Annotated in this window: 42 protein-coding genes (1 of these 42 running past the window's edge); 20 read left to right on the forward strand and 22 right to left on the reverse strand. The window is 45.9% G+C overall.

Features of this window, described 5'->3' with window-relative positions; all coding sequences use genetic code 11:
- On the forward strand, positions 1-242 hold a 242-nt coding region (locus QZ942_RS03920; protein WP_292993385.1), incomplete at its 5' end, for an EAL domain-containing protein.
- Positions 243-314: 72 nt separating this feature from the next.
- On the opposite strand, the gene QZ942_RS03925 is transcribed toward QZ942_RS03920, so the two are convergent.
- Complete coding sequence (locus tag QZ942_RS03925; RefSeq protein ID WP_292993386.1) at positions 315-971, reverse strand: class I SAM-dependent methyltransferase; 657 nt, start codon at positions 969-971, stop codon at positions 315-317.
- Between the two features lie 126 nt (positions 972-1,097).
- Between QZ942_RS03925 and QZ942_RS03930 the strand changes: the two genes are divergently transcribed.
- Together QZ942_RS03930 and QZ942_RS03935 are read left to right on the forward strand one after the other, a co-directional pair.
- Complete coding sequence (locus tag QZ942_RS03930; protein WP_292993387.1) at positions 1,098-6,062, forward strand: pentapeptide repeat-containing protein; 4,965 nt, start codon at positions 1,098-1,100, stop codon at positions 6,060-6,062.
- A 100-nt stretch (positions 6,063-6,162) separates the two neighbouring features.
- Positions 6,163-6,711 carry a hypothetical protein gene (locus QZ942_RS03935; protein ID WP_292993388.1) on the forward strand — a complete coding sequence of 183 codons (549 nt, stop codon included), beginning with the start codon at positions 6,163-6,165 and terminating at the stop codon, positions 6,709-6,711.
- A gap of 13 nt (positions 6,712-6,724) precedes the next feature.
- Here the strand turns inward: QZ942_RS03935 and QZ942_RS03940 are convergent, their stop codons facing one another.
- The 4 genes from QZ942_RS03940 to QZ942_RS03955 all read right to left on the reverse strand — a co-directional run bounded on the left by QZ942_RS03940 (position 6,725) and on the right by QZ942_RS03955 (position 13,342).
- Positions 6,725-9,853: a CusA/CzcA family heavy metal efflux RND transporter gene (locus QZ942_RS03940; protein WP_292993389.1), complete on the reverse strand. Its 3,129-nt coding sequence runs from the start codon at positions 9,851-9,853 to the stop codon at positions 6,725-6,727.
- Between the two features lies 1 nt (position 9,854).
- Positions 9,855-11,414, reverse strand: coding sequence for an efflux RND transporter periplasmic adaptor subunit (locus tag QZ942_RS03945; RefSeq protein ID WP_292993390.1), 1,560 nt, complete (start codon positions 11,412-11,414; stop codon positions 9,855-9,857).
- Between the two features lie 11 nt (positions 11,415-11,425).
- A complete protein-coding gene (locus QZ942_RS03950; protein ID WP_292993391.1) occupies positions 11,426-12,802 on the reverse strand; it encodes a TolC family protein in 1,377 nt (458 codons plus the stop codon).
- A 159-nt stretch (positions 12,803-12,961) separates the two neighbouring features.
- On the reverse strand, positions 12,962-13,342 hold the full coding sequence (locus QZ942_RS03955; RefSeq protein WP_292993392.1) for a hypothetical protein: 381 nt from the start codon (positions 13,340-13,342) through the stop codon (positions 12,962-12,964).
- 112 nt (positions 13,343-13,454) lie between these two features.
- On the opposite strand from QZ942_RS03955, the gene QZ942_RS03960 reads away from it, so the two are divergent.
- From QZ942_RS03960 to QZ942_RS03985, 6 genes are all read left to right on the forward strand, one after another.
- The gene (locus QZ942_RS03960) at positions 13,455-14,045 is read left to right on the forward strand and encodes a transcriptional repressor (protein WP_292993393.1); all 591 of its coding nucleotides are present in this window, start codon (positions 13,455-13,457) and stop codon (positions 14,043-14,045) included.
- Between the two features lie 128 nt (positions 14,046-14,173).
- The gene (locus QZ942_RS03965; protein WP_292993394.1) at positions 14,174-14,443 is read left to right on the forward strand and encodes a hypothetical protein; all 270 of its coding nucleotides are present in this window, start codon (positions 14,174-14,176) and stop codon (positions 14,441-14,443) included.
- Between the two features lie 136 nt (positions 14,444-14,579).
- Positions 14,580-16,643, forward strand: a complete 2,064-nt coding sequence (locus tag QZ942_RS03970) for a TonB-dependent receptor (RefSeq protein WP_292993395.1) — start codon at positions 14,580-14,582, stop codon at positions 16,641-16,643.
- A gap of 187 nt (positions 16,644-16,830) precedes the next feature.
- On the forward strand, positions 16,831-19,080 hold the full coding sequence (locus QZ942_RS03975; RefSeq protein ID WP_292993396.1) for an adenylate/guanylate cyclase domain-containing protein: 2,250 nt from the start codon (positions 16,831-16,833) through the stop codon (positions 19,078-19,080).
- 243 nt (positions 19,081-19,323) lie between these two features.
- Complete coding sequence (locus QZ942_RS03980; protein ID WP_292993397.1) at positions 19,324-22,641, forward strand: tetratricopeptide repeat protein; 3,318 nt, start codon at positions 19,324-19,326, stop codon at positions 22,639-22,641.
- Between the two features lie 19 nt (positions 22,642-22,660).
- Positions 22,661-23,140: a hypothetical protein gene (locus tag QZ942_RS03985; protein ID WP_292993398.1), complete on the forward strand. Its 480-nt coding sequence runs from the start codon at positions 22,661-22,663 to the stop codon at positions 23,138-23,140.
- A gap of 139 nt (positions 23,141-23,279) precedes the next feature.
- Here QZ942_RS03985 and QZ942_RS03990 read toward each other — a convergent pair whose 3' ends face one another.
- Complete coding sequence (locus QZ942_RS03990) at positions 23,280-24,023, reverse strand: hypothetical protein (protein WP_292993399.1); 744 nt, start codon at positions 24,021-24,023, stop codon at positions 23,280-23,282.
- A 446-nt stretch (positions 24,024-24,469) separates the two neighbouring features.
- On the opposite strand from QZ942_RS03990, the gene QZ942_RS03995 reads away from it, so the two are divergent.
- On the forward strand, positions 24,470-25,201 hold the full coding sequence (locus QZ942_RS03995) for a Crp/Fnr family transcriptional regulator (RefSeq protein ID WP_292993400.1): 732 nt from the start codon (positions 24,470-24,472) through the stop codon (positions 25,199-25,201).
- Between the two features lie 167 nt (positions 25,202-25,368).
- Here the strand turns inward: QZ942_RS03995 and QZ942_RS04000 are convergent, their stop codons facing one another.
- From QZ942_RS04000 to adk, 5 genes are all read right to left on the reverse strand, one after another.
- Positions 25,369-27,477 (reverse strand): MtrB/PioB family decaheme-associated outer membrane protein, encoded by a 2,109-nt coding sequence (locus QZ942_RS04000; RefSeq protein WP_292993401.1) that lies wholly within the window; start codon positions 27,475-27,477, stop codon positions 25,369-25,371.
- Between the two features lie 13 nt (positions 27,478-27,490).
- Positions 27,491-28,447 (reverse strand): DmsE family decaheme c-type cytochrome, encoded by a 957-nt coding sequence (locus QZ942_RS04005; RefSeq protein ID WP_292993402.1) that lies wholly within the window; start codon positions 28,445-28,447, stop codon positions 27,491-27,493.
- A gap of 613 nt (positions 28,448-29,060) precedes the next feature.
- Positions 29,061-31,118, reverse strand: coding sequence for a sodium-translocating pyrophosphatase (locus QZ942_RS04010; protein ID WP_292993403.1), 2,058 nt, complete (start codon positions 31,116-31,118; stop codon positions 29,061-29,063).
- A 235-nt stretch (positions 31,119-31,353) separates the two neighbouring features.
- Positions 31,354-32,613 (reverse strand): 6-phosphofructokinase, encoded by a 1,260-nt coding sequence (locus QZ942_RS04015; RefSeq protein ID WP_292993404.1) that lies wholly within the window; start codon positions 32,611-32,613, stop codon positions 31,354-31,356.
- Positions 32,614-32,751: 138 nt separating this feature from the next.
- The gene (adk, locus tag QZ942_RS04020; RefSeq protein ID WP_292993429.1) at positions 32,752-33,405 is read right to left on the reverse strand and encodes an adenylate kinase; all 654 of its coding nucleotides are present in this window, start codon (positions 33,403-33,405) and stop codon (positions 32,752-32,754) included.
- Positions 33,406-33,621: 216 nt separating this feature from the next.
- On the opposite strand from adk, the gene recA reads away from it, so the two are divergent.
- The 6 genes from recA (at position 33,622) to QZ942_RS04050 (ending at position 43,317) form a co-directional block, all read left to right on the forward strand.
- Complete coding sequence (gene recA, locus QZ942_RS04025) at positions 33,622-34,671, forward strand: recombinase RecA (RefSeq protein WP_292993405.1); 1,050 nt, start codon at positions 33,622-33,624, stop codon at positions 34,669-34,671.
- Positions 34,672-34,677: 6 nt separating this feature from the next.
- Complete coding sequence (gene recX, locus QZ942_RS04030) at positions 34,678-35,136, forward strand: recombination regulator RecX (protein ID WP_292993406.1); 459 nt, start codon at positions 34,678-34,680, stop codon at positions 35,134-35,136.
- Entirely contained in the window at positions 35,133-35,498 is a 366-nt protein-coding gene (locus QZ942_RS04035) for a hypothetical protein (RefSeq protein WP_292993407.1), read from the forward strand. The genes recX and QZ942_RS04035 overlap by 4 nt, the downstream gene beginning before the upstream one ends.
- The gene (alaS, locus tag QZ942_RS04040) at positions 35,495-38,089 is read left to right on the forward strand and encodes an alanine--tRNA ligase (protein WP_292993408.1); all 2,595 of its coding nucleotides are present in this window, start codon (positions 35,495-35,497) and stop codon (positions 38,087-38,089) included. Before QZ942_RS04035 ends, alaS begins: the two co-directional genes overlap by 4 nt.
- A 146-nt stretch (positions 38,090-38,235) precedes the next feature.
- Positions 38,236-42,768, forward strand: coding sequence for an ATP-binding protein (locus QZ942_RS04045; protein WP_292993409.1), 4,533 nt, complete (start codon positions 38,236-38,238; stop codon positions 42,766-42,768).
- Positions 42,769-42,789: 21 nt separating this feature from the next.
- Positions 42,790-43,317, forward strand: coding sequence for an SRPBCC family protein (locus QZ942_RS04050; protein ID WP_292993410.1), 528 nt, complete (start codon positions 42,790-42,792; stop codon positions 43,315-43,317).
- 118 nt (positions 43,318-43,435) lie between these two features.
- On the opposite strand, the gene QZ942_RS04055 is transcribed toward QZ942_RS04050, so the two are convergent.
- On the reverse strand, positions 43,436-43,801 hold the full coding sequence (locus QZ942_RS04055) for a hypothetical protein (RefSeq protein ID WP_292993411.1): 366 nt from the start codon (positions 43,799-43,801) through the stop codon (positions 43,436-43,438).
- Positions 43,802-44,306: 505 nt separating this feature from the next.
- On the opposite strand from QZ942_RS04055, the gene QZ942_RS04060 reads away from it, so the two are divergent.
- Entirely contained in the window at positions 44,307-44,627 is a 321-nt protein-coding gene (locus tag QZ942_RS04060) for a histidine phosphatase family protein (protein ID WP_292993412.1), read from the forward strand.
- An 8-nt stretch (positions 44,628-44,635) separates the two neighbouring features.
- A complete protein-coding gene (locus QZ942_RS04065) occupies positions 44,636-44,905 on the forward strand; it encodes a histidine phosphatase family protein (RefSeq protein ID WP_292993430.1) in 270 nt (89 codons plus the stop codon).
- A 95-nt stretch (positions 44,906-45,000) separates the two neighbouring features.
- Here QZ942_RS04065 and QZ942_RS04070 read toward each other — a convergent pair whose 3' ends face one another.
- The 5 genes from QZ942_RS04070 to QZ942_RS04090 form a co-directional block, all read right to left on the reverse strand.
- The gene (locus QZ942_RS04070) at positions 45,001-47,691 is read right to left on the reverse strand and encodes a DEAD/DEAH box helicase family protein (RefSeq protein WP_292993413.1); all 2,691 of its coding nucleotides are present in this window, start codon (positions 47,689-47,691) and stop codon (positions 45,001-45,003) included.
- Positions 47,692-47,793: 102 nt separating this feature from the next.
- On the reverse strand, positions 47,794-48,333 hold the full coding sequence (locus QZ942_RS04075) for a PIN domain-containing protein (RefSeq protein ID WP_292993414.1): 540 nt from the start codon (positions 48,331-48,333) through the stop codon (positions 47,794-47,796).
- Positions 48,323-48,691, reverse strand: a complete 369-nt coding sequence (locus QZ942_RS04080) for an STAS-like domain-containing protein (RefSeq protein WP_292993415.1) — start codon at positions 48,689-48,691, stop codon at positions 48,323-48,325. The genes QZ942_RS04075 and QZ942_RS04080 overlap by 11 nt, the downstream gene beginning before the upstream one ends.
- A 7-nt stretch (positions 48,692-48,698) precedes the next feature.
- Positions 48,699-49,571 carry an ATP-binding protein gene (locus QZ942_RS04085; protein WP_292993416.1) on the reverse strand — a complete coding sequence of 291 codons (873 nt, stop codon included), beginning with the start codon at positions 49,569-49,571 and terminating at the stop codon, positions 48,699-48,701.
- Positions 49,568-51,868: a site-specific DNA-methyltransferase gene (locus QZ942_RS04090; protein ID WP_292993417.1), complete on the reverse strand. Its 2,301-nt coding sequence runs from the start codon at positions 51,866-51,868 to the stop codon at positions 49,568-49,570. The genes QZ942_RS04085 and QZ942_RS04090 overlap by 4 nt, the downstream gene beginning before the upstream one ends.
- Before the next feature lie 250 nt (positions 51,869-52,118).
- Between QZ942_RS04090 and QZ942_RS04095 the strand changes: the two genes are divergently transcribed.
- A complete protein-coding gene (locus QZ942_RS04095; RefSeq protein ID WP_292993418.1) occupies positions 52,119-52,364 on the forward strand; it encodes a type II toxin-antitoxin system prevent-host-death family antitoxin in 246 nt (81 codons plus the stop codon).
- Entirely contained in the window at positions 52,348-52,749 is a 402-nt protein-coding gene (locus QZ942_RS04100) for a type II toxin-antitoxin system VapC family toxin (RefSeq protein WP_292993419.1), read from the forward strand. Before QZ942_RS04095 ends, QZ942_RS04100 begins: the two co-directional genes overlap by 17 nt.
- A gap of 109 nt (positions 52,750-52,858) precedes the next feature.
- Here the strand turns inward: QZ942_RS04100 and QZ942_RS04105 are convergent, their stop codons facing one another.
- The 5 genes from QZ942_RS04105 to QZ942_RS04125 form a co-directional block, all read right to left on the reverse strand.
- Entirely contained in the window at positions 52,859-54,118 is a 1,260-nt protein-coding gene (locus tag QZ942_RS04105) for an MgtC/SapB family protein (protein ID WP_292993420.1), read from the reverse strand.
- Positions 54,108-55,886, reverse strand: coding sequence for a single-stranded-DNA-specific exonuclease RecJ (recJ, locus tag QZ942_RS04110; protein ID WP_292993421.1), 1,779 nt, complete (start codon positions 55,884-55,886; stop codon positions 54,108-54,110). Before recJ ends, QZ942_RS04105 begins: the two co-directional genes overlap by 11 nt.
- A 44-nt stretch (positions 55,887-55,930) precedes the next feature.
- The gene (locus tag QZ942_RS04115; RefSeq protein WP_292993422.1) at positions 55,931-56,779 is read right to left on the reverse strand and encodes a transporter associated domain-containing protein; all 849 of its coding nucleotides are present in this window, start codon (positions 56,777-56,779) and stop codon (positions 55,931-55,933) included.
- A gap of 86 nt (positions 56,780-56,865) precedes the next feature.
- Complete coding sequence (ybeY, locus tag QZ942_RS04120; protein ID WP_292993423.1) at positions 56,866-57,327, reverse strand: rRNA maturation RNase YbeY; 462 nt, start codon at positions 57,325-57,327, stop codon at positions 56,866-56,868.
- 12 nt (positions 57,328-57,339) lie between these two features.
- Positions 57,340-57,671: the end of a PhoH family protein gene (locus tag QZ942_RS04125; RefSeq protein WP_292993424.1), read on the reverse strand. The gene runs 658 nt beyond the window's last position; 332 of the gene's 990 nt are visible here — the last part of the coding sequence; the start codon falls outside the window, past its right edge; it ends in the stop codon at positions 57,340-57,342.

The following is a 57,671-nucleotide window of genomic DNA, read 5'->3' on the forward strand; positions in this document are numbered from 1 at the left end:
ACAAAATGAAAGTCGATTTCCTGAAAATTGATGGCAGTTTAGTATGCAATATCCTTCGTGATGAGGAAGATCTCGATAAAGTAAAAACCATCAATCAACTCGCGCACAAAGCGGAAATTAAAACAATCGCCGAATTAGTTGAATCAGACGACATCATCGTAAAACTACAGGAAATCGGCGTTGATTATGCGCAAGGATTTGGTGTTGCTAAGCCCCATCCCTTCAAAGATCTCGAGTCATAGAACTGAGCGGCAGGGAATTTTTGTAAATCCCTGCCTCTAAAATCCGATTTCAGACTATCCCACAAAGCAGAATCAATCATTTTTCATCGGCTTACTGGCACGGTACAAAGCAATCGTGCCGACCAAGGTACGCTGCTGTGCGGTCTCTTCTACCGGGTGAAATCCGGCATCCATCATAAAACCCGGCAAGCGACCCAGAATGTGATCGTGAATTTCTTCAAACCAGCGCATCATCCAAGAGATTAGCCACATAACAAAATCGTGCGGCTTGCCGAAATCCGCGACATGCAGCTCGCCACCAGGCCTCAGTACGCGGAATGCTTCTCTGAGCATTTGTTGTTTATCTTGCCGCGTTAAATGATGCAACATCAGACTGGTGAATACACGGTCGAAACTTCCATCCGGGTAGGGCAGACAAGTTGCCGAACCCTGTTGCAGGATGATGCCTTCTCCCGCTTGTTCGGCCTTTCTTCGCGCAATATCCAACACTTGGGGATCCATATCAAGCCCACAGACTATGGCATCCGGCTGGGTTTGTTTGATCAACACAGTGAGCGTGCCGGTACCGCAACCCACATCCAGCAAGGTTAGTCCGGATTGAATGCGGGCTTGTGCGATCAATGCAGTCTTAATTCCCGATTCAGGAAACAAGCACCGCATCATCGGATCGTACCAACGCGTCAACCAGTGGAAATGAAGGGCTGGGATAAAATGTGACGGCTTTCTCATGACAAAAGATCTCCAATTAATTACTACCTGCTATTCATGATTATAACTCGAGCGCACTCTATTCATTCCTTTACTTCGTGAATTGATCGTGATATATAGCTAACAAATATCTTTTGGAATAAATCTATGCATCCGATCCGACTGACACCAGAAATAATAAGATATTATTTTAATGATGTAATTAAAAAAATTGGCGGGCTCGGTGAACAACAACTGAGAGCTATTCTGAATCATTTTGATCGGGAAATATTCACTTATGGTGAAGTCATTGCCTTGCTCTATCCCGATATCGAAACCAAAAAAGCGCAGGAGCGATTCAAAAAATTTCAGGTTGCGATCAAGAATGCGGCAAAAGCATGCGGTAAGCAGCTTGAACTAAAAGTCAGCGGCGAAAAACGTGATCCGGATGCGCGGCAAGTGTACTTTGAAGGCGTGCTGCCTGATGCAGAAGAAGAACAAAAGCGCACCCTGGCAATTGTAGCTTCTGGCGGGAAAAGCTATGTCTCTGCGGAAGGCGTGATTCAAACGCTTGACGGTATGCCGGTCAAGCAAAAAAACAAAGTACGGTTTTTTGTTTCATATAGCCACAGCAAGCAGGACAGAACATTAAAAGAAAAATTTCTTCACTATATGAAACCGCACTTTGCGCTATCCAAATGCTATGAATACGAATTGTGGGAGGACAATGATATTTTTCTAGACGCAAATTGGCATCAGTCCATTCAGGAAGCAATTCGCGACTGTGACTTTGGTTTATTGCTGCTCAGTCACGATTTCCTGATTTCCGGCTATATCAAAGAACATGAGCTGAGTCATTTTGTCGCAGAAAATCCAATTCAGCCAGAAGACAAAAAGAAAGCAATCCCCATCGCTGTGCGTAAACTAGATTTTGGGTTGAATCTGCATGGATTGGAGCAACGACAAATTTACTTTTATCAAGATCGTGCATTTTCCGAGTGCCGTGGCGACAATGCCTGCGCAGATTACGCCAGCGACCTACGCAAAAAGATCGAAAAAGCGCTCGACCATCATTTCAGCCCGCCGCCCGAAACCCGGCCGCTAAAAACATCCGCGCAAAACCTGCCGTTATCCGACCGCGATCTGCTTGAGCAACATCAGCACCATAAGATCAACGATCTGAGGGACAGAAAGAAAATGGTCGATGCGGATGGCCACTTGACGAGCCTGGACAATGCCGGGACAGCAAATGTTCGAGCTGGAGCCAATCGCATCAAAGTACAGGAATTCCTGATCGAGTGGGCAATCAATCCCGATAGCGCGCCGTTTTGCGCACTGCTGGGCGAAATTGGCATCGGCAAAACTACCAACTGCAAAATGCTGGCTGTGACTCTGTCCGAGCGCCGCGAATCGGATCGCAAGCTGCCGCAAGTCATTTATATCGATTTGCGCGATGTGCAACTGACCAAAGAAGAGCAGGAAAACATTCCTCCGTTACACAGCATTCTCGATCGCAGCCTGCAAAAAAACTGGCAAAGCGGCACAAGCAAGTTAAGTTTCGATCACCAAACGATTTTCCGCTTGGTGCAGCAAGAAAACGCGCTGATCATTTTCGATGGTTTGGATGAAGTGCTGGTGCATTTAAAATCCACGCAAGGCAAAGCTTTCATCCGCGAACTGTGGCGCATTCTTCCGCCTGCGGTGATCGACCGCGATAAAACGCAACCGGATGGTGATTCCAAAGCTGCTAAACGCACTGGCAAGATGCTGCTGTCGTGCCGCTCGCATTATTTCCGCGACGTTTGGCAGCAAAACAGTTTCTTGACCGGCGAAGGACGCGACGATATCGATCCAAAACGCTACCAGGCCTGCATCTTGCTGCCATTCACCGATGAACAGATTCGCGCTTATCTGGACAAAAATTTCCCGCACAGGGACAATCAGCGCGTGCTCGATCTGATCAAGACCATTCACAACCTGCCCGAAATGGCGCAACGTCCGGTCACGTTACAAATGATTGTGCGGCATATCCCGGAACTGGAGCAAAAGCAACTACGCGGCGAAACAGTACGCGGTGTCACGCTGTATCACATGATGACGCAGGAATGGCTGCACCGCGACGACGGCAAGCACCAATTTAGCATTGATCACAAACCACAATTGATGGAACAGCTTGCCGCGGCGATGTGGCAAAGCGGGCAAAAGCAATGGACCGTGGACATGCTGGAAAATTGGCTCACCGATACATTTCTGGCCAATCCGCGCTGGCAGTTCGAATATAAAAACACCGAGCTCGAAGTATTGCGCGAAGACCTCCGCACCGCGACGTTCATCGTGCGCGAGGAAGAAAATTCGTTCCGTTTCTCGCACACGTCGATCCAGGAATATTTTCTCGCTTGCCATCTGTTCAGGGGGTTGAAAGACAATGCGCCGGAGCGCTGGAACATGCCGATGGCATCACAGGAAACACTGGCGTTTCTGCTGCAACTGCTGGAATTGGGCTGCGGTCCGATATGCGGCAATACACTGAAATCGCTGCTCGAAACCGACCGGCAACACGCTACATTGATGGCGTTTCGCTTTTATTTGCTGGCCATAGAAGCTGGATTGTCACTGCCGCAACCGGCCGCGATTCAGTTGATCAACCAAAATCTGGAACACTGGGAAATTCGTGGACAGCCCGGCAAACCGCTTAATTTGCAACATGCCAATTTCAGCGGCAGTTGCCTGCGCCATTGCCGCTTTGCAGCGGTCAATCTGCCACAGGCAGATTTCTCCCGCGTCGATGCCTTGCGCGCCGAATGGCAACACTGCCATTTGCCGCAATCCCGCTTCGAGCAAGCCAATCTGACCGGTGCGGTTTTCCGCCGCAGCAACGTACAGCACGGCGATTTCACTGAAGCGGTGCTGCACGATAGTGACTGGATCGACTGCCCTGGCAGCGAAACCGTATCGCAGCAAATTCAAAATCAGTTGAGGAACATTGTTTCTACCGCACAATCTCTTGAAAACACTGTGCCCTTCAGTGCACATAGGTTCGATCTAATTCCCCCACATGGGCATACGAATCCGGTTAGTAGTTGCACTTTTTCTCCCGATGGCGGGCTTATTGTTTCTTCTGCAAATGACTACACCGTTAAATTATGGGATGCCAGTTCAGGACGTTTGTTGCATTCCTGCGATGGGCATACGAATGCAGTTAGCAATTGCGATATTTCTCCTGATGGAAAGCTTATTGCTTCCGCATCCGGTGACAAAACTATTAAATTATGGAGTGTATTGTCAGGGCAATTGCTTTATTCCTGCAATGGACATACGAGCTATATTTATCACTGTACCTTTTCTCCAGATGGTAAATTCATTGCTTCAGCATCTCAGGATAACAGTGTCAAAGTATGGGATGCGTTGACGGGCCAATTGCTCCATTCCTGTAATGGTCATACAGGTCAGGTTGACTATTGTACTTTTTCACCGGATGGAAAATTGATTGCTTCAGTGTCGCACGATAGAACTGTCAAAGTATGGGATGCATTGACAGGTCTATTACTGCATTCCTGTGATAGACATACTAGGCAAGTTAATCATTGCACCTTTTCTCCAGACGGAAAATTGATTGCTTCCGCTTCCGATGACTTTACTATTAAATTATGGGATGCGCTAACTGGTAATTTTCTTCATTCCTTAGACGAACATGAAGATAACGTTCGGTATTGTGTTTTTTCTCCAGATGGTGAGATGATTGCTTCTGCTTCTCATGACAAAACAATTAAATTATGGGATTCCCAATCGGGCCTTTTGCTTCATTCATGCAACGAACACATATCAGGTGTTAATCATTGTATCTTTTCTCCGAATGGAGAGATGATCGCTTCCGCTTCTGGCGATAAAACTGTCAAATTGTGGGATGTGCAGTCTGGACGATTGCTGCATTCCTGCGAAGGGAATGCAGATTCAGTTTGGCATTGCGCCTTTTCCCCTGACGGCAAGCTTGTCGCTTCTACTTCTGCTGGCAACACTATCAAATTATGGAGTGCGCTATCCGGGCAATTGCTGCATTCATGTGGCAATTATTCGAGTTTGGTTTATCATTGCGCTTTTTCCTCTGACGGTAAGTTCGTTTCTTCCGCTTCCGGTGACAACACCATCAAATTGTGGGATGCACAGTCAGGGCATTTACTGCATTCCGGTGATGGCTGCACTACAACCAGTCATTTCTGTTTTTATAATCATTACGCTACTTCTCCCGATGGCAAGCATTTTGCCTTTGCTTCCAATAGCTCTAAGAATATTAAAATACTCGATATACAGTCTGAGCATTTACTGCATACATGTGAAGGACATACGGGAATAATTAATAATTGCACCTTTTCTCCCGATGGGAGATTCATAGCTTCAGTTTCCCTTGATAAAACTATTAAACTGTGGGATGTTTTTTCAGGGCATCTACTCCACTCTTTTGAAGGACATGAATACGGTGTCACTTGTTGCGCTTTCTCACCCGATGGCAAGTTAATAGCATCCGCTTCCCTCGATGGCACAGTCAAAGTTTGGGATACTCTATCAGGACATCTCTTGTATTCCTGCGAGGGAAATATGATTGATGTTTATCATTGCGTCTTTTCTCCCGACGGCAGATTAATAGCTTCCGCTTCCGGTGACAACACCGTCAATCTGTGGGATGCCGTGTCAGGGCATTTACTGCATTCCTGCGAAGGGCATATGGCCACTGTTAATCATAGCGCTTTTTCTCCCGATGGTAAGTTCATTGCCTCAGCTTCCCATGACTTCACTGTCAAATTATGGGATGTGCTGTCTGGGCGATTGCTGCATACCTTTGAGGGGCATACAAACCCAGTTTATTATTGTGCTTTCTCTCCGGATAGTAAGTTCATCGCTTCTGCTTCGGCTGATTGCACAGTTCGAATCTGGTCTGTGGAAAGGAATGCGTGGTTGCATGCTTTGATACATTTGCCCGAACAGCAATGGGCAAGCTGGCATGCCGATAGCTACGTGATCGACAACAGCCCGCAAGCCTGGCGCTATTTACATATCAGCACCATCGACCCGGCCACGCAGCGCTTGCGGCGCTATCCGGTCGAAGTTTTGGGTGCATTGCCGCATGCATATCGGTAGACAATCCTTGAAAAATCTATTCAAAGCCATCACTGCAAGACAAAAACAAGTGGAAATTATCATAAAATAAACCCTATTGTAAAAAAGAGGGGACAAAATAATGGCGGCTAAAAAGACAGGCCCGGCCTGGAGTGATGTAAAAGGAAAGCTGGTGAATTTTGACCGGGAGGGATTGCTGGATTTGGTACACGATTTGTATGCGGCAAATAAGGACAACCAGATTTTTCTGCACGCCCGTTTTAATCTGGGCGGTGATGTATTGAAGCCCTACAAAGCAATCATTAGTCGTTGGCTGTGGCCTGATATCCTTAAGAATCAAGACTACTCAGTGGCCAAAGCGAAGAAAGCGATTAGCGATTACAAGAAAGCGATCGGTCAGGCGGAAGGGCTGGCTGAGTTGATGGTGCATTATTGCGAGTGCGTAACCGGTTTTAGCAGCAATATCGGCATTGAAGATGAGAGTTATTTGGATGCGCTGGTGCGAATGTTCGAGCAAGCGCTCAAAGCCATCGCTGCTTTGCCTGAGACACAACGCGATCCGCTATGGATGCGGCTGGACGGTGTTCGCCGCGCCAGTCACGACAATCTCGGCTATGGCGTGAGCGAAGACATGGATGACTTGCTGGCTGAATACAGAGTCGCTGGCTGACTATGGCCCTGGTCTAGCCATTCTTCAGCGCACGCTGTATCGAAATCCCCTTCACCACCGCATACACCGCCGGAAAAATGATCAGTGTCAGGATCGTCGCGGAAACCATGCCGCCCACCATCGGGGCGGCGATGCGGCGCATGACTTCAGAGCCGGTTCCAGTACTGAGCATGACCGGCAGCAAGCCAACCACGCTGCCGACGATGGTCATCATGACCGGGCGTATTCGATAAACCGCGCCTTGCACAACGGCCTCGTACAGATCTGTCAGCGTTACTTTTTCCGCGAGTGCTTTGCGCTGACGGGAGATTGTGCTGAGCGACTGGTCGATAAACACCAGCATGACCATGCCGGATTCCGCGGCAATGCCGATCAGGCCAATGAAGCCGACCACTGCGGCGATGCTCAGGTTGTATTCCAGCCAATACATCAGCCAAATGCCGCCAACCAGCGAAAAAGGCACCGATAGCATGACAATCAGCGTTTCGGTCAATCGGCCGAAATTTAAGTACACCAGCAAGAACACCATCAAAATGGTAAGCGGCACGACCAGTTTCAATTTCTCAGTCGCGCGTTGCATATATTCAAACTGCCCGCTCCAGGTCGCATAGTACCCCGGCGGAAATTGCACTTGATCGCGCACGGCTTGTTGCGCATCGGCAATATAACCGCCGATATCGCGGTCGCGGATGTCGACGAAGATGTATGCAGACAACAGCGCATTTTCCGTGCGAATACTTGGCGGCCCCTGCACCAGCTTGACTTGCGCCAATTGACCCAGCGGAATCATCGTGCCGCCCATCGCGGGAACCAGTACTTGCGTGGCGATGGCTTGCGGATCGCTGCGCAGTTCGCGTGGATAGCGGATCGCCACGTCAAAGCGCTCACGGCCCTCGACCGTGGTGGTAATCACTTGCCCACCCAATGCGACCGAAATAACCTCGAGCAAATCACCGACCGCCAGTCCATAGCGCGCCAACGCCAGACGATCCGGTTCAATATCCAGGTAATAGCCGCCGGTAATGCGCTCGGCATAGGCGCTGGCGGTACCCGGCACTGTTTTCACCACGGCTTCGATCTTCCGGGCAATGGTTTCGATCTCATCCAGATTGCTGCCGAACACTTTGATGCCGACCGGTGTGCGGATGCCGGTCGCCAGCATGTCGGTGCGGTTCTTGATCGGCATGGTCCAGGCGTTCGCGACACCAGGGATTTGCAACGCCTGATCGAGCTCGGCGATCAGGTTGTCGATCGTCATACCCGTGCGCCATTTGTTTTCCGGTTTCAGGTTGATGATGGTTTCGGTCATTTCCAATGGCGCCGGGTCAGTGGCAGTATCGGCGCGCCCAGCTTTACCGAATACCGAAGCGACTTCTGGGAAAGTCATGATGATTTTATTTTGCGTTTGCATCGTTTCCGCTGCTTTGGTCACCGAAATGCCCGGTAACGTGACCGGCATATACAACAGCGTGCCTTCGTTCAATGTCGGCATGAATTCCGTGCCCAATTTCATGGCCGGATAAGCGGTGGCAACCAGCACGCCAAATGCGATTACCAGTATGGATTTTTTCCAGCGCATCACCCCGGTCACAATCGGCTGATACCATCGAATCATGAAACGGCCCAGCCGATTATCTTCCTCACGCGGGATACGACCGCGTATCAGCAGCAGTATCAACACCGGAACCAGCGTAATCGACAGAATCGCTGCACCCGCCATGGCAAATGTTTTGGTGTAAGCAAGCGGCTGGAACATGCGGCCTTCCTGCGCTTCCAATGCAAATACCGGAAGAAACGACACAGTAATAATCAGCAAGCTGAAAAATAAGGATGGGCCGACTTCCTTGCAGGCAGCGATCACCGCATTCGTGCGCGACTCTCCCGGCCTGAGACGTGCCAGATGTTTATGCGAATTTTCCACCATGACGATCGCGGCATCGGTCATTTCCGCAATCGCCAACGCAATCCCGGCCAGACTCATGATATTGGAATTGATCCCAAGCTGCGCCATGGCGATGAAAGCAATCAGCACGCCGACCGGCAACATGATAATCGCCACCAGCGCGCTACGCACATGCATCAGGAATACCACGCAAACCAGCGCCACGATGACGATTTGCTCGATAAATACTTCTTTCAGCGTCGTAATGGCGCGGTGAATCAGCTCAGAACGATTGTAAATGGATTCAATCGAGACATCCGCCGGCAAGCCGGATTTGATTTCGTCAATTTTTGCTTCGAGAGCATGAATCACATCCAGGCCATTTTCACCATAGCGCGCCACCGCGATGCCGGAAACGGCTTCCCCCTCGCCATTCAGCTCCGTAATGCCGCGGCGTTCTCCGGGGATCAACTCCACCCGGGCGATATCCCGTAACAAGACGGGCTTGCCGATATGCGCTCTGACCACCAGATTCTCCAGATCACTAATGCCGCGCAGGTAACCCCGGCCACGCACCATATATTCCGTTTCCGCCAATTCAATAACGCGCCCGCCGACATCTCGATTGCTGGCGGTGATGACTTCAGTGATTCTTTTCAGTGATATATCGTAGGCTTGCAGGCGGCGTGGATCGACCGTGATTTGGTAGGTTTTTACAAATCCACCGACGCTGGCGACTTCCGATATTCCGTGCGTGGTGGTTAGTTGGTAACGCAAGAACCAGTCCTGAATGGTGCGCAATTCATCCAGGGTGCGATCCTTAGCGGTAACAACATATTGATAAAGCCACCCGACTCCGGTTGCATCCGGACCAAGCGCAGGCCGCACATCTCGAAGTAGCTGGTTTGCCGCAAAGTTCAAATATTCCAGTACTCGCGATCGCGCCCAGTAAATATCCGTACCATCTTCAAAAATGACATAAATAAATGAAACCCCAAATGCAGACTGGCCACGCACCACTTTTGACCGGGGCACGGCGAGCATGGCAGTGGTGAGCGGATAGGTCACCTGGTCCTCGACCACCTGCGGTGCTTGTCCAGGATATTCCGTATAAATAATGACCTGCACATCGGATAAATCGGGAATCGCGTCGACCGGCATCTTCCATACGGCGTATATTCCCCAGCCAACAATAAAAGCTGTGCTTAACAGCACCAGAAAAACATGCCGGATCGACCATTCAATAATGTACCTGAGCATGTCAATGCCTCCTGTGATTGTGCGCACCGCCGGCTGCTTCCATGCGCACCAACACAAATTCACCGGCGGATTCTTCCGCCATCTCAAAGCTAATTTGCTGACCCGGCTTGAATGATTGAAGTAAAGCCGGTTCCAGAAAGCGAAAGTCCATCGTCATGGCAGGCCACTGAAGACTTTCAATCGAACCATGCGCAAGTGTGACCGTCGCATGCGCTAAATCAATGGCTTTGATCGTCCCCTCGCCGCGATGGATCATGCGGGAAGCGCTGGCAGGCTGTTCACTGGTCATTGTTTCTTGATGGTTTTGTCCAAATCCACTTAATGCATTCTTGAAATTGCTTTCCGCATCGATCAGAAAATTCGCCTTGACCACCACAGCTTCCCCTGCTCGCAGTCCGCCCAGTACTTCGGCGTACCCATCGGCATGCATGCCGAGTTTCACCGTGCGCGGTTCAAAGCGGCCTGCACCGAGATCGATCAATACCACCCGGCGGGTACCGGTATCCAGGACTGCGGAATCAGGTACCGTTAACACTTTGTCTTTGCTGTGAATCGAAGCAAATTCGACGTGCGCATACATGGCAGGCTTTAGCAGACCATCGGGATTGGCAAGAATAATACGTACGATGGCTGTGCGCGTCTCGGGTGTCACCGCCGGGTATATAAATGCCACTTCACCGTTGAAGACTTTATCGGGATAAGCATCTATTCGAACAGTAGCCAACTGACCCGGATGAATGAGGCCGAGATCCTGTTCGAATACATCGGCCAGCATCCAAACACTCGACAAATCCGCGATTTGATAAAGCATTTCTCCCGGCATAAAGCGTTGCCCCATGACTGCCTGCTTTTCCAAAACCACACCATCGACTTTTGCGCGTAACGTCATGTATTGCTGAACTTCACCGGTTTGCTGCAGACGCCGCAATTCAGCTTCTGCAATGTCCCAATTGCGCAGTTTCTGCAATGCGCCAGCAATTAGTCGTTGCATGGCAGCACGCACGTCCGGATCGCTGTCGGCAACGGATTGCAGCCCTCTTACCGCAATCAGGTATTCCTGTTGCGCGGTAATCAGCTCAGGGCTGTAGACATCCATCAAGGCATCGCCTTTTTTTACTGTTTGCCCTGTAGTGTTCACATACAGCCGGTGAATCCAGCCTTCAAACTTAGTCACCACGGTGTATTGTTTGCGCTCATCAATCTGAACGGTCGCTACCGCCCGCACAGTACGTATTAGCTCACGCAATATTGCCGCCTCTGAGCGAACGCCCAGCTTCTGCACTTTTTCCGTGCTGATGGTCACGACGCTCTGATCCGAAAGAGATTCGTCGCTGTCATAAACCGGCAGATAATCCATTCCCATCGAATCTTTTTTGGGTACCGGCGAAGTATCGGGCAAGCCCATCGGGTTGCGATAATACAAAATTTTCTTGGTTTTTTTCGTTTGGACTGTATCGCCATATGCAAATTTTTGCGATTGCGAGCTGCCCCACCAATAACCAGTGGACATCAAGGCGATCACTGTTAAAGCTAGCAACAATAATTTAACGATTGATTTCATGGGAAACTCCATCATCTGTGTTCATCATGGCGCTTGCCGACCAACAACTCGATTTCCGCCAGCGCCTTGTGGTAACTTGCGATTGCAGTAACTAAGCTGGTTTCGTAATCGAACACGGTCATTTGGTTATCCAGCAAGGTCAGAAAATCAACGCGATTCACCTTGTACGCTGACAATGACGATTCAACGGTCAGCCGCGCTTGAGGCAGGATAGTCGATTGATAAAGCTGTGCTGATTTGTAGCTTTGCTCGGCAACGGCGAGTTGTTGCCGCAAGGCAGCGGCAATCTCGTTGATTTGCGACTGGTGCAAGCTCAGTGCTTGATCACGCAACGCCAATGCTTCCGATACGCGCGGTTCCAATTTGCTTTTGCGCCATACCGGCAAGTTCATGGTCACAGTAAGACTGACCTCATCGGCACGGCCCGTGCCGTCCAACCGGCTTTCTCGTTGTCCGTACATCAAACGAGGAGTGAAGTCAGGGTAATAATCTTTTTGCGCCAGATCCAACACCTTGTCGCTGCGCGCAATCATACTTTGCAATGCCAGCAAACGCGGGCGCTGGACTAAAGCTGATTCGTACAATGCTTCGAGTTTTAAGGCTGGTTCCTGATAAGGTTTTACCAGTAAAGGCACTGGCGCTTTGTTGCCCATGCTGCGGCCAAGCGCACGCAACAAATTCGCTTCAAACATCGACTGCTCACGTGCTAAGCCGATCAAGCGATCTACAATCCGTGATACTTGGGTTTGCGCTTTCAGTACATCGGCTTGAGTGCCTTGCCCGACTTGATAGCGTTCTTCCGCAATACGCAAGAAATGTTCGAGGGTTTGCTTATTCTTTTCCACCAGCTTGATCAGTTCGAGCGTGAGTCCGAGATCGAAATAGGCGGTTTTGAGGTCATGCACGATACGATTGATGGTTTCCTGATAACCATACTCGATCGCCTCTGCATCCTTGCTGGCTACCGCCTCGCGCAAATCGCGCTTGCCCGGAAAAGGCAATGCCTGCGCCAACCCGATCATTTTCATCGTCATATCTTCGGTACGAAAAGGCGATGCGGCAATCGGCATATACAACACACCGATTTCAACTTGCGGATCGTCCAATGCACCTGCCGGTGCGACCCTTTGCTGTGCGGCTTGATGTTCCTGAGCCGCAGCCCGGATTTCTGGATTATTTTTCAGTGTTTCCGCGATCAATTCAGATAACAGCGGGGTGTTATGCACCAGAAGCGCGTCCTCGGTTGCTCTTTCAACTGACTTTGAGAAAATAATCGAACGAGATTCTTGTGCTTGAGCGGTTATCGCGGTGATTGTCCCTATTAATGCGATCACTCCTGCACGAATCATAGTAGTCGATTGGATTTGAACAAAAAATATTAAATACATCAATGCCTCCAAACCGTAATCAATGATACTGCCATGGCAGAAAACCTGCCGGCAGGTTATCGAATAGGGTTAGCGTGCATAGTTCGCCAGTTCGCCAATGCTACCTTGGTGTACTGCGTCTCGCTTAATAACCCTCTACTCGCGCTTACGCGCAAACAATTAGGATTGGGCGGTTAGAGGTGGGCGTTGCGGCTGTTCGGGTACAAATGAAATAAAACTGGAATGTAATGAAGTAATGGCGGAAGTGTGATTAGTGAGTACTGGCGCAGTATAGCCCGACAGAATCGGCGTATTGCTATATGCGTCACAAGCGGTATCGTTGCATGGCAAGCTGGCTAACAAATGATCGGTTGTATTATCTGCTGTTTGCTTATGACAAGCATCGTGATGATGGCTATCGATGGTTACCGTAGATTTCTCATGATGACTTGGGAAGCTTTTTTCCTGCACACACACTGATAAAACAGCCGCCGTAGCGCCTTGCAACGGCAGCCACAGCATAAAAAAAACCAATAGCCATTTGTAGTTACGTGCTTTCATGTCGTTTCATTATAAATGATTTCCAGTTTTGACAAATAAAATCTGCAAATATTCAAGTCCCTCATCAACGTGGCTGATTGGAATCCATCACTTGCTGAAATTGCCAATCATAATGGCTTGCCCCCGAGATTTTTGCCATGCGGTTAAACTGGCCACATCATTTGTTACCAATCCGAACAGCTTATTTGCGCTCTGTATAGAAAAACAAGTCGCTTATTGCATCAACAGGATGACTCCATTACAATCATTGCAACATTGTTGCGTTTATTTAAGTATGTTTATGTTTAATAAGCTTCACAGAACCGCTGAGGAGTTGATCCGGCACAGCGGTGGCCGGGTTACGGTAGGCCGAATTAGAATACTGTCTGTTTTGCTGGCGGAACAGCAAGCAATTACGCACCGGGAAATTGAACAGCGTTTGCCGCAAACTTTGCAACTGGATCGAGTGACTTTATATCGCGCGCTGGAATGGCTTGCCGATAAAAATCTGATCCACAAAGTAACCAGTGACGACCGGGCTTGGCGTTATCATGCCAACCGGGAATTGCATACACATCAACATGCACATTTCAAATGTACCCGCTGTGCACAGATGATCTGCCTGGATGATTTGCCGATTGAGCGAAGCTGGCCTTTACCGGCTGGCTACCGATTTCAAGAAATTGAGCTAACGGTAAAAGGCCTTTGTGCCGATTGTAGTTAAAAAATTCACTTCACAAAAAAAGGTCGAGTGATTTTATATGGTTAGAAAACCACTTTGAATTTCCAATGATACGCAAAAGCTTATTTCTGATTTTGACGTTAGCATTATTGTCTGTGCCGATCTTTTCGATGGCACACGCTTTCACACATTTCGCACAGGCCGATGTGCTCGATGTTACTGAAACCGGGACTGATGATGGCGCTGATCTCGATGAAATCTGTTTGGATTGTCTTGCGCTTACTGCACTCAATATCTTTTTAGTTGCTTCTGGGCTAGCCCTTTGTGGCCCGATAGCACGTCACCGCTTGTCATTACTGACAGTCAGACATCATTCTGATAACAAAACCCTTTCCTATCATTCACGTGCACCTCCTGTTTCATTCCATCTGATTTATTAAACGGTTAATCCTGATCTGTATCAGTCGCTAAACAGTCTATTGATTGTCTTGACTTGTATTGATTGCTTGTGATCGATCAGTCTCATTGGTGCAACTCAGTTGCACACCAAACACCCTATTTAATTAGGAAAGCTGCATGGATTGTTCTAATCATAAATTAAATAATGCTGCCGGGTTGTATAAAGGCAAGGCATCTCAAACAGTGGCAGTTATCTTGGTATTTTCCCTGCTGGAAATATCCAATAGTCATGCACAAAGCGTCAATAAGAACGTCGAGTTACCGAGTGTCCAAATTACTGCGCCGAACGCAAGCTCAGCTGAATCGTCTGGAGTCAAGGCTGATATTGTATTGCAAGGCGATCGCCTGCGCCGGAAACGTGAAACCAATCTGGGCGATACGCTATCGCATGAACTGGGAGTAACGTCTAGTAGCTTTGGACCAGGTGCTGGCCGCCCAATTATTCGAGGACAGGACGGGCCTCGTGTACAGGTTCTAGAAAATGGCGTTGGTACGGGTGATCTGTCGATCATTAGCCCGGATCATGCCGTGGCAACTGAAACCTTAAATGCGTCACGCATCGAAATACTACGCGGACCATCCACATTGTTATACGGCAGCGGTGTGTCCGGCGGCGTGGTGAATGTCGTCAACGATCGCATACCTGATCGCTTGTTTAAGACACCACAAGCAAACTTTGAAGGACGCTTCAATTCTGCTCTGGAAGAACGCAATGGTGCGCTCAATGCATCAGGAAGCTTGGGCAGAATGTCCTGGAATATTGAAGGCGCCAAAAGAAAAACCAATGATGTTCATATCCCCGGGCGTGCGAATCCCAATGATCCAAACAGTGAAATTGGTTTTGTCAGAAATAGTGCCATCGATTCGAGTAATTTATCGGTGGGCAGTTCCTATATCGGCGAGCGCGGCTTTGTGGGCATGTCGGTTTCAAGGATGGAAAATTTTTACGGTATTCCCGGACCGGAAGGTGCAAAAATTGACATGAATCAGACTCGCTATGGTTTGGCTGGTGATCTGGATAACCCGTTAAAAGGATTCCAGCAACTCAAGATGCGCTTTAATTATAATGATTACCAGCACAAGGAGCTCGAACAAAGTGGTGATGCTGGCAGCCGTTTTAAAAATAATGAATTGGATAGCCGAGCCGAACTCATTCATTCCCCCATCGCTCAGTGGCAAGGCGTCATGGGCATTCAACTACAAAACCGAAATTTTTCCGCTAAAGGTGAAGAAGCTTTCGTGCCATCGAGTCTCTCGCAATCGGCTGGATTATTTATGCTTGAAAAGCGTGAATGGCAGCAATGGCGATTTGAAGTGGGCGGACGGTTTGAACATACCGCTCATAACCCGCAAGCCGCGCTGCTTCAAACACGTGACTTTAATCTGTATAGCGTATCCGCAGGAAGTGCCTGGAAATTTATGGATGGTTATCAGATCGATTTGACTGCCACGCGCGGACAACGTGCCCCGAATACTGTCGCACTGTATGCCAACGGTAAGCATGTAGCCACCAATACTTTTGAGCAAGGGGATCAAGCCTTGAGAAAAGAAACTTCGAATAATTTTGACATTGCACTGCAAAAAACCACGGGTACGATCACCGGAAAAGTAAATTTATTCTATAACTACATCAATGATTATATCTTCCAGCAAAGTCGCGATAGCAATCGCGATGGCTTCGCGGACAGGGTTAATGATGAAGGCCTATTGGATAGGCATGGCGCTTTTCTGGTTCAGGATTTTTCACAAACACGTGCAAAATTTTACGGTGTGGAAGCCGAAGCTATTGTTGCATTATTACCCGATACGCTTAATCTGCGGCTATTTACTGATATCGTGTACGGCAAGCTAAAGGATAACGGCAGTATTCCACGTATGACTCCACAACGCTTCGGCTTTGATCTGGATTACAGGAAAAATGCTTGGCAAGCCAATTTTAACCTCACACGGGTAACTCGCCAGGATCGCGTAGCCGTATTGGAAACTGAAACGTCCGGCTACACGCTGATGAATGCCGAAATGGGCTATCACATGAAACTATCCAAATCCGCTCACTATACACTTTTCCTGCAGGGCAGAAATTTGTTGGATAGCGACATGCGTGTACATACCTCGTTTCTGAAAGATACCGCACCGCTGCCGGGACGAGCTATCGTTGCAGGAATTAGAGGTGCATTTTAAAAATTAGATGCTACCAGTATTCAGACATGTGTAATTGATATGAGAATCTAAGTGCTGGTCTTTCTGGCTGCTATAATGAAAACCGTGTAGTCCTAAAAACCGTTCTCAGGATTATGATTTCAAGCTATTTTGAATGCCTCAAAAATCGTTTCTATCAATCTTGTTTCAGTAGGTCCGGAACACCAACATGGCAAAATGGTTAAAGCAGCTACTTTTAGGTAGTTTTATCGGTTTATTCGGTGTGCTTGTATACCTATTGCCGCTCGGGTTAGCGCTTGAAGAAAAATTTGGCTTAAACTGGCTATTTCACTTGCGCGGTGTGGTTACTTCGCCCGATGATGTAATTGTTGTTGCGATTGATCAGCCTTCTGCCACCCAATTGGATTTACCGATTACACCGCGACTATGGCCACGCGACTTACATGCCAGCCTGATTGATAAGCTTACCGAGGTGGGTGCGCGAGTCATCATTTTTGATCTTATTTTTGACACGCCCAGCGTGATACCAGAGAACGACAAGAAGCTAGCACATGCGATAAAAGCGGCGGGAAATGTCGTATTAATTGAACGATTGGTTTATCGAGATACCGGATTACTCATAGACGATGAGCAAACACAAAATCGCCTTTTTGAAGAAGGCCCCGCCCCCCTCCTGCCAATCATTGCAGATGCTGCCGAAGCTCGTGCACCTTTTCCATTACCTAAAGCAGAACGAGTCAATGATTATTGGACTTTTAAAGCGAGTGCTGGAGATATTCCCACGGCACCAGTCATCGTGCTACAAATTTTCACCTTGCCAATATACGACGATTTTGTTCGCTTACTACAAGCAGCAGATCCAACAATAACCGAACAATTACCTTCTCATGCGAAAGATGGCGATATCGAGGATTTGATATTAACACTGCGCCATATATTCATTAATCGGCCACAAATAACTCAAAAGATACAAGCCGAGCTCAATCGTGATTCAAATATGAATCTCACCGAAAAGAAGATGGTCACTTCGTTATTAAATTTATATTCAGGTCACGAAAAGAACTACCTAAATTTCTATGGACCGCCACGCAGTATTACCACAGTACCTTATTATCAAGTATCAAAGCTTCATGAAAATAAAATTGCTAAAAATCTACCGGAAGGGATCGATTTCAAGGATAAAGTTGTTTTTGTCGGATTTTCAGGTGCCACGCAGCCCGAGCAAGATATCGTGCGAGATGATTATCATACGGTATTCTCAAATCCAGACGGCCTTTTCATAAGCGGCGTCGAGATTGCTGCAACGGCTTTTGCCAATTTATTGGAGAACAAGCCTATCAGGCCTTTACCACTTTCGGGTGCTCTAGGCATTTTATTTCTGCTTGGTTTTGTGATGGGAATTGTTTTCCTGATTTTGTCTACCCGGGAATCTATTGTACTGGGTATTTTTGTCATATCGATTTACACTTTCTGCGCATACTACCTGTTTAAGGAAGCCGCTATTTGGTCACCTGTAATGATTCCACTTTCACAAATACTGTTTGCTTTTATCTTGGCAGAAATACAAAAGCATCACTTAGAAAAAAAGAAAAGTAAGCAACTCGAGATACAACTAGCGGAAATCAGAAAATCATTAGGCTCTTCTTATCCCAACAGAACCGTAGAAAGAATATTAGGAAACAAAGATGAACAAGGCATTTGCAGCCCCTGCTTAACCACGGATGTGGCGGGATACACCACATTATCCGAGCTGATGGATTCAAGGGATTTGGGTCAATTGATAAATGAATATCGCGATGTATTAAAAAATCCAATTCGACAACATGATGGGCACATCATGGATATGATTGCAGACTCAATGCTGGCGATATGGATTGATGATCCGGAAAATGCCAGTCTGCGAACAAAAGCATGCCAGGCATCCCTTGATTTAGCTGCCGCAGTTGAGCGTTTCAACCAATCACAATCAGACAGTAGGCTACTATTACCGACCAGAATAGGTTTGCATTTTGGTGAAATGTCACTGAGAAGAGGGGATGGAAGTTACAACGTCATTGGAGATGTCGTAAACACAGCCAATCGAATTCAAGGCGCCAATAAAGTTCTCAAAACACGTATCTTGCTATCGAGTGAAGTAGCTGATGGCTTGGATGGCTTTCTTACGCGTTCTCTTGGTGATTTTATATTACCGGGTAAAACAATCCCGGTAAAACTATTGGAACTCGTAGCCTATCGGCAATCAGCCAGTGAAGAACAATTGTGGTTATGTGAAATCTTCATGCGCGCATTGAATGCTTACCAATTACAGAGGTGGATTGAAGCCAGTCAAGGTTTTTACGACATTCTCAAGGTGTTTCCTACGGATGGTCCAACGCAATTCTTTCTGTCGTTGTGTTTGCGGTACATGGATGAACCCCCAACAAGCCCCTGGCCTACCTCAAGAATCGACAGCAAATAATATCTATTAGTGAAAAAACAAGTAAAAACTATTTGCGTGTGAGAATTCTCACATATAAATAGTAACTCTGTAATTATACTTCCGTCGGTCTTGATAGATATCAAATACCCTGTCTAGCTACAAGGCTATTTAACTTGTATAATTAAATAGTAAGCTAATCAAATTATTGGGTTCTTCTAGCATATTAAAAATAGTAAATCAGCATTCGCTACCTCAAGAAGCGAGTGGAAAGAAAAATGAATAATGAAAATATGCAAGGCAATTGCGATTTACTTACTCTTCAGAAAAGTGTCGGCAGTAATGTTCATGGTTTGTGCGACGACTTTTTTCGGATCATCGATAGGCAAAGCTCATGCGACCGGTGCTTGTCAGCTGGAAGTAGCTCGGATTGTATCCATACAAGGTATTATCGAACTACGCCGAGCGCAAGAGAGAATTTGGCAAAAAGCTAGCATGGATACAACACTTTGCGCAGGCGATATGATCCGTGCTCGAGCGCAGAGTCGTGCAGCATTGCGCTTAAGTAACGATAGCATGTTAAGGCTCAACCAAAAGACAAGTATTACATTTCCTGCATTACAAGAAACCAAAGACACATCATTACTGGATTTATTCGAAGGCGCGATCCACATCATCACGCGCACTCCTAAGCCGTTTAAAATAAGAACACCGTTTGTCAACGCGAGTGTCGAAGGAACAGAATTCTTTGTTGGCTTACACGAAGAAAGTACCCGGATTGTTGTCTATGAAGGCAAAGTATCCGCCAGTAATGAGCTGGGTAGCTTGCTGCTTAAAGATCACGAAGCAGCCCTTACACTCAATGGGCAAGCTCCGCGTAAAGAAATTATCATTCACCCAACCGATGCCGTGCAGTGGGCACTCTATTATCCAGCCGTTTTCGATTATTGGCAGGACGATCAATTCAAAGATAAAAATGGTGTTAGTTCTCAGCTGCATCAAGCAGGTCGTTTATTAGTTGTTGGGCAAGCGGATAAAGCAAAAGAGAATATCGAGCAAGTACTCAAACATGAACCCGACAACAGTGACGCGCATGCACTGCTTGCGATCATCGCCGTAGTGCAAAATGAAAAAGATCAAGCGCTCGATCTAGCCACCAAGGCGATCACACTTAATCCAGATTCCGCTGCGGCACATTTAGCACTATCCTATACGCAACAAGCCCATTTCGAGATCACAGCAGCATTAGAAAGTGTACAAAAAGCAGTTACGCTAGATCCACAAAATGCGCTTGCCTGGGCACGCTCCGCCGAATTGCAAATGTCTTTAGGTGATCTGGACCGCGCCTTGGATGCAGCGCAGCATGCTGTGAACTTGAATCCTGATCTGGCTAAAACACAAACCATATTAGGTTTTGCCCATCTGCTGCAAATCGATACTAAAACAGCAAAAACCATCTTTGCCCAAGCCATTGTGCTGGATCAAGCCGATCCGATGCCAAGGCTTGGTTTAGGGCTAGCCTTGATACGCGAAGGTGAATTGGAAGCTGGCCGAATAGAACTGGAAATTGCAGCCAGCCTGGATCCGGCCAATTCTTTGATTCGAAGTTACTTGGGTAAAGCCTACTTTGAGGAGAAACGATATACCCTTGCCGGTACTCAGTTTGATTTGGCCAAAGAACGTGACCCCAAAGATCCAACGCCATGGTTTTATGATGCGATTCAAAAACAAACGCAGAATCGGCCAATTGAAGCCCTGCAAGATATCCAGAAATCGATTGAACTGAATGATAACCGTGCGGTATACCGATCCAAACTCCTGTTGGATCGCGATGAAGCGGCTCGAGGCTCAAGCCTGGCAAGAATTTTTGAGAATTTAGGATTTGAAAGACGTGCAGTAATGGAAACTGCCAAGTCCTTGAGCCTCGATCCGGCGAACCATTCTGCACATCGGTTTTTGTCTGACACCTACGCCAATATCCCGCGTCATGAAGTTGCACGTGTTAGTGAACTGCTGCAAGCGCAGCTATTACAGCCAATCAATGTCAATCCGGTACAGCCACATGCGGCGGTTGCTGATATCAATATTATTAACAATACAGGCCCATCCGCACCAGGATTCAATGAATTCACGCCACTAATGGAACGTAGCAAGCCTCAGCTAGTTGCTTCAGGAATTGTTGGAAACAATGGCACCTTAGGCAATGAAATGGTATTTTCTAGACTCCATGAGCGCACTTCAATTAGTTTGGGCCAATTTCATTATGAAACCAATGGATTTCGTTCAAACAATGATCAGAAACACAACATATATAATGCATTTATACAGCATGCGTTTACATCAAAATTTAACTTTCAAGCTGAGGTTCGAACTCGCGAAAAAGAACATGGCGATTTATTACTGGATTTCAATAAGAATTTCTTTTCTACCGAGGCGAGAACTAAATTCAAAGAAGATTTTGCACGTTTAGGAGCAAGATATTCAATTTCCTCACGACAAGACTTTATTGTTTCGACTACATATGCAAATCGCAAATCAGATAATATTCTACAACCCGATCTAGATAAGAGAGCTATATTCGATTCCGCAAAAAATCAAAGCTATCAAATAGAGGCACAGCACCTATTTAAAGAAAATTATTTTAACATCACTTCCGGCGGCGGATTTTCCAGAAGAAAGACAGATTCTGAAACTGCTGGACTAGAAACAACAAGTCAATATAATAAAATTTACATGTATTCCAATTGGAGATTGCCACAGGAAATTACTGCGACGCTGGGCTTTAGTTATAACTTTTATAAATTAAGCGATTCTTCAAAACTCGAAAATGTAGTCGATCCCAAGTTTGGATTACAGTGGAATATTGTTGACAAATTGCGCTTACGCCTTGCCTGGTTTGAAACCATCAAATCTAACTTGATTGGGCAACAAACCATAGAGCCAACACAAGTGGCTGGTTTTAATCAATTCTTTGATGACCCAACCGGAACTAAATCAGAGCGCAAAGGGATTGGCCTAGATGGTAATATTACCAATAATTTTCTGGGCGGTTTAGAAGCATCACTTCGGGAGCTGAAAGTTCCATCTCTTGGTTCACCAGTCTTTGAAAAACAGAAAGAGCAGGTATATCGCGGGTATCTCTATGGACTGTTAAATCCGCATTGGTCATTTACTAGTGAATTTCAATTTGAGAAATTCACTAGAAATGAAGACTCTTTGAAAAATGGAATTGCCCCAAATATTATTCAAACACTGAGTGTTCCATTAAAAATTAATTATTTTAGTCCGAGTGGATTGTTTGCAAATCTTTCAGGGACATTTGTGAACCAAAATATTCAAAGACTAAATGAAGATAATTCTTCTGATCCTGGCTTGACGTACCCTAAAGATCTAAAGATAGAAGGAAAAAGTAACTTTTTCCTTCTGGATGCATCTGTTGGTTATAGATTGCCATCAAGACGAGGACTGCTAAGTTTTGAAGCGAAGAATCTCCTTAACACAAATTTTCATTATCGAAATACGCATTTTTTTGTTTCCGAACCTTTTTCACCCCGTTATAATCCGTCAAGAGAATTTTTTGTACGTTTAACTCTAAATTTTTAATAAAAAGCGAGAATAAAAAATGAAAGCTCTAAAAATTTCAAGTCTGATATTTTCAGTATTAATTGGAATATTATCAACACTAATTGTTGGAAAATTGATTTTAGTAGATGGTTTTCCCAAAGAATCTTTGCATAAAGTAGCTAGCCTGAAACCAACAAAATTTGAAATACCTGCACTGGAGAAAGGTGCAGTAGCAATAACCATTGGTTCAGAAACTAAAATAATAGAAGATGTTTTTATTATTTTAGTCGAGAAGAAAAAGGGGGAGGTGCAAGTGTTTTCTAGTGAAATACATCATCCGTTTGATTACGATCCTGATCAGAAAGAGAGTAATAATACTGCGAAAGTCAGTAATCATTCTCTAGAGAATTTAATGTTGCAAGTTGCAACTGGCAGCGGCGATGCACATGCAGCAATGTGTTGTACCGGTCCTTATACGAACTCAAATGGTGAAACTGTTGCACGATCATGTACAAAAAGAAGTTCAGCTTGTTACTAAAGCTTCAGAATGGATATTCCACAATTAACTGCTGAATTCTCAGTAACTACTAACGACCCCATGGCCTTGCCTCGGGGTCGTTTATTTCTAAATAATTTTTTCTTACGAATAAATACAATCTCAACTTATAAACTTTACTTTAGGTTATGGAGGACCCTAAAAAACTGTGATCTAGCACTCCGAATACAAAATCATCTTCCAAAAAATCGTTGATAAGACTATACGCTTCGTTAACTACAATATCCGCCAAAGTTTCATCAGTCCAAATACTATTAGTAGGTACACTAGCTAAGGAATTGGCAAATAATTCCTTGAATTCATCGCGATCTTCTATGTTATTAATTTCACTTATTTGTTTTAATTCAGTTTCGTCGAGAGTTCGGTAAATATTCAATAATGTGCCATAAAATAGGGATTCTATATTTTCATTAGTAGCCGCTATATCACCTAAATGTTTGACACCTAATTCCTCTGAATCATATATGCCGTCGTCATCTTGAATGGGAATTACAGGATCAAAAGTAAGATTATAAAAAAAAGGATCGTCATCAATTAATGGTTGAACTTTTTCTCTTAATGAAGCGGTCGATAAAATCCCAGAATTGTTATTGAAAGCTATAAGACTCTCGAAGCCTCTTAAATCATCTGAATTAATCAATATGCTTGTATCGTCAAGCGCTTCGGCAACCAATCCAACAGATGCGAAGTACTCTTTAATAACATTTATTGGATAATTCGTAATTTCACTGAGCATCGATATTGTTACCCCATTAACGAAAGCGGTATCATAAACAACTTCGGGGTGATCTATATTTAGGTTAATAAAATCTCTCGCTTGCTGAATTGTAACTCCCAGTTTATGCAAATGTGTTTCTGCTGACATGAAGTACTCCCTTTTTGATATGGTTAGCAATTTTTGTATTAATATCCTTTTTGGTAACGCTACGCAATACAATCATTAGCTAAAAATTTCTGATTAGTAGCCAGTTTCTGCTAAATACTATCTATTTTTATCGCTAATTTAGTTTAGCATTCGCGAACAAGACTAAAATACCCACAATCCGATCATATGCTGGATGTAGTAATCTGCGTGTGAGATTTCTCACAGCCGATACACTCTTACTCACACAATTTAATCTGACTACTTCTCAGTCAATTTCATCCTCTAAGCTTAGGTTTTAATGGTAAAATCTCTTCGTTAGTTTTTGTCTTCAAGAAATAATGTGCTAGCCTGCTGACGTAATAAGCTATTAGGAAATTGTCTGTTATTTCTAAATCGAATATTGATTGCACGCTTATCCTCACAATTAAGCTTGAAAGGATCTTCTAATGATTGAGAAAACGACTACAAGAAATATTCCACCCGAACGTGCTTGTGCCATACTTTCAATCATCAAAGAGTTTAAAGGCCTGCCTTTCTCAGATCTGGAGGTGGTCGCTCAAGCTTGTCATTGGCGCCGCTATGAAGCTGGAGAGGAGATTGTTAGGTATCATGACGATTCCAATAGTGTTTTCTTTATCACGCAAGGCGAAATACGTGTGCACTATTATTCGATGTCGGGACATGAAGTGATTTTATGCGATCTGCCTGCGGGTGAAATATTTGGTGAGTTAACAGCGATTGATAGTCGTTCACGCTCTGCAACAGTTGTCGCTAAAACAAATTCATTGGTAGCGTCTATTTCCTCATCTGATTTCCTCGAGCTGATTTATCGCAACCGGCAGATCGCATTTGCTATTTTGCAGCGATTAACTGAGCAGATACGCCGACTGACTGAACGTGTTTTTGAATTCAGTACCTTGGCTGTGCGGAATCGTATCCAGGCTGAGCTACTGCGCCTCGCAAAAAAACAAACTACCGGATCTAATATAGTTATTATTTCACCCGTACCAACACATGTTGAATTGGCGAATCTGGTTAGTACACACCGTGAAGCAGTCACTCGAGAATTAAATAATCTGGAAAGAGAAAATCTAATTCTGCGCAAAGACCATGAGCTGCATATTCTTGATATCGCAAAGCTAACGGAGATGGTTGAGAATGTTCATGAAAATTTTTAACCCATGAGATTTTCTTGTTATTGCTCATTGAGTGAGAATGATTTTAGTGTCTGATCCACTATCTGCTTACAGTCTAGCCATCCTCACAGCACACCCCATGCCAAATCATCTGCAAGATGTTTGTGCGGCTGATTATTGAGCTTCCCTGCTTGCTATGGCAAGCATAGTTACTGCCAACTATAGTACGCAGAGAGAAAAACAAAGTTGACCATTTGGTTAGTATCTTGAGTTAGCTTGGTTCCGTCGGAATAATTCCAATTCCAAGTCCACTCATTTGTTTTAAAGTGATCAAGAATGTAATCTAAGCGAAGTCCCAGATTTCTCCGTACATCGTATTTTGCATAAAATCTCATACTACTGTATTGGGTTGAAATATTCGGCACTCTATTAACTTGTGGTTCGAGAAAAACTTTCTGATTAAACTTGTTTGTAAAGTCTGAATAGAGAAAATTAGCACCGGTTTCAATTTTTTCAGTTAATTTGCCATTAATATCTGCCCCGAAAGAAGTGCCAAAATCCTGGAGATTCGCACTCCAGACCTCACGAATTCCATTGTCTGTAATAGGATTCCTAGATGCCTGATCAATATGGGTTTCATTCCGAGAGAACCATGCTGTCGCTTGCCATGCTTCTGAGAAGGTATATGTGGCGTCCAGTGAATAGTTTCGTGCAGAGCCTTTTCGCAATCCTAAATCCGAGCCCGCGCGATGGCCAAAATTATCGAATGATTCATCAACAGATAGTTGCAGCGACAATGGTTCAATAGGCTCCCAATTAGCCATTAAGCGAACTTTATCCCGGGTACGATCCGCTAGATTGAAAGGGGCGATAAGATTGAAGAAAGGATCGCCTGTTCCAGTGGTATTCGTCAGGAAATTGGAACCAAAACGATTACTGTGTATGTATGAAATAGTGCCGGTTATTGTTTCAGATAATGAGCGACGCAATTCAGCACGATAAGAAATTTCATCCGTTCTACTTCGATGACTGGTATTGGTTGCGATACCACTTCGGTCTCTATGATCATAATCAATGCTGCCAATCAATCGGAAATCTTTCGGCAAGGCGTAGCTTGCTTCAAATTTGCTAGTAATTGTCCTGAAAGATCTTGGATTGTTCAACCCGTTCCAACTACGTTCATTATAATCAAGCAATACTGCCATTGGGTTATAGAACAATACGGGCGTCTTGTCATCGCGGTCCTCAAAACGAAAATTTGTATTAATCGATAACTTTGAAAGAGGCCTGGCTGTAAGTCCAGCTTGTAACAAAGTGGTATCAATGCGACCGCCAAGATTAAATCCAATGCCTGGTGCAGTAATCAATGATGGGGAAAACGTGTCAGTTTGCGTGGCTCTCGTGTAAGCTGCTTTAAATGTGCCGCGTGTTGTGGGTGTAAAGCTATAACCACCCGATAGAAAAGCCTGATGCGATTGATTATCGGGTGCGAGTGCGATGGGAGAAAATACACTGGGTGCGTCGATTCCTCCAACAGCACTACCGCCTGTAACATTTAATAGGTGGTTTTTATTGTTATACATTGTGCCATAGTATCCGCCTGATAACTGCAATTGCTTCCCTGCGTAGTCAAGGGAAGCGCCAAACTGGCGAGTAGTTGAATTAATCGGTTCAGGTATAAATTCAAAACCTCCAACGGCCCTTGGGCCGGGTTCTCCAAGTCGATTGCCACGCCCAAAAAGACGTGCGCCATCTTTGTCTTCATTGCGAAAATGAAGCTGAAACTCAAGATTTCCCGGTAGGAACTTATTGTAGCCAAATCCAATCGATTGCCGTTCTGTTTTCAGTTGAGCCGGATCTCCGGGAGTAGAAGAAGTTGGGATGTGAAGATCGGTAGTGCCTATCCCTGAGACAGCCGTATTGACAGTAAAGGGCTCGTAGCGTGGGGTCTGGCTATAGTCGATGAAATAACCCCATTTACCTTGTTTACTATGCTCAAACCGGACATCACGATTTTGCAACCCCAAATTGCGGCCCAGCAATTTGAGCCAAGTGCCTGTATCATCATTACGCCGTACGATATCGACGTTAAAAATACCATAAGGCCCTTCATTACGTAGACCACTGTACTGACCAAATCGAGCATTATCATTAGATAGGTAGCCTGTACCAAAGTTGATGGTACTTTTGGGTTTGGAGAGCTCTTTAAGCAGATCATTTTCCTTATCAGATGACCAGACAGTTCCGGCGGCAAGTGAGAGTATTACGACAATCATTGTAAATAGAGAACATTTACTTCTAAAAAAACTGATATTCATTTTCTTTTCCGAATTAGCGCTGAAACATGCTTTCATTACGAATGTTTTGAGGATTATTGCTACCATGGACTTGGGTATGACAATTCGAACAGCCTCTGGCTAAGGTGTTTCTAGCGTATGCGCCTGTCAGCGTTCCAGAACTACCTTGATGCGTATTGGGCTCATGACACTCTTGACACAGGAATGGAGATCGTGATCTCAGTAAATTCGGCGCAGTGGTGCCGTGAGGATTGTGGCAAATTGCACAGTTTTCTTGTACTGGCGGGTGGTTATAAACAAACGGCCCGCGTTTCTCCATGTGGCAGCTGTAGCATGTTTCATTGACGCTATCGCGCACCATATTGCTGGGACCCGCAGAACCGTGAGGATTATGACAATCAGAACAGATAACCTTACCTTCGCGAATGGGGTGTCTGGAAGGCCGGTTAATCAATGTACGCAACTCTTTATGGCAGTCAAAACATACTTCTGCCTGAGTAATCCTGTTGCGTACCTTGTCTTGCTCAGTATGAATTTGGTGACAGGCGGTACATGCTATATCGCGATTGGCATGAAGGCTTCCCGCCCAATGCATGCGTTTGCCGCCTTGATGACAGGCTAAGCAAGCACCGTTCCTTTCCTCAACAGGATTAAGTGACTTCTTCCCGAACGTTCGCTCAGGCATAAGCGCTCTGTCGGGAGAATCCTCATGACTACTGCCTTCGCCATGACAACTTGTACAAGTGGGTGTGCGATGGTCTGCAATGGTTCCGTGTTTGGTTTTTCCAATCGCAAGTATTGGATTGTCGCTATTTTCATCATGACATGCCGTACACTTACCGTCTCCTTTCAATACTAGATCTTGAGGGGGATCTTCATCATCGAGATCTTCCGCGGAAACATACTGAGGAAGTATCAAAATACCAATAACGAAAGAAATAACTAATAGCCAAGACAGAATAATCTGCGCGGTCTTTAAATTGCTTAACATTCTTACTCACTAAATTGATTATTAGAAATAAATCATCTGTGAGCGCATTATTGATGACATCAAAAAAATTCTAAGTGAGTTTTCACACACTAAAAGTGAAATAAAATTCTGCAGGATAGAGAGTAGCCGGACGGCTTTAAATGGCGAAGTACTGCTGGGTTCTGCTGGTTTGTTATCTAGCAGGCCGTTGAAAAACGTTTTTGAGGCAGCCGATGCAAGGCAAAAACAGGCGAAAAAGCGCAGTTTATACTTAATAAATGAGCATTCTGAGTCTGTTTTTAACACCGCAGCGGCAACGCAGATAGTTTTTCAACGGCCTGCTAGTGAATTTCAGTAACAAGGGATAGATATGAACAAAACATTAACTTGAAAGTCATGAACCTTTTAGGCGATTTTTCTGGAAGATGATACTTCCAATTCGGTGCATCAGATTTCATCACCCACTTGACGACAACTCGGGATGGAATAATCTGCTGAGATATATCAATAAAGGTAGCGATCGGGTTGTCATTCCCTGCAAAATGGAGTTTAGTTTAAACACAAGACCTCAAATAAAAAAAGCACACCAGAAAACTGGTGTGCTTTTTAAATTACTTGAACTTAAAAAGTATATTTACAGCAGTGGAATAATCAACAAAGCCACAATGTTAATAATCTTGATCAGTGGGTTAATCGCTGGGCCGGCGGTATCTTTATAAGGATCACCGACTGTATCACCGGTTACTGATGCTTTGTGAGCGTCACTACCTTTGCCGCCATAGTGTCCATCTTCGATATATTTCTTCGCGTTATCCCAAGCACCGCCACCGGTTGTCATGGAAATTGCAACAAACAGACCGGTTACGATAGAACCCATCAATACCCCGCCTAAAGCTTGTGGCCCTAGAATCACGCCCACTAGAAGTGGAATCAGTACAGGCAATAATGAAGGAATCATCATTTCCTTGATAGCTGATTGGGTCAGCATATCCACTGCACGCGAATAATCAGGCTTGGCTGTGCCTTCCATGATGCCAGGAATTTCTTTGAACTGACGACGCACTTCAATAACCACTGAACTTGCGGCACGTCCGACAGCTTCCATCGACATGGCACCAAATAAATAAGGAATCATACCGCCGATAAACAGGCCGATAATGACCATGTGATTGGATAAATCAAAGGTTATTGAATGTCCAGCATGTTCCAATGCATGCGTATAATCAGCAAATAATACCAAAGCGGCTAAGCCAGCAGAACCAATTGCATAACCTTTGGTAACTGCTTTGGTTGTGTTGCCAACAGCATCCAGTGGATCAGTAATGGCGCGAACCGAATCTGGCATTTCAGCCATTTCGGCAATACCGCCAGCATTGTCAGTAATTGGACCGTATGCATCCAGCGCGACAATAATGCCCGTCATGGATAACATCGCTGTTGCAGCGATAGCAATACCGTATAAGCCTGCTAGAGAATAGGCCAGCAAAATACTAATACAAACAGCCAATACAGGTGCAGCGGTTGAACGCATTGAAACACCCAAACCAGCAATAATATTAGTTGCATGCCCGGTAGTTGATGCTTCAGCAACATGCTGTACAGGTGGATAATCCGTTGAAGTGTAGTACTCAGTAATGACAACCATGAGTCCCGTAAGCACCAGCCCGATCGTTGCAGCCAGGAATATACGCATAACCAGCATGCCGCCAGCTACTTCAGTGCCATCAATATCAAGAGACATATCGCCCATGAACCAAACAGTTACAGGGAGATAAGCAAATAAAGCGATGCCTCCCGCTACTGCCAAGCCACGATAGAGCGCATTCATAATCTTGCCGCCTTCGCGCATCTTGACGTAGTAGCAGCCAATAATTGAAGCGATAATGGAAACGGCGCCTAACATTAATGGGTAAATCACTGCATCAATGGTATTTGCTGAAAACAGTAAGGCGCCCAAAATCATGGTGGCGATGATTGTTACCGCATAGGTTTCAAACAAGTCAGCAGCCATACCTGCGCAATCACCGACATTATCACCCACATTATCGGCAATAACCGCTGGATTCCGTGGATCATCTTCTGGAATACCGGCTTCTACTTTCCCGACTAGATCAGCGCCTACGTCAGCGCCTTTAGTGAAAATACCACCACCCAAACGAGCAAAAATAGAGATTAGTGATCCGCCAAATGCAAAACCGATTAGAGGTTTAATCACATCGCTAATCGGTTGGCTGGGATCTGCACCATCAAATAATGTGGCGCAGTAACCGGCAACACCCAGTAAGCCTAAACCTACTACCAGCATTCCAGTGACGGCGCCGCCGCGGAAGGCAATAGCAAGCGCCTCATTCAACCCGACAGTCGCAGCTTGCGCTGTACGTACGTTCGATTGAACTGAAACATTCATACCAAGAAAACCGGCAGCACCAGAGAGCACAGCACCCAAAGCAAAGCCAATGGCTGTATCCCAACTGATCGCAATTGCAAGAGCAACAAATAAAACTGCACCCACGGCACCAATTGTCATGTACTGCCGCTTAAGATATGCAGATGCCCCTTCTTGTATAGCAGCAGCAATTTCCTGCATACGCGGATTACCAGTTGATTGAACATAAATACCCCTAATCCAGATACCACTGAATATCAGGGCTATAATCGCGCTACCTATTGCGATAATAAAACCGTTAGCCATAAAGAACTCCAATTAAAGTCAGACCATCAAAATCATATGTGGAATCTTGGCCTAATTAATCCCACATTATTAAACACTTCACTTATCCAAAACCTAAATACAATCAGGACGTATTTTATCTGTTCTTGTCCCCAGAATGTATCAAATATTAATGAAATTTAGATTGTTATATAAACTTGCCCACTATTGTTTGACTCCATTACAACACCTGGGCAGTTCCAATCCAAATTTTTCCTTAAATTTTGAACTCACCCAATTTTTTCTCAACCGCTACATTCTTTAACCGCACATAATCAGGCAATCCATTTTTATAAGGTGGATAATCTTCACCTTCAATTAATGGCGCCAAGTATTCGCGACATGCCTGACTGATACCAAATCCATCCTCACTGATATAATCAGCCGGCATCATTTTTTCGACATTGGCCACATTAGCAAGCTTAGCCATACCCACCGTCCAGCTATACGGTGCATTGGATTCACGGACTATCGTTGGCATGACTGAATTGTGCCCTGCAATAGCATATTCCACCGCCGCTTTACCCATTGCATAAGCTTGTTCCACATCGGTTCTTGACGCAATGTGGCGTGCAGCACGCTGTAGATAATCAGCCACACCCCAATGATATTTTAATCCCAGACCATCTTTGATGATATTTGCCACTACCGGTGCAACACCGCCTAGTTGTGCATGGCCAAAGGCATCGCGCAGTCCCTGGTCGGAAAGAAAATTACCATCTTCTCCCTTGACACCTTCTGATACGACAACTGAACAATATCCATATTCCTTGACATAGCGGTCCACTTTGGCAAGAAACTTTTCTTTGTTGAATGTAATTTCTGGAAACAGAATGATAATTGGAATCTCACAATCCGGACTCGAAGCCAATCCACCCGCTGCGGCAATCCATCCTGCGTGGCGGCCCATCACTTCCAGAACAAAAACCTTGGTTGATGTTTTCGACATGCTGGCTACATCAAAGCTCGCCTCGCGTGTAGATACCGCGATATATTTGGCGACAGAGCCAAAGCCGGGGCAACAATCAGTGATTGGCAAATCGTTATCAACCGTTTTGGGAACGTGAATCGCCTGAAGGGGATAGCCAAGCGTGTCGGATAGTTGTGAAACCTTAAGACAGGTATCCGCAGAATCACCGCCGCCATTATAAAAGAAATAGCCTATATTATGTGCTTTGAATACTTCGATCAGCCGCTCGTATTCTCGTCGATTTTGCTCCAAGCTCTTTAATTTGTAGCGACAAGATCCAAAAGCACCTGATGGTGTATGACGTAGCGCAGCAATCGCTGCGGCTGAATCAGCATTGGTATCAATCAGATCTTCGGTCAACGCACCGATAATCCCATTGCGACCTGCATAGACATTGCCAATTTTATCAGTATGTTGACGTGCTGTTTCTAAAACACCCGCCGCCGAAGCGTTGATTACTGCCGTAACGCCACCGGACTGGGCATAAAATGCATTTTTAATTGCCATTTTTTTCTCCTAATTGATCAAATCGTAAGTAAACTATTGGTATCCTACTCATCTGTGCGTACAAAAACCCAGGTGCGACTCATCGCTTTCCCGAGTTTTAAATTTTGTTCTTCGAACCAAAGAATGCGGCTGGTTTATTTACCTTAATGCTGCAAAAATTAGATCACGTATTTCTTCAACCGTACCTATACCAGCTATTTTGATATAGTGTGGCGCACCTGTTTCGCCATTTGTCGACCACTTTGAATAATAGTCAATCAAAGGTTCAGTTTGCTCATGATAGACTTCTAGTCGTTTTCTGACCGTTTCTTCCTTATCGTCATCGCGTTGTATGAGTGGCTCCCCGGTGACATCATCCCGGCCATGTGCTTTGGGTGGATTAAAATCCACATGATAAGTACGGCCTGAAGCCGGATGGACTCTACGGCCCGACATACGCTTCACAATTTCGGCATCTGCAACATCAATCTCAACCACAAAATCAACCGGGACACCGGCCGCTTTCATGGCATCGGCTTGTGGGATCGTGCGTGGAAATCCGTCAAACAAAAAACCATTTACACAATCAGGTTGCGCGATACGCTCTTTGACTAAATTAATGATAATATCATCAGAAACCAATCCGCCTGAATCCATTATTTTTTTTGCCATGACACCCAATTCAGTGCCTGCTTTAACAGCGCTACGCAACATGTCGCCTGTAGAAATTTGTGGAACACCAAAATGTTCCTTAATATAATTGGCCTGAGTGCCTTTCCCTGCACCAGGGCCACCTAATAAAATGACTCGGATAGCTATTCTCCCTTTGTTACCAATTAAAATTTATTGAATGCAGTGACGTATTTATATCTGCCACTTCAAAGACATCATGCGATTATATCGTAGGCTGGCCAGATACTCGAGTTTTTTACTGCGGTAATTTTTTCGGGGTTAAACAACTTTGTAACAAGTTACGTTGAACCAGTGCAGGTTATGCGATAATTTGATTGACTCTTAACAGGAAAAATCATGGACGAAAACAGAAGTAAAGCGCTTGATGCTGCGCTAGCCCAAATCGAAAAGCAGTTTGGTAAAGGTTCAATCATGCGACTGGGCGCAAATGATGTTGCCTATGATATACAGGTTGTTTCTACCGGTTCGCTGGGACTTGATATTGCGCTGGGTGTAGGGGGATTACCGCGAGGACGGGTCATTGAAATTTATGGACCTGAATCTTCGGGTAAAACCACGCTGACATTACAAGTCATTGCAGAAATGCAAAAAATGGGTGGAACTGCAGCGTTTATTGATGCAGAACATGCATTGGATCCGCAATATGCGCAGAAAATCGGCGTCAATGTCAAAGAACTGTTGATCTCCCAGCCCGACAATGGAGAGCAGGCACTAGAAATAGCCGACATGCTAGTGCGTTCTGGGTCGGTTGATATTGTTGTGGTGGATTCAGTCGCCGCGCTCACGCCACGCGCAGAAATAGAAGGCGACATGGGTGATCCTCAAATGGGATTGCAAGCACGATTAATGTCACAAGCTTTGCGCAAACTGACCGCCAATATCAAACGCAGCAATACCATGGTTATTTTCATTAACCAGATCCGCATGAAAATCGGCGTTATGTTCGGCAACCCCGAAACAACGACGGGTGGCAACGCATTAAAATTTTATGCTTCCGTCCGTCTTGATATTCGCCGTACCGGATCGATCAAAAAAGGTGAAGAGGTTATTGGCAATGAAACGCGCGTTAAAGTGGTTAAGAATAAAGTAGCTCCGCCGTTCAAACAAGCCGATTTCGATATTCTGTATGGCGAAGGTATTTCCCGTGATAGTGAAATTATCGAATTGGGTGTATTGCATAAGCTCATCGACAAATCGGGCGCTTGGTATGCCTACAAAGGTGAGAAAATCGGCCAAGGCAAAGATAATGTGCGTGAATACCTGAAGGAACATAAAGAAATAGCCCATGAAATTGAACAAAAGATTCGGTCGATTGTAGGTATTGTGGATCAGGCCAGACCCGCAAAAGAGAAAGCCGAGAAAGAAAAACCTGAAAAAGAAAAATAAGCTTGTGTGGCTACTCGATCGCCTCTAGAAATACGTGCTTTGCGTTATCTGGCACAACGAGAACACTCTCGTTTAGAGCTCGAACAGAAACTTTCCGCTCACGCACGATTTTCCACACCAGAAGCTATATCCAGCGTATTGGATAAGCTGGAACAAAACGGTTTTTTATCGGCTGAACGAGTCGTTGAACAAATTATACGCACACGCAGATCCCGGTTTGGTAGCCAACGTATCGTTTATGAGTTGAAAGAAAAAGGCATTGACGAACAGTTGATTGATAGTATTTTGCCAACGCTTAGGGAAACTGAATTGGATACAGCGTTTAAAATCTGGCAAAAGAAATTTGGCCAATTACCCAATACCAGAGAAGAACGGGGTAAGCAAATGCGTTTCATGATGAGCAGAGGTTTCTCAATGGAAATAATACAACAAGTTTTATCACAAGCTGATGAGGAGGATCAATGAAGAAGCTGCTTGTGCAGACAGTGTTCATACTGGCAGTCGTATTGCTAGGTAATCATGCCAGTGCTGATGGCATAGTATCCATCAATCAAATCAATGAATCCCCTGTCAATTTTGACGGCAAAGAAGTCAAACTGAAGGGGATTGCAAAAAACCCCACACGCTTGCCGTTGGTCAATCTAAAATCCTATGTATTAGAAGATAGGAGTGGGGAGATTACGATTCTGACGGAATCCGGTTTACCCAAAATGAACGAAGAAATCACCATCCGAGCTAAAGTCAACAGCCTTGCCATCGTCAAAGGCGAAGCACTAGGTTTGACAGTGATTGAATTAGAACGATACGAGCAACAGCAAAAAATATGAAAAGCAGCGAAATACGACAGCAATTTCTCGAATTTTTTGAATCTCATGGCCATACCATTGTCGCATCCAGCCCCTTAGTGCCGGGTAATGATCCAACACTTTTGTTTACCAATGCGGGCATGGTGCAATTCAAGGATGTGTTCCTAGGTCAGGATAAACGGCCTTATGTTCGTGCAGTCAGCTCGCAACGCTGTGTGCGAGCGGGCGGCAAACATAACGATCTGGAAAATGTTGGCTATACCGCGCGACATCATACGTTCTTTGAAATGCTGGGCAATTTTAGTTTTGGCGACTATTTTAAGCGCAATGCCATTCAATTTGCCTGGGAATTTCTCACCGTTTCACTCAAAATTCCACGCGAAAAACTATGGGTAACCGTGTATGCAGAAGACGATGAAGCTGCAGATATTTGGTTGAATGAAATCGGCGTCGATCCGTCCCGAGTCGTACGCATTGCTACCATGGATAATTTCTGGCAAATGGGAGACACCGGTCCCTGCGGACCTTGCTCCGAGATTTTTTATGATCATGGTCCAGAAGTAAGAGGCGGGCCGCCCGGTTCTGCCGATGCAGAGGGTGACCGCTACATTGAAATCTGGAATCTGGTGTTTATGCAGTATAACCGTGACAGCGCGGGCACACTCCATCCACTGCCAAAACCGTCAGTGGATACCGGCATGGGTTTGGAACGGATTTCTGCAGTTATGCAGCAGGTTCACAGTAACTATGAGATTGATTTATTCCAAAGCCTAATTAAAGCCGCTGCGCGTGCAACCAACACGGAAGATCTTGCCGATAACTCATTAAAAGTCATTGCCGATCACATTCGCGCTTGTTCATTTCTGATTACTGATGGCGTCATTCCAGGCAGTGAAGGTCGCGGGTATGTATTAAGGCGCATCATCCGCCGCGCCATTCGTCATGGCTATCGATTAGGACAAAAACAGCCTTTCTTTTATCAACTGGTAGAAGATTTAAGCAAAGTCATGGGGCAAGCCTATCCGGAATTAGTTGTGGCCAAAGATCGTATTGGAAAGATTTTACAACATGAAGAAGAGCTTTTTGCTGAAACATTGGAACACGGCATGCAAGTTCTGGAAATTGCATTAAGTCGCAATACAAGAGTACTCGATGGCGAAACAGCATTCTGGCTCTACGATACATTCGGTTTCCCGTTGGATTTGACGGCCGATATCGTCCGTGAGCGTGGTATCAGCATTGATCATGCCGGTTTTGAGCAGGCTATGGCGCGTCAGCGTGAGCAATCGCGTGCAGCTAACAAGTTCACCATGCAGGAAGGAATAGAATATTCGGGTAGCCAAACTACTTTCTATGGCTACGAGACTCTGCAGCATGAAGGACAAGTTCTGGCCATTTATAAACAGGGCAGCGCGGTAGATTTTATCGAAGCTGGTGACGAGGCTTTAGTTGTTCTGGATCAGTCACCCTTTTACGCGGAATCCGGCGGACAAGTCGGCGATAGTGGCGAGTTACTGGCAGCCAATGGCACCTTTGCCGTAGCGGATACCCAGAAAATACAAGCCGGCGTGTTTGGTCACAAAGGCTTATTGCGCAGTGGACGGTTGGTGATCAAAGATAGTGTGCTGGCAAAGGTTAATCCGTTAACCCGCACCAGCACTGCCAACAATCATTCTGCCACACATCTATTGCATGCTGCGCTACGCAAGGTGCTGGGCACTCATGTAACGCAGAAAGGCTCATTAGTGGATGCCAATCGTGCACGTTTCGACTTTTCCCATAATGCGCCGCTGACAGTGGATGAGTTACGCGAAACAGAGCGCCTGGTCAACGAACAGATCCGACACAACTGGGTCGTTGCATCTGAAACCATGAAATACGATGATGCGATAAAACGTGGTGCTATGGCGCTGTTTGGTGAAAAATATTCGGATGTCGTGCGTGTTATTGGCATGGGCGAATTTTCTACGGAATTATGTGGCGGGACGCACGTATCGCAAATCGGACAAATCGGTTTCTTTAAAATTGTAACGGAATCGGGCGTAGCCGCAGGCATCCGCCGTGTTGAAGCGGTTACCGGAAAGGCAGCCGTTGAATATGTGCAGCAACGCGAAGCACAATTGCTGGAAATCGCGCAAAGCTTAAAAACCAACCCTCAGGAAGTCACACAAAAAATCGCCCAAATCATCGACAATGTGCGGCAAACCGAAAAAGAACTGACGCGGTTAAAAACCAAACTTGCGAGCTCACAAGGCGATGATCTGGCTGTGCAAGCACAGGATATAAAAGGCATCAAAGTTTTGGCCGCCAACCTGGAGAATGCCGATGCTAAAACCTTGCGTGAAACGCTGGATCAGCTTAAAGATAAACTGAAAACCTGTGCCATCGTACTGAGTACCGTTGAAGACGGGAAAATAACGCTGATTGCCGGTGTGAGTGCTGACCTGACCGGCCAGATCAAAGCGGGCGAGCTGGTGAATTTTGTTGCACAACAAGTCGGTGGCAAAGGCGGTGGCCGGCCGGATATGGCGCAGGCGGGTGGCACACAACCGGAACATTTACCGGCGGCGCTTGCAAGCGTAATAACTTGGATTGAAAAGAAATTGGCTTAGTGATTCAATATTCTTGCCTCGTAAGCTGACAGTAAATTCACTTGAACAAATGCACAATATCAACATTGTTCAACAATACCAAGATCGGACAATAGACTGATCCCACATATTGATATGATTCTTGAATTTTCCAAAAGAATGCGGAAATGACACAAGCTGGTGGCCCAGCTGCAATCAATGGCTTTCTTTATCAAATCATTCAACATCTCGGGTGGATAACGAAAGTTACTTTATCCGGTACATTAAAAGAGCAAGATATTGAAAATGCTCGTCTGGTCCTGGAGCCTCGTTGTGGCGGAGATGCGAGGGTTGAGACACCGGATAACTATCTTGTTGAACAATACAAGACCAGAAGAAATAGAACCTGGCCTCTTTCGGATATTACTAAAGATGTTATGCGGGATCTTCGTAAAGCTGTTCCTTCACCGCTTCAAGAACACGCCATCTACCGCTTTGTAACCGATGGTCGCGCTGGCAGGCTTAATAAGCTCTATGATTTACTCAAAAATATCAGATCTGCCACCGAGCCAAGTGATCTCGATAGCGCTAATCTTGAGCTTTTTAACCAAATCGCAAAGGAAACACGATCCAACATTTCGCAACCGGATGCTGAAGAACAAGCAATCGTTTTTCATCTTTTATCTCACTTTGAAATGGAATTTTGCGTTGATTCCAACCTAGTTGCTGTGAGAATCGAGAGATTTTTAAGGCCTCTATGTCCTAACCTTGGTGATGAACGGAAAACCCGAGAACACTTGATCGGGATATTGGTTGAAGAACTCAGTAAAGGCGAAGTACATCTTGATTCAATCAGAGTTAGTAATATGTTTCATCGCGCTAACATTAGTCCGGATAGACTGAAAAATCTTGTAATGCTTTACAAGAAAATGGGCGATCTGATACGTAGTCGTTTATATCAATTCTTCAAATACCAGCCTGACCAGGATGTTCGCGGCATACCTGAATGGCCTGAAAACAAAACGGTATTGCTGATTGCGGGGGAAAGCGGCACTGGCAAGTCATGGCAGCTTGCAAGGCTGCTAGAAGAATATGTAAATACTTGCCAAGTTGTTACTTTAGTGAATGCAGCCAAAACCACAATAGCTGCCGAAAACATTTTGTCCCGCGCGACCAATGATCTATGGCAATCAGGACTTGGAGAAACATCTGAAAAATCTCTTAATGCTATATCAAATTTTTTCCATGAGTTGCAGGATGCCACGGCTCCCAGCGTAATTATCGCGATCGATGATGTTCAGAATGTCGATTTGGCCCGCGATCTTATACACCATCAAGATTGGATGCGCTTGAATATGCGTTTAGTGCTAACTGTGCCCAACGCAGTTGCGCAATCGCTACAGTTAACTGACGAAGAAACTGTACATGTGCATCGTGTCAGCGATTTTTCGGTTGATGAACTCGATGCACTATTGAAAAAAAGCAACCAAAATTGGGCTGATCTTCCACCAGATCTGAAGAAACTTCTGCGCAATCCGATTCTTGCCGGTCTTTTTCTTAAACTCCCCTATACCTCAATCCAGAAGGCGCTGCATAGCGAATATGAGATCTTTGATGCTTTCTGGCAAAGAATTGATGCTCATAATCCTGGCAATAGAGGCATAGTAATTGCCCTTGCCGAACGCTTATACCGGGGCAAAACTTATCCGCTACTCCGAGTCCAGCGGCCGGAAATTGGATTAGATAACCAAGCCACGCTTAATCGACTGATCGCAGCAGGTTGGTTGCAATCTACTGAGTATGGTGAAGTCGAGTTTGCGCATGATCGTTTGCTTAATTGGGCTGTTGCGGAATCGCTTGCATTTCAATTCAAACGCAAGCGATTGTCCACTGAAGATTTGGGGGATTTTCTTACCAGAAAAAGTTGCAATACAAGCAGTACTCACGGAAATCGCCTCGATTATGTGCCGATGGATACCCTGTGGTTACTAGCCGCCGAAGAACAAAATTTAGAAGCACTTGAGCAGCTGTTAATTTGCCTTGAAGAAAGCCGGAATTTTGGAAGCTACGGTCAAGATTTATACACTTACCTACTACCGACACTTGGTAAGCGCGCAATTCCAATACTCACTAAGCGATTAAATACAATCCTCGCCGTTCCAAATTCAAATAATGATTACCGGATCATATTGATTGGCAAAGCTTTCGCTAATCTTATCCAACAAGAAAGTGTCGATCTGAAACATACCATTGATTCGTTGTTAAATGCGTTTTGCCGGAGTCGGCAAGATGTTGCCATTGTGGCGCTGACAGCTGCTCCCAATACAAAATGTCTCGATCGATTGTGGGAACTCAAACAGCAGCGTTGGAAAGAATTTCAAGCAGAAACAGAAAATTCAAGTTATCACGATTATCAAGCTTGCCATACTGCACTTCATGCAGGAATAACATTAGATCCGGAATGGCTCCGTAACCGCATTCTTAGAGAAGAAACAGATAACCAGCAGATAGCTGAACTCGGATATTTACTCAATAAACTTGACCATCCTTCTGCACCAGCAATTTGGGAAGAAACGCGAGATGTGTTAATAGCAAAGATTCCTGAAGATGAACCACGAAGTATTCTTCTCTGTATCGCACGTTTCTTGGATCACAGCAAGAAAGATTTTGTAATTAAATGCTTATCGTGCTTAGAAGACGCCGCTAGCGGTGCTGCTCTTGCCGCACTTGCAGTCCTTGACCCTCAAGACGCGATTGATCATCTAACAGATATCCAGAATTCTGAACTTTACCTGGCTCGTAATCGGTTGCTTCCCGTCCTCTTGCGCGCTCAACCAGAGAAAATTCTTGCGCGTATTTTAGATCTTGCTAAAGCTGATCCGCCAGAACACTGCTCGATCCGAATACTGTTTAGTGAACGGCCTGATGAAATCAATGTGGTAATACTGCAATTATTTCTGCATTCACTAGAAAAAGATTTGAAAGAATATTTAGATGGGATAAACAAACGCGATCCATACTTTTTCAACCAACCACTGGCATTTCTCGGACGTATTACCCGCCTGGATCTTCTGACAATCCTTGAAGCTAAAGCAAATAGCGGATTGGAACAAATGATTGTCGCAATCGCATTCACCCGCTTAAACTCAAACGACAGAAATTTCGACCCGCTTCGTGATAATGCACGTCGAGTTTTGATTCTCATAGCTGGTCACGGTATAACCACTCTAATCAAGAAAGAACTCGAGTCTGAGCATTATTGGATTCGCCTTGATGGATTAAATTGGGCATTCATTTGTACTGACGATAGTATCGTAAAGAAACTTTTTGAAATTGCTAGTCGTCCGGTTCCTCGCGATGTCAATGGAAAACTAGAATCAGAAAGTTATATTGAGTACTTGCAAGCGATAAGTGCGCTTGCGACAATTGGCCCTGATGCTGTTTTAATTGAAGCGATAAAGAACAACGGCATAGTAGAAGTTCCACTTGATCTTGTGGAGCTTCGAGCGCATCGGGGGGTAATATCAAAACATCTTACCAATCAGATACTGCAAATACTTCGCAACCCCAAGTCCACAGAAGACGAATTACTCAGTGCAATAATTATTGCTTGGCTCAGTCATGACACCGATTTAGTGCTAGATTTACATGTAGTACTTGCAAAAGCAAACTTGGAGAGTCAAGTTGTCAGGTACGCTTGTACTGCACTTCAGGCTCTAGGTGATCATTCGGATGAATTTGGGCAATTCGCATTGAATTTGGCACTTACAAAAACAAATCCTATCTTGGGTCTAAATGTTCTACTAAATCTCAGAGAACAGGGATCCAAGTTGCTCGAGAAATGGTTGGAGAGTTGCAATGGTATCGAATCAATAAACGATGCTAATACAGTAATCCGTTCCTTGTACAATAATCCACCAACCAGAAATATTGGTATTAAAGCAGCCATAAGCTACTTTGATCGAGGAAAGTTCTTCCTTGATCCTCCATACGATATTGCAGCAGAAGTGCCTAATCCTATTTTGCGAGAGCAGATCCTCGACAAAGCTTTTGTTATTGACACTACCATGCCAATGCAAACTCTTCGAGCTATCCAAGGGTTAGCAAAATACGATGTATTCCGCGCTGTAGAAGCAATTGAGATTGGACTCAGACACCATCATCAACTTGAGCGAGAGCTCTGCCGACTCCTTGCCCGAATTAGCCCAGAAACAGCTGCACTTAAATTAATTGATGCAGTAATTTCGATCCAACGTGATTCGTTAAAACATGCTGCTGGAAAAACCTTGCGGCGAATAAACCCGGAGACTGTGTCTTCAATTGTTATCGATCGTATGTTGAATGCAACTTCTAATCGCAAGGTAATTGTTGAACTGTCCCAATGGTTACCCATTCCAGCAATCGAAAATACACTCAACCATCTTGTTGATAAAGATAATTCTTACGACATAAGAGGCACCGCATTAGCTGCGCTTGCACACCACCGCAGAGAAGCAAACATTCGAGCACTTTTCGCTGTTTTTCCATCCGCAACTTATCAACAGCGATGGGGTTTGTTGATTACAATATTAAATGCTGCTGATCCGTATTTACTTGACGACAACAAAGATCCGCTATGGCTTGGAAATATTTTCACTGATGACGTACCTGCTGTATTTGTGCATCATGCAACCTCGACATTGGAGAGACGAAAGCAACAAGAAAAATCATCGAGTTTTTAAATATACACATTGGGAAGATCTATGTTCAAGAAAGCCACCCTCATCGTTGTCATTTTCACCGCCATGATTCTTGCCTACGCTGCAACGCAGCCGGATACTTTTCGCATTGAGCGTTCAATCAATATCAATGCATCTCCAGAGAGAATTTTTCCTCATATTAACGATTTTCATCAATGGGAAGCATGGTCACCGTGGGAAAAAATAGATACTGAAATTCAGAGGAATTATCGTGGCACTGAGAGTGGCAAAGGTGCCATCTATGAATGGCAAGGCAATAAGGATATCGGCCAGGGGCGTATGGAAATCATCCAATCGATACCGCCTGCAAATTTAGTGATTGCGCTTCACTTCATGGAACCGTTTGAAGCGCAGAATACGGTCGAATTTATTTTGCAAAACCGGGATAATACAACGACAGTAACGCAAGCCATGTATGGATCAAGTCCGTTCATTTCCAAGTTAATGGGCCTATTCTTCAATATGGATAAAATGGTTGGAGAAAAATATGAAGAGGGTCTTGCTAGTCTGAAAGCTATCGTTGAGAAGTAATATGTAGATTAGTCGAATGAGGAATAACCCTATTTTCCTCAGTTGATACCTGTAAAGTTGTCGTAAACATATCGCTGGTAAAGGTTCTTGGACTGCCTCCTAGCACGAAATATCAGTTCTATTTTTGAGACCAATGCTTAAGTTTCTGGCTGCTATCAAAGTACAGATAAGTTCCGGTTCCAACACCCAGAAAATCAGCGCCAACCACTAAAAAATCAGCGCCGGGAAGATGGTATTCCCATGTGTCTCCACTTGTACTTTTGCGTGTTCCATAACACCATTTACACGGCAGTCCCCAAGAAGCTATCACTTGTTCTTGTGTCATGCCAGCGACCAGTTGCTTAAGATCGATCGCCCTGCGTATTTCTTCCGCCATGCTGGTGTCAGATAATACATCTTGTCTGATTCTATTTTCTCTTACTGATCCGCATCCATTTAGCAGTAGGATTGCTGCTATTAATGTAATAGATAGTTTCTTATTCATCGAGAAAATAATCCAGTGATAATCAATTTGTCGTCTTGTCCCTTTGTCCCAGCCAATTTTTCCATTTTAGTCTTTATATTGGCAGACATGGCAGTTTTTTTGAAGGTAACCAAAAAACCGCCATGCCATGAACTTGCAATCAGGTGAGTGGTGGTAAGTATCCAATGCAACTCCAATAAAGAAACCTTTATATTTACACTGCTTAAAATTTAAGCAGAATACGTGAACTACCTGGTCAATTTTCGACCGGCATCAACAGATTTATCAAACGCTGCAAATTAACCCGGCTCCCAGCAGAACCAAAAACTGATCAGTTGACAACAAAATTACGCGCAAATCAATAACAAAAATACCAGTACGCGATAATATATCGTTTCATAGGAATGTTTTTTGGTGGATGTTAAAAATGGGTTAAGGGACTCTTAAATAATCGTCATTTTAAGCATAGCGAGAAATCTACACTATCCGGTAAACTACCGCATCAAAATTACCCGGCTGAAATGGTATGACAGAAACTGTTATTGATTTAATCCGCCACGGCGAGCCAGCCGGTGGACGCCGTTATCGTGGTCACAATATTGATGATCCGCTTACCGAGAAGGGATGGTCACAAATGTGGAACGCCGTTGGCGAATATGCCGCATGGCATCAAATCATCACCTCCCCGCTACAACGCTGCCAGAGGTTTGCGCACGAATTGGGGGAGCGTCATGGAATCAATGTCGCTGTTGAGCCGCGTTTTAAGGAAGTGGGGTTTGGCGCATGGGAAGGGTTGAGCCATGATGAAGTCAAAATTGACCGAGCCGATGAAATCAGGCTTTCCTGAAAGATCCAATCAATCATCGACCACATGCCGCAGAGCCGCTCGACGATTTTATCCAGCGCGTCAGCTTAGCTTATGAAGAAGCTATCGAGCGCCATCATGGAAGCCATTTTCTAATCGTTGCGCATGCCGGTGTGATGCGTGCCATTATTGCAAAAACAGTCCATGCCTCTCCGTCCGGCCTGTATCGAATCAAAATCAGCAATGGCGGAATCACGCGGATTCGCCATTCAAAAACTGGGGACGTATTGGAATTGCTGAACGGGAAGCTGTCTGCCTGAATTTCGATAATTTGTACTATGCAAATTGATACCAGGTTTATAGGTGAATCTGTACAAATTATCAGGATTCATTAAGCATCCTTTGCTATTCTTTTTCATCCATCACTCTCTTTGTATGCTACAAAACTCTTCACAAGTTCGACGAATGATTTGGGTTTATATTTATTGAAATTCTCCTCATCGACATAAACAAAATCATAGCTAACTTCATTCTGTATCCGATTAAGATCATGACACCACTGCTTTAGGCGCTCAGTCTTCAACGGCACATCCAAATCTGCCTGACCCTTCGTTTCAACGATGTATATTTCTTGATCTGTCTTTTTAACGATAAAGTCTGGATAGTAATTGGATATATCGCCGTCTGCATTGACATAATCAAGTTTGAAATGTACAGCAAGGTAGTTCTTGGCATAGGAAGACACATCACTGCAATCCTCCAAAAAACTGGCGAACTGTAGCTCGAAATGGCTATCTCCAATAACACGGTTGAATACGCTCTTTTTTGCCATCAAGTACCCTTGGTCTTTCACGACAAAGGGTCGTGTCTGTCGCAGCTTGATGGTGTCGCGTATTTCCGCATTCCCCTTATCCCGGACAGTGAGTTCATTGATCGCTTTCTTGAAGGTTTCGATCACGGTTTTTGTGGCAGCCAGTTCCGATAAATTGCGTAGCGTATTGGGTGATTCAAGATCGACGGACTGATTAAACAGCACATTCTGGATAAAAGACTTAATCTTTCCATAGAGTACGTCATAACCGCTGACCAAACGTAACTCCTTCATCATCGTTTGTGCAAAGTAACCGATGACGCTGCGATAATCCGCGATCCCGGAGGGATCCAGCATCGTGGTGTGCGTCACCTCGCCTGTAGTGATATCCTTGAACACAATCTCTCGCTGCTCCTCTTCGCTGAACTGCTGATACGCTACTTTTTGAAAAACCATCGACTCAGCATCTAGCTCGGCCAGATTCTTGTATTCGCGATAAGTACGAGGTGTCAGTACCGGAATTTCGATATCCAGTGCTGCGATGTCTTTTTTCTCGTTACTGCTGTCCACCTCAATCACCAATGGCGTTTTCGGCTTAGTGCCTTCACCCATGGCCTTACGCTCCAATTCAACGCCTTCGGCCTGTATCGACTCGACGAAATCCATAAAGGCATCGGTGCCCACAACGCTGACATATTCTTCAATACCGCCGGGATACATTTTGCGCAAGCCCCGCCCTAGCGTTTGTTCGGGTAGGATTTTTGCTGGTGTATTAAAGGCACGCAGACCAACAATTGTTGTTACGTTGCGTACATCCCAACCCTCTTTAAGCATCAGCACCGACACAATCGCCTTAAACGGGCTGCTCGCGTCATCGATCACATTGGATTGTTTTCGTAACGCTTCCAATTCTTCCTTACCCTTGCCTGATGATGCCTCGGAAATTTCACCATTGTTTTTCGTATGAATAACCAAAACCGCATCTTTCAATTCCGGGTAACGCCCTTCTAAATATTCCGCCACGTCATCGCAATTTTTTGTGTCATCGGTCATCACGAACAGGATGGCTTTTTTGCCTAGCTTCTGATGTTCCTCATAGGCTTTGCGCCATTCGATCACCCCCAGGTCAATATAGTCCGCGTATTTCTCGGTGTACTTTGCACTCTGCCGCTCCGAAAGTTTGGCGCGGCTAGCGGCATCGGGCAGTACCGGGTGCTTGACCACATTCTGCCAGATCGCTTCTACCAAAGGATAATCAGCCACGGTTTGCACAAAGATCGCGCCATTGTTGTGCTTAGGCGTAGCCGTTACATCAAGTTGCAGGCTCAAGGAATCACCTTTCTGTAGTAATCGGTTGTGAATATCCTGAATCGATTGAAACCACGCCAGACCCGCATCGTGGATATGATGCGCTTCATCGTTAAGCACCATCAGCTCGTCAATATCACGCACGATCATGCCCAGATCCACCTTGGAGCCGGTGGTCGCACCACTAGGGCGCTTGCCCAGAAAATAATCCATGGTGTTATCATCATCCGGCGAGGGCGGAATATCTTCTCCGGCATAAACGCGGTGAATATTAGTCAAAAAAATGTTACCGGTAGGGTGTGTCACCCGCACTTCGTCTTGCACATGCAGCGTGAGCTGAAAGTCATTGCGCCAGTTGCGGCCATCAAAGCCATTATCCGGGATCACCGGATCTGTGAAGAAAATACGCAATCCTTGAAAATCCTTGTAAATACGATCCAACACAATAATATTGGGCGTAATTACCAGAAAGTTGCGTGCAAGCTCCGAAGTTGGTTCATACAGTTTGTGAAAAAAGCTCCATGCCAGAGCCAGACTCATCACTTTGGTCTTGCCGCTGCCGGTGGCCATCTTCACCACGTAGCGCCGCCAGTTCTCGTCGAACATCTGTGCTGACACTGCGCCGCTGCTGTCAAAACGCATCAAATCAAATTTGTCCTTAGCCCCGATTACGTCGTATAAGTAAATAATGGTTTCCAATGCTTCGCGCTGGGCGAAGAAATATTGAAACTCGACCGTCGTGCCATTAATCTGTGGTTGTAAATGCGGCTCCTTAAACCACCAATTGAGCAGGCTTTTGCTCGTATCCGTTGCGCCGGCATAGCCGCCATCCCGGAATTCCTTCACTTTTTTTCGCAGTGTCGCCACCAGCGGCGGCATCAGCTTGTCCATACTGGTTTCGCGCAATGCCTCATCGGCGGGAAACCAGCGGATAGCCGGGTCGAGAATGGCGTGGGGGGAAGACGGGAAATCTTTATGCAGTGCCATTAACGCTTCTCCGTAAAGGTTACGCCGCAGTAGTCAGTTGATACTTTTGATATATATAGATGAGTGTCATTTTTGATGCACATTGCTCGAAGTCGCAGATTGCTACGATGAAAGTAATCGCTTATTCGCAGTCACAACGAGAACTCCTTGAGCACGAAAATCACCGTCATCTGTAACCAATTTCAACTTCTTTTCCCTGCATAAACTTGCGATGATCTGATCATTGAAATCAGAATCTCCCATTGCATACTCGGTTATCAAGGAACTGATAGCCAGTCTCTCAAAGCCGTTTTCTATCCGCAAGCAATGTTTCAGTATTTGCTTGATGTCGGCGGCGATATCCAGGGCAATCGGTTTGAAATCCTGGCTTTTGCGGAACCGTTTGAATTCACCATGAGGATTACCCATGACGTTCCATTTTAGTCTGGAATAGGTATTAATGAACTCGGATACGATCAGCACATCGATATAAATTTTGCTACCGGCTGCCAGAATTTTGGCAAGCGCCTCCGAATAAGCTGCCACTCTTTTGTCGCCTGGTTTTTGCGGACCGTAAACAAACAGCCATATATTGGTATCCAACAATAGCTCGTCATTTGCCGTAAAGTGATAATTGTTAACTGCTAATGCCTTATTCGCCATTGCCGTCATCCCCCAGTTCTTCGCGAACTGCTTGATTGAATTTCTGCGGATCTCTGAAATATTGCTTAGCGGTTTCAACTACGCGTTTTAGGAGTGCCAAATCGTCCGGCTCCATATCCTTTACCTTAAGTAAAGCGCGAATCTGTTCTTCGCTGAATTTATCATATAGCTGACCAATCGCGGCGTTTAAAAAAGCCGAAGTTAGCGTTGATACATTATGAAATGAAAGAATCGTACTTTGACCTTCTTTCAGCGCGGCGGCCAGGCGATCATAAATCTTCTGCCCATCGCTGGAAGCGACACACAAAGGGCTGCCCACCACTTCAAATATTGATATTGTTAATTCTTTTTGCATCATAATTACCTCAAAAAATATTCGCTGCGCTGGGTTCAGAAACAAGTTTGTACGAATTTGTATCGGCCGTATTGATTTCAACAGTAACGACAGTTCCAGGAAACGGATAATTCAATGGCGCAGTAATGGTTTTTTTGTTCTCCCGCCGCCAATATCCGGCATCTGAAACAATCTGAATACAGCCGCCATTCAAGTCAATAAATTCTCTTAGTAGCTTCAGCCCCAATCCACCCGGTATCGGGCCGCGCTTGGTTGTGTTTCGGCCTTCAGTTGACCAATGAATCGCATCTTCTGCTGAAAGTATCAATCCTGTATTGTCTTGTATATTTTGGCGCATGCCAACACCCAGATCAGCGACTGAGAAATCAAGTCGCTGTCTATTGGGAAAGAACTGACCACAACTAAAAATTCCTAGTTCGGAATTCGAATGTAATACTGCGTTACTGAAAATTTCAAAAATGCTCTCACGGAACTTTTTCAGCAGCCCGTGTGACATTGCCGGCATCTCAGCGCGGTGAATCAACTCATTTTCGATATAGTCTGCAAAATACCGGTCATCCTTTACGTCGAACCGGCGATAGGGAATCGTCGTTCCCCAGCGATCAGGTATTTTTTCCCGGCCATAATGGCTGAGAAAGCCATTCTTGGATAGAATCTTTTCAACAGATGAGCAAATATTAGTTAATCTGATCGTATTCAGATTGTCGCTCAAACGATAGAGGATGGCCCCGAAAGCCGCACACATATCAGCGTCAAACCAAGTGGTTGCATTCATGTCGATCTCAACATCGTCAAGGAAATAGCTACTTGCTTCATTTTCCAGGCGTACCAATGCCTGAAAACCTGACTGGTCATGCCGGATGTCGGGAAAAATAAACTTCACGCCGTCACCTCCACAATCGTCATCGTGTCATTGCCAAAAATATCCACCACTTTCACTGCAATTTTGCGCCGCCCCGGCATGACTTCCTGAAATACGCTAGTCAATTCCAGCGAACGGTCTTTTTTGGTACGGAAGCTTTGCCACTCGTTTTCGAACACATAGTCGCCAGTCCAGACCTCTTCGTATTCTGGAAACTCCATTTGGGGTGCTTCAAGTCCCGGGAATGCACCTTGACCTACTGGTAGTTTTTTAATTCGGATAATCTCGCGTTTGCTTTCGAAATCAAAATCCACCGACCAGTAGTCGATCCAATCCGTCCAGTGGCGCGTCAGTTGTTCGCGTGTGACGATGCCATCCTTGTCTTTGTTGACTTTGATAATCTGGCCTTTTTCCACCACGATTCTGCTACCCTTGTTTTTCAGCGTCGCTTCGGCGTTGGCGATGGAATCCTGCGAATAGAACACGGAGAAATCAGTCAGCTCAACCGCCACGGTATTGCCTTTGATATGCGGCTTAACTTCGATGAAAGACACATCGTGGAACACCACTTGGTTCTTCTCCACCGCGCGTTTGTCGAACACGTCGGCGGGGATGTACTTCGGCGCGATGTCGATGCCTTTGGCGCGCGCTTCGTCCAGCACGTTCGGAAACAAACCCATCTCGAACTCAAAACCGAGGATGTCGACGCGGGTAATATGTTTCTTGCGGCACTCGAGAATGACTTCCTCGACGAACAGTCGCGTCACCGGCATATTCACCGGCCCCACTGACACCAGCCGTCCAGCTTTCTTGCCGTGAAAGCTGACGAATCCTGCGGTCTTTTCCGCCTGGTAGGCGCGCAGGATCAAGTCAAGAAAGGCCGCTTCCTTTTGTTCCAACTGTTTCTGCTTTTCCGCCTCGCGCAAATTAGGATTCACTCCAATGTAATGCTGGCGCTCGTACTTGCCCAGATTGAGGATCTCAAAGGCTCGATAATCCTTGTCTTCCGCCTTCAATTGCCGCTGCACGCCGATTAAGCGTTTGCGCGTCGTGTGGATGGCGAACTTGCCCAAATCGGTGGCGATCCATTTGCGCCCGAGTTTTTCAGCGACTGCCGCCGTGGTGCCGGAACCGCAGAAAAAATCAGCTATCAGATCGCCTTCGTTGGATGAAGCTTTGATGATGCGCTCAAGCAAGGCTTCGGGTTTCTGGGTGGGGTAGCCAATTCGTTCCGATGAGGTATTTCCAATACGACCAACATCATCCCAAAGAGTGGTCAAAGGCTTACCTTTGGTTTCATCCAAATAAACTTTCAAACCATCAAGCCGAGGCGTTCCATCCTGTTTTGTTAAGATCCGACCTTGTGCCCAAAGCTCCTCAAGCTTTTCTAAAGGATAACCCCAAGAGCGATTTGATGGAGGTTTCGTTCCTCGCCATTCAAACTGACGACCGGGATTGGTTGATGAGAATGTCATGTCTCGCCCGGTGTATAACCTTCCAGTTTCATCCTGTTTATATCGACTGAGTTGCGCATCACCGTAATCTGTTCGCTGCTCATTAAAAGTAAAAGTTTTTGATTTTGAAGAGAAAAAGATTGTTTCCTGAGAACGAGCGTAGCCGATTGTTTGCATGTTATGGGCATTAGTCCTGATCCACACAATTTCGTTTTGAAATTGTTCTCTGTCAAAGACTTCTTCAAGTGCGAGCCTAATATATGCATTCACCCGCCAATCACAATGCACATAAATACTCCCATCCTCCGCCAGTAAGTCGCGCATCAGAATCAATCGCTCATAAATCATGCTGATGAACGAATCCGCGCCTTTACCCCAGGTGTCGCGGTAGGCAATTTCTTCGAGGATGTTGGGTTTTTTGGTGAAGGTGTCGCTACCAATCTCGATGTCCATCGAAAAATCCGCACCGACGTCAAACGGCGGGTCGATGTAGATCAGTTTCAGACCGCCTTGTTTTTCGATTTCCTCGCGCAGCGGCCCATTCTTCAAGCTGGACAGAATCAGCTTGTTGTCGCCCCAGATCAGTTTGTTGGTCCAGCCTTTGAGCTGCCGGCCGCGCGGATCGAGATCGAACAGACTGGGTTGAATCGCAGTATCGCCCGGTTTTTCGGCGCGCGGTTCATCGACTTGCTCGATGGTCTGAAACGGCAGCACGATGTTGCATACCTCATTGCTCTTGCCGTTCCACACCAGCTCAACCTCGCGCTTGTCGTCGAACAGCAAGAAGCGGTACTTGTCCGGCAGCGGCTTATCCGCTTCCAGCAGTTTGATGATGTCGCGCTTTTCGTGATCCGTTAATTTCATTCTGTTCAGCAGCTTCTAAAATTCGCTTAGTTTATCAGAGATTATCTCGGGCTTATCCCTATGGCTATTGTCATTCCGAACGCGGTGAGGAATCTTTTTCAATTCTCGAAGCATTTAGTCAGAACTTCTTCAGACAAAAAAGTAATGCCAGTCCAATACCCGCGGCTGTTGCCAATGTGACTGAGATGCATTGCTTTACGCAAGCAGATGCCTATAATGTACATACCTTCTGTACATTATAGGTTCCCCCATGACATCAGTGAATGTGACCGAATTACGCCAGCATTTACCCGAATATCTTAAACAAGTGCAAGCAGGTGAAGCAATTGCAATAACCTTGCACGGCAAAACCATTGCCCATATCATTCCTGACCACACAAAAAACGAACGTGAGGCAGCGCTTAATCGTTTGGATGCACTGCGTGGCACGGTTATTGTTGGAGATATCCTTGCCCCTCTGGATGAAAAATGGGAAGGCGATGCTGATAATCTGTGATACCCATATTTTGTTATTTTGGGCAGATTGCCGCGAGCGCTTGACGATAACCGCTCAGCAAGCTGTGGATAGTGGCCGGACGGATGGTAAGTTGGCCTGTGCCGCCATTAGCTTCTGGGAAATCGCTTTGTTGTTCCGTAAGAGCAGACTGGTACTGCCTCCGCAACATACATCCGCTTCGTATATGGATGATATTGTTACGTCACTGGAGTTGCAGATTCTTTCGATCACACCGGCTATCGCCGCGTTAGCTGAAAGCGGCATTATTCCACATGGCGACCCGGGGGATAGATTGATTGCCGCGACAGCCATTGCGCATCAAGCGCCGCTCATTACGGCCGATAAAAAACTCCATTCGATACCTGGTTTGCGTTGTATTTGGTGATAATAGTTTCTGACCGTTGCATTTTCAGCGTCATAGTGAAATTCTCCATTCACATACGATACGCATAGTTGAGTTAGGCAGGGTAATGACTCGTAACCATTCGAGCTCTTTAGAAAAAGAATAGCAACGCCAGTCCAATGCCCGCAGCCGTTGCCAGCATGCCCAAGATGCATTGTTTTGCCAGTAATCCACTGCCGAAGAAGAATATGAGTCCGAGTTTGAAACCGATGTTGGACAGTATTCCGAGTGAGATGGCCGTTACCGCTTGAGTGGCTTCCAGTTTACCCAATTCATATAAGCGCAAGCTCGACAGGGTAATGGCGTCGACATCGGTGAGGCCGGAGAATAACGCGACGGCATACAATCCGCTGCTGCCGGCGATGTCGGATAGCCATGCGGCAAAAAACAGCACGATGCCATAGATCAACCCGAAAGCCGCTGCCGTGCGCATTTCGGTTGGATTTTTGGTTTCTGGCACAGGTAAGCCATTTTGCTGTTCTAACTGATACCACCAATAAGCTGTAACACCTAATCCGAACAGAAAACCACTGCCTAAAATGGGCAATAGCTGCGGCAATATGGCGGGAGAGGCCACCGCACTGACGATAGCCAAGCGGATCAGCACCGTCAAATTGGCAAGCAGGATGACTACGACGGCAAGTGGAATAAAATTTGGGTTTTCCGTGCTGCGGCGCGCGTATACCAATGTTGTGGCCGTGCTGGAAACCAATCCGCCGAATAAGCCCAGCACCGCACTGTGGCGCGGACCGATCAGTTGTAGTGCGACATAACCTGCCAGACTGACACCGGAGATCAGAACCACCATTAACCAGATTTGGTACGGATTGATCGCTTCGTAAGGTCCGAAGTTCTTGTCCGGCAGTATCGGCAAAATGATAAAAGTCAGCACGGCAAACTGCAGTACGGAAATTAAATCCCGCCGACTCAGCTTTTGTGTGATGCCGTGCAGTTCTGTTTTGAAGTACAGCAATACCGTGGTGATAATGGCCAGCATAACGGCCAATGTGTCGTTGCCATACCAAACCGATGCGCCCAGGCCATAGCACACCAGAATAGCGACTATGGTGGTCGTGCCTGGGTCTGCGCTGTCGTCTTTGATACGGAAATAAGCGGCGATCATCATCAAACCGATGATCAGCAAGCCGCCCAGCAGTAGCCAGGGTGTAGCTTTTTCCGACAACATTGCGGCCAGCGTGCCGAATAACGCGACCAGCGCGAATGTTCTTAACCCTGCCCGCGCACTTGGGTTGCGCTCGCGTTCCAGCCCGATTAATAAACCAATTGCAAGACTGGTCACAAAATGCGGCAAAGCAGCCAATTCGCCATTGAGCGTGAATTCAGTGTGCATCGTTGGTTACCGGGTTATCTGCGTGAAACCAATGCTCCAGCAGCAATTGCAAAGTTGTCTTGCCATTATATTCATTGATCTGTAGACGATACACCGCATCGATAAGATCGGGTAGCGGGTCGTTATGGAAAAACAAAATACCGTCGTAAGAATCATCCGATTTCCGTGACGCTTTACCTTGGCTACCGGAATCCAGTTTTCTTAATTTCAGTTTTAAATGTTTCTCGCCTACGATGCGCTGGCTTTCAACATAAAACCGCGCATTGAATGACGGTTGCGGAAAACCTTGTCCCCACACTTGCCGGTCGAGGTATTCAACCAGTTCCAAATTAATGTCAGAAGTCTCCAAATCGCCATCGGTTTCGATTACGCGCGTCAAATCGGCCGGTGTCAGCAGGGTTTGTGCAACTTGCTCAAAAGCATCGCAGAATTTCTCAAAATGATGGGCATGGATCGTCAATCCCGCTGCGGCTGCGTGACCGCCGAATTTGAGGATCAGCTCAGGATGCCGCTTGGCAACCAGATCCAATGCATCGCGCAGGTGAAAGCCGTTGATCGACCGCCCGGAGCCTTTGATTTCACCGTCATTGCCGGGTGCGAAAATGATGACCGGGCGATGATGTTTATCTTTGATGCGCGAAGCGAGTATGCCGATGACGCCTTGGTGCCAATCGGCATCGAACAGGCAGATGCTGTAGGCGGCCTGTATTTCCGGTTGCCGGGTTTTGAGCGTATCTTCCAGCTTAAGTAACGCGCTTTCCTGCATGGTGGACTCGATTTCGCGGCGCTGCCGGTTAAGCTCGTCCAATTGTTTGGCAATCTGTGCCGCATACGCTGCATCATCGGTAATCAAGCACTCAATACCCAGCGACATATCGTCCAGCCGCCCGGCTGCGTTTAATCGCGGGCCCAGCATGAAGCCCAGTTCATACGTGGAGATTTGCTGATATTCCCGCCGCGACACCTGCAACAGTGCGTTGATACCTGCGCAACCGCGTCCTTTGCGGATGCGTTGCAGGCCTTGCTGTACCAAAATACGATTGTTACTGTCCAGTTTGACCACATCGGCGACCGTTCCCAGTGCCACCAGATCAAGAAACCCGGCGAGATTGGGTTCCTGCCCCAATGCGGTGAAAGCGCCGCGCTGGCGTAATTCAGCGCGCAGCGCCAGCATCAGGTAAAAAATAACACCCACACCGGCGATACTTTTGCTCGGAAAAGGGCAGCCGGGCTGATTGGGATTGACTATGGCCATGGCCGCGGGCAATTCATCCCCAGGAAGATGGTGATCGGTAATCACCACTTGCATGCCCAGCCGGTTGGCTTCGGACACGCCTTCGACGCTGGCAATGCCGTTATCGACGGTAATCAGGATATCCGGTTGCTTGGCGCTATACGCCAAATGCACAATTTCCGGGGTCAGTCCGTAACCGAATTCAAAACGGTTCGGCACCAGGTAATCAACAATCGCGCCAAATTTGCGCAAAATACGGATTCCGACCGCGCATGCCGTTGCGCCATCGGAATCATAATCCGCTACGATCAGCAGGCGTTTTTTTGCTGCAATGGCATCGGCCAGCAGCGCTGCCGTCGCCGTGATATTTTTCAGTTGCCCGAACGGAATTAGCTGTGCCAGCTCTGTTTCAAGTTGGCTGGAATTTTCAATGCCGCGTGCGGCATAAATGCGTGCGAGTACCGGCGATAAGCCGCTACCGCTAAGTGCCTCGACAGTATGCGAATCATACGCACGGGTGGTAATTTTAGACATAAACCGGACAATACGCAGGCGGTTTTAAATAGTGCGAGAAAGTTTTACTCTGCACTGGTTTCCGTCGCTGGTGCGAATTTTTCCACCTTGAGGATGTGCAATCGCCGGCTATCGGCGCGTTGCACGGTAAATTTGAAGTTACCGATAACGACCGATTCGTGCCGGATCGGCAAGCGGCCAAATTTGCTGAGGACCAGACCACCGATCGTGTCATAGTCATCGTTGCTGAAGCCTGCACCGAGCACTTCATTGAAGTTTTCAATCTCGGTAATCGCCTTGACACGATAGAGTCCGTCCGATTCCATGACGATGTTGTCTTCTTCCTCGTCAAAATCGTATTCATCTTCAATTTCCCCGACAATCTGTTCGAGTACGTCTTCGATGGTGACGAGACCGGCGACACCGCCATATTCGTTAACGACAATGGCCATGTGATTCCGATTGCTGCGGAAATCCTTGAGCAGAACGTTCAGCCGTTTCGATTCCGGGATAAATACGGCCGGTCGCAACATGTCGCGCATAGCGAATTCTTCTTCACTGGCGTAATAGCGCAGTAGATCTTTTGCCAGCAGGATGCCGATGATGTTGTCTTCGCTGCCTTCGGTGACCGGAAAACGGGAATGCGCGGCTTCTATCACAAACGGAATAAATTTTTCGGGTGTCTCACTGATGTCGACGATATCCATTTGCGAGCGCGGCACCATAATATCGCGCGCCTGCATTTCTGAAACCTGCATGACGCCTTCGATCATGCTGAGTGCGTCCGAATCCAGTAAATTGCGCTCAAAGGCAGAGTGCAACACGGTAATGAGTTGTTCGCGGTCTTCCGGTTTGCGGATCAGCAAAGCGCCTAACCGCTCCAACCAGCCGCTTTTAGGAGGAGGTTCTTCCATGATGTCGAGTGGATCCAGTTGATGTAAAAGAAAAAGGGATTAAAGATTTTCTTCGCTGCTTATCCAAGCAAAGATTATTCATAGGATTATTGCGGTGAAATTGCGTCGCCATGCTCTGTATACGGATTATCATAGCCAAGCCGGGCCAGTATTTGTGTTTCCAATTGTTCCATTACAACTGCTTCGGCCTCTTCAATATGATCATACCCTTGCAAATGCAAAATACCGTGAACGGTTAGATGCGCGTAATGTGCAATCAGGTTTTTATGCTGTTCCTGCGCCTCTTGGCTGACGACCGGCGCACAAAGCACAATATCGCCCGTTAGAGGCTGCGTATCGTCATAAACAAAAGTTAACACGTTCGTCGCATAATCCTTATTGCGAAATTGATGGTTCAGTTCACATCCTTCGGCCTCATCCACAATGCGTAAAACTATTTCGGCTTCCTGCATCAACGCGGTTTTAACCCAGCGGCGGAACTGTGGCCGTGTGGGTACGTCTGTACTATTTGTCGCATACTGGACCATCAGCTTGAATGATTTCTCCATGCGAAAAGCTTGTCAGGATTCCTGCTTGCGTTTGTCGTGTTTTTCATAGGCAGTGACAATGCGTTGTACTAAAGGATGTCTTACCACATCTTCGGATTTAAAATGCGTGAAAGCAATACCGCGGATGTCTTTAAGAACTTGCTGAACTTCCACCAATCCGCTTTTTTGATGCTTGGGCAGATCAATCTGTGTCACATCGCCGGTAATCACAGCCTTGGAACCCAAGCCAATTCGCGTTAAGAACATTTTCATTTGTTCCGGCGTAGTGTTTTGTGCCTCATCCAGAATGATAAATGACTGATTCAGCGTGCGTCCGCGCATAAAAGCCAGGGGTGCGATTTCAA

The organism is Nitrosomonas sp., from assembly GCF_021731985.1.
GTDB lineage: Bacteria > Pseudomonadota > Gammaproteobacteria > Burkholderiales > Nitrosomonadaceae > Nitrosomonas.

Bases quoted from the DNA above. Each gene is read 5' to 3' on its own strand.
- QZ942_RS03925 (WP_292993386.1), bottom strand. From the start codon at position 971: ATGAGAAAGCCGTCACATTTTATCCCAGCCCTTCATTTCCACTGGTTG.
- QZ942_RS03930 (WP_292993387.1), top strand. From the start codon at position 1,098: ATGCATCCGATCCGACTGACACCAGAAATAATAAGATATTATTTTAAT.
- QZ942_RS03935 (WP_292993388.1), top strand. From the start codon at position 6,163: ATGGCGGCTAAAAAGACAGGCCCGGCCTGGAGTGATGTAAAAGGAAAG.
- QZ942_RS03940 (WP_292993389.1), bottom strand. From the start codon at position 9,853: ATGCTCAGGTACATTATTGAATGGTCGATCCGGCATGTTTTTCTGGTG.
- QZ942_RS03945 (WP_292993390.1), bottom strand. From the start codon at position 11,414: ATGAAATCAATCGTTAAATTATTGTTGCTAGCTTTAACAGTGATCGCC.
- QZ942_RS03950 (WP_292993391.1), bottom strand. From the start codon at position 12,802: ATGTATTTAATATTTTTTGTTCAAATCCAATCGACTACTATGATTCGT.
- QZ942_RS03955 (WP_292993392.1), bottom strand. From the start codon at position 13,342: ATGAAAGCACGTAACTACAAATGGCTATTGGTTTTTTTTATGCTGTGG.
- QZ942_RS03960 (WP_292993393.1), top strand. From the start codon at position 13,455: ATGGCTTGCCCCCGAGATTTTTGCCATGCGGTTAAACTGGCCACATCA.
- QZ942_RS03965 (WP_292993394.1), top strand. From the start codon at position 14,174: ATGGCACACGCTTTCACACATTTCGCACAGGCCGATGTGCTCGATGTT.
- QZ942_RS03970 (WP_292993395.1), top strand. From the start codon at position 14,580: ATGGATTGTTCTAATCATAAATTAAATAATGCTGCCGGGTTGTATAAA.
- QZ942_RS03975 (WP_292993396.1), top strand. From the start codon at position 16,831: ATGGCAAAATGGTTAAAGCAGCTACTTTTAGGTAGTTTTATCGGTTTA.
- QZ942_RS03980 (WP_292993397.1), top strand. From the start codon at position 19,324: ATGAAAATATGCAAGGCAATTGCGATTTACTTACTCTTCAGAAAAGTG.
- QZ942_RS03985 (WP_292993398.1), top strand. From the start codon at position 22,661: ATGAAAGCTCTAAAAATTTCAAGTCTGATATTTTCAGTATTAATTGGA.
- QZ942_RS03990 (WP_292993399.1), bottom strand. From the start codon at position 24,023: ATGTCAGCAGAAACACATTTGCATAAACTGGGAGTTACAATTCAGCAA.
- QZ942_RS03995 (WP_292993400.1), top strand. From the start codon at position 24,470: ATGATTGAGAAAACGACTACAAGAAATATTCCACCCGAACGTGCTTGT.
- QZ942_RS04000 (WP_292993401.1), bottom strand. From the start codon at position 27,477: ATGAATATCAGTTTTTTTAGAAGTAAATGTTCTCTATTTACAATGATT.
- QZ942_RS04005 (WP_292993402.1), bottom strand. From the start codon at position 28,447: ATGTTAAGCAATTTAAAGACCGCGCAGATTATTCTGTCTTGGCTATTA.
- QZ942_RS04010 (WP_292993403.1), bottom strand. From the start codon at position 31,118: ATGGCTAACGGTTTTATTATCGCAATAGGTAGCGCGATTATAGCCCTG.
- QZ942_RS04015 (WP_292993404.1), bottom strand. From the start codon at position 32,613: ATGGCAATTAAAAATGCATTTTATGCCCAGTCCGGTGGCGTTACGGCA.
- recA (WP_292993405.1), top strand. From the start codon at position 33,622: ATGGACGAAAACAGAAGTAAAGCGCTTGATGCTGCGCTAGCCCAAATC.
- QZ942_RS04035 (WP_292993407.1), top strand. From the start codon at position 35,133: ATGAAGAAGCTGCTTGTGCAGACAGTGTTCATACTGGCAGTCGTATTG.
- alaS (WP_292993408.1), top strand. From the start codon at position 35,495: ATGAAAAGCAGCGAAATACGACAGCAATTTCTCGAATTTTTTGAATCT.
- QZ942_RS04045 (WP_292993409.1), top strand. From the start codon at position 38,236: ATGACACAAGCTGGTGGCCCAGCTGCAATCAATGGCTTTCTTTATCAA.
- QZ942_RS04050 (WP_292993410.1), top strand. From the start codon at position 42,790: ATGTTCAAGAAAGCCACCCTCATCGTTGTCATTTTCACCGCCATGATT.
- QZ942_RS04055 (WP_292993411.1), bottom strand. From the start codon at position 43,801: ATGAATAAGAAACTATCTATTACATTAATAGCAGCAATCCTACTGCTA.
- QZ942_RS04060 (WP_292993412.1), top strand. From the start codon at position 44,307: ATGACAGAAACTGTTATTGATTTAATCCGCCACGGCGAGCCAGCCGGT.
- QZ942_RS04070 (WP_292993413.1), bottom strand. From the start codon at position 47,691: ATGGCACTGCATAAAGATTTCCCGTCTTCCCCCCACGCCATTCTCGAC.
- QZ942_RS04075 (WP_292993414.1), bottom strand. From the start codon at position 48,333: ATGGCGAATAAGGCATTAGCAGTTAACAATTATCACTTTACGGCAAAT.
- QZ942_RS04080 (WP_292993415.1), bottom strand. From the start codon at position 48,691: ATGATGCAAAAAGAATTAACAATATCAATATTTGAAGTGGTGGGCAGC.
- QZ942_RS04090 (WP_292993417.1), bottom strand. From the start codon at position 51,868: ATGAAATTAACGGATCACGAAAAGCGCGACATCATCAAACTGCTGGAA.
- QZ942_RS04095 (WP_292993418.1), top strand. From the start codon at position 52,119: ATGACATCAGTGAATGTGACCGAATTACGCCAGCATTTACCCGAATAT.
- QZ942_RS04100 (WP_292993419.1), top strand. From the start codon at position 52,348: ATGCTGATAATCTGTGATACCCATATTTTGTTATTTTGGGCAGATTGC.
- QZ942_RS04105 (WP_292993420.1), bottom strand. From the start codon at position 54,118: ATGCACACTGAATTCACGCTCAATGGCGAATTGGCTGCTTTGCCGCAT.
- recJ (WP_292993421.1), bottom strand. From the start codon at position 55,886: ATGTCTAAAATTACCACCCGTGCGTATGATTCGCATACTGTCGAGGCA.
- QZ942_RS04115 (WP_292993422.1), bottom strand. From the start codon at position 56,779: ATGGAAGAACCTCCTCCTAAAAGCGGCTGGTTGGAGCGGTTAGGCGCT.
- ybeY (WP_292993423.1), bottom strand. From the start codon at position 57,327: ATGGAGAAATCATTCAAGCTGATGGTCCAGTATGCGACAAATAGTACA.